61 protein-coding genes and 6 pseudogenes (2 of these 67 running past the window's edge) are annotated in these 56440 nt (G+C 36.3%); 41 read left to right on the top strand and 26 right to left on the bottom strand.

Features of this window, described 5'->3' with window-relative positions; translation table 11 throughout:
* Positions 1–36 carry the final stretch of a 3-oxoacyl-[acyl-carrier-protein] reductase gene (gene fabG / locus Bandiella_RS05780; protein WP_323732755.1) on the top strand. Its footprint begins 702 nt before the window's first position, so the window shows 36 of its 738 coding nt (coding positions 703–738); the start codon falls outside the window, past its left edge; its stop codon occupies positions 34–36.
* On the top strand, positions 36–1097 hold the full coding sequence (gene zapE, locus Bandiella_RS05785; protein ID WP_323732756.1) for a cell division protein ZapE: 1062 nt from the start codon (positions 36–38) through the stop codon (positions 1095–1097). The genes fabG and zapE overlap by 1 nt, the downstream gene beginning before the upstream one ends.
* 251 nt (positions 1098–1348) lie before the next feature.
* Here the strand turns inward: zapE and Bandiella_RS05790 are convergent.
* Positions 1349–1468, bottom strand: a pseudogene (locus Bandiella_RS05790) (IS5/IS1182 family transposase); the annotation flags it as partial.
* Between the two features lie 104 nt (positions 1469–1572).
* Between Bandiella_RS05790 and Bandiella_RS05795 the strand changes: the two are divergent.
* The 4 genes and pseudogenes from Bandiella_RS05795 (at position 1573) to Bandiella_RS05810 (ending at position 3038) form a co-directional block, all read left to right on the top strand.
* On the top strand, positions 1573–1773 hold the full coding sequence (locus tag Bandiella_RS05795; RefSeq protein ID WP_323732757.1) for a hypothetical protein: 201 nt from the start codon (positions 1573–1575) through the stop codon (positions 1771–1773).
* An 18-nt stretch (positions 1774–1791) separates the two neighbouring features.
* Positions 1792–2277: pseudogene (locus Bandiella_RS05800) on the top strand (IS6 family transposase); the annotation flags it as partial.
* Between the two features lie 153 nt (positions 2278–2430).
* Entirely contained in the window at positions 2431–2772 is a 342-nt protein-coding gene (locus Bandiella_RS05805) for an ATP-binding protein (protein WP_323732758.1), read from the top strand.
* A gap of 17 nt (positions 2773–2789) precedes the next feature.
* Complete coding sequence (locus Bandiella_RS05810; protein ID WP_323732759.1) at positions 2790–3038, top strand: AtpZ/AtpI family protein; 249 nt, start codon at positions 2790–2792, stop codon at positions 3036–3038.
* A 35-nt stretch (positions 3039–3073) separates the two neighbouring features.
* On the opposite strand, the gene Bandiella_RS05815 is transcribed toward Bandiella_RS05810, so the two are convergent.
* From Bandiella_RS05815 to Bandiella_RS05835, 5 genes are all read right to left on the bottom strand, one after another.
* Positions 3074–3766 (bottom strand): M48 family metallopeptidase, encoded by a 693-nt coding sequence (locus tag Bandiella_RS05815; protein WP_323732760.1) that lies wholly within the window; start codon positions 3764–3766, stop codon positions 3074–3076.
* A gap of 13 nt (positions 3767–3779) precedes the next feature.
* Complete coding sequence (gene tolB / locus Bandiella_RS05820) at positions 3780–5111, bottom strand: Tol-Pal system beta propeller repeat protein TolB (RefSeq protein WP_323732761.1); 1332 nt, start codon at positions 5109–5111, stop codon at positions 3780–3782.
* Positions 5101–7776 (bottom strand): DNA gyrase subunit A, encoded by a 2676-nt coding sequence (gene gyrA / locus Bandiella_RS05825; protein ID WP_323732762.1) that lies wholly within the window; start codon positions 7774–7776, stop codon positions 5101–5103. Before gyrA ends, tolB begins: the two co-directional genes overlap by 11 nt.
* 125 nt (positions 7777–7901) lie before the next feature.
* Positions 7902–8618, bottom strand: coding sequence for a Bax inhibitor-1/YccA family protein (locus Bandiella_RS05830; protein WP_323732763.1), 717 nt, complete (start codon positions 8616–8618; stop codon positions 7902–7904).
* Positions 8619–8820: 202 nt separating this feature from the next.
* Entirely contained in the window at positions 8821–9108 is a 288-nt protein-coding gene (locus Bandiella_RS05835; RefSeq protein ID WP_323732764.1) for a hypothetical protein, read from the bottom strand.
* Positions 9109–9224: 116 nt separating this feature from the next.
* Between Bandiella_RS05835 and Bandiella_RS05840 the strand changes: the two are divergent.
* Positions 9225–9326 (top strand): annotated as a pseudogene (locus Bandiella_RS05840) (IS5/IS1182 family transposase); the annotation flags it as partial.
* A gap of 415 nt (positions 9327–9741) precedes the next feature.
* Positions 9742–9897 carry a hypothetical protein gene (locus Bandiella_RS05845; protein WP_323732765.1) on the top strand — a complete coding sequence of 52 codons (156 nt, stop codon included), beginning with the start codon at positions 9742–9744 and terminating at the stop codon, positions 9895–9897.
* Between the two features lie 18 nt (positions 9898–9915).
* Here Bandiella_RS05845 and Bandiella_RS05850 read toward each other — a convergent pair whose 3' ends face one another.
* The gene (locus tag Bandiella_RS05850) at positions 9916–12102 is read right to left on the bottom strand and encodes a S9 family peptidase (protein ID WP_323732766.1); all 2187 of its coding nucleotides are present in this window, start codon (positions 12100–12102) and stop codon (positions 9916–9918) included.
* Between the two features lie 469 nt (positions 12103–12571).
* On the opposite strand from Bandiella_RS05850, the gene Bandiella_RS05855 reads away from it, so the two are divergent.
* The 3 genes from Bandiella_RS05855 (at position 12572) to Bandiella_RS05865 (ending at position 13894) form a co-directional block, all read left to right on the top strand.
* The gene (locus tag Bandiella_RS05855) at positions 12572–12934 is read left to right on the top strand and encodes a hypothetical protein (RefSeq protein ID WP_323732767.1); all 363 of its coding nucleotides are present in this window, start codon (positions 12572–12574) and stop codon (positions 12932–12934) included.
* A complete protein-coding gene (locus Bandiella_RS05860) occupies positions 12906–13631 on the top strand; it encodes a triose-phosphate isomerase family protein (protein WP_323732768.1) in 726 nt (241 codons plus the stop codon). The genes Bandiella_RS05855 and Bandiella_RS05860 overlap by 29 nt, the downstream gene beginning before the upstream one ends.
* A gap of 128 nt (positions 13632–13759) precedes the next feature.
* A complete protein-coding gene (locus Bandiella_RS05865; RefSeq protein WP_323732769.1) occupies positions 13760–13894 on the top strand; it encodes a hypothetical protein in 135 nt (44 codons plus the stop codon).
* 125 nt (positions 13895–14019) lie between these two features.
* On the opposite strand, the gene gltX is transcribed toward Bandiella_RS05865, so the two are convergent.
* Together gltX and Bandiella_RS05875 are read right to left on the bottom strand one after the other, a co-directional pair.
* On the bottom strand, positions 14020–15417 hold the full coding sequence (gltX, locus tag Bandiella_RS05870; RefSeq protein WP_323732770.1) for a glutamate--tRNA ligase: 1398 nt from the start codon (positions 15415–15417) through the stop codon (positions 14020–14022).
* A gap of 4 nt (positions 15418–15421) precedes the next feature.
* A complete protein-coding gene (locus tag Bandiella_RS05875; protein WP_323733413.1) occupies positions 15422–16003 on the bottom strand; it encodes a LolA family protein in 582 nt (193 codons plus the stop codon).
* Here Bandiella_RS05875 and Bandiella_RS05880 point away from each other — a divergent pair.
* The 3 genes from Bandiella_RS05880 (at position 15933) to Bandiella_RS05890 (ending at position 17666) form a co-directional block, all read left to right on the top strand.
* Positions 15933–16109 carry a hypothetical protein gene (locus Bandiella_RS05880; RefSeq protein ID WP_323733427.1) on the top strand — a complete coding sequence of 59 codons (177 nt, stop codon included), beginning with the start codon at positions 15933–15935 and terminating at the stop codon, positions 16107–16109. The genes Bandiella_RS05875 and Bandiella_RS05880 overlap by 71 nt on opposite strands.
* Positions 16110–16174: 65 nt before the next feature.
* A complete protein-coding gene (locus Bandiella_RS05885) occupies positions 16175–17095 on the top strand; it encodes a KpsF/GutQ family sugar-phosphate isomerase (protein WP_323732771.1) in 921 nt (306 codons plus the stop codon).
* 1 nt (position 17096) lies between these two features.
* Positions 17097–17666: a hypothetical protein gene (locus tag Bandiella_RS05890; protein WP_323732772.1), complete on the top strand. Its 570-nt coding sequence runs from the start codon at positions 17097–17099 to the stop codon at positions 17664–17666.
* Positions 17667–17674: 8 nt separating this feature from the next.
* Here Bandiella_RS05890 and Bandiella_RS05895 read toward each other — a convergent pair whose 3' ends face one another.
* The gene (locus Bandiella_RS05895) at positions 17675–18220 is read right to left on the bottom strand and encodes a ProQ/FinO family protein (RefSeq protein WP_323732773.1); all 546 of its coding nucleotides are present in this window, start codon (positions 18218–18220) and stop codon (positions 17675–17677) included.
* Positions 18221–18671: 451 nt separating this feature from the next.
* Between Bandiella_RS05895 and Bandiella_RS05900 the strand changes: the two genes are divergently transcribed.
* Positions 18672–19397 carry an alpha/beta hydrolase gene (locus Bandiella_RS05900; protein WP_323732774.1) on the top strand — a complete coding sequence of 242 codons (726 nt, stop codon included), beginning with the start codon at positions 18672–18674 and terminating at the stop codon, positions 19395–19397.
* 59 nt (positions 19398–19456) lie between these two features.
* A complete protein-coding gene (locus Bandiella_RS05905; RefSeq protein ID WP_323732775.1) occupies positions 19457–20545 on the top strand; it encodes an FtsW/RodA/SpoVE family cell cycle protein in 1089 nt (362 codons plus the stop codon).
* 41 nt (positions 20546–20586) lie between these two features.
* On the opposite strand, the gene Bandiella_RS05910 is transcribed toward Bandiella_RS05905, so the two are convergent.
* Positions 20587–21009, bottom strand: coding sequence for a 6-pyruvoyl trahydropterin synthase family protein (locus Bandiella_RS05910; protein WP_323733414.1), 423 nt, complete (start codon positions 21007–21009; stop codon positions 20587–20589).
* A gap of 71 nt (positions 21010–21080) precedes the next feature.
* Between Bandiella_RS05910 and ispH the strand changes: the two genes are divergently transcribed.
* On the top strand, positions 21081–22043 hold the full coding sequence (gene ispH, locus Bandiella_RS05915; RefSeq protein WP_323732776.1) for a 4-hydroxy-3-methylbut-2-enyl diphosphate reductase: 963 nt from the start codon (positions 21081–21083) through the stop codon (positions 22041–22043).
* On the top strand, positions 22036–22707 hold the full coding sequence (locus Bandiella_RS05920) for a glutathione S-transferase family protein (RefSeq protein WP_323732777.1): 672 nt from the start codon (positions 22036–22038) through the stop codon (positions 22705–22707). Before ispH ends, Bandiella_RS05920 begins: the two co-directional genes overlap by 8 nt.
* A 107-nt stretch (positions 22708–22814) precedes the next feature.
* Here Bandiella_RS05920 and Bandiella_RS05925 read toward each other — a convergent pair whose 3' ends face one another.
* Both Bandiella_RS05925 and Bandiella_RS05930 read right to left on the bottom strand, forming a co-directional pair.
* On the bottom strand, positions 22815–23867 hold the full coding sequence (locus tag Bandiella_RS05925; RefSeq protein ID WP_323732778.1) for a MutS N-terminal domain-containing protein: 1053 nt from the start codon (positions 23865–23867) through the stop codon (positions 22815–22817).
* A gap of 271 nt (positions 23868–24138) precedes the next feature.
* Positions 24139–24902 (bottom strand): IS5 family transposase gene (locus Bandiella_RS05930; protein ID WP_323732779.1). Its coding sequence is split into 2 segments (ribosomal slippage): positions 24139–24530 and positions 24530–24902, totalling 765 coding nucleotides; the frame shifts between segments, so codons are not numbered across the junction.
* Between the two features lie 504 nt (positions 24903–25406).
* Here Bandiella_RS05930 and Bandiella_RS05935 point away from each other — a divergent pair.
* A pseudogene (locus tag Bandiella_RS05935) lies at positions 25407–25892 on the top strand (IS6 family transposase); the annotation flags it as partial.
* Between the two features lie 226 nt (positions 25893–26118).
* Positions 26119–26544, top strand: coding sequence for a ClpXP protease specificity-enhancing factor SspB (locus tag Bandiella_RS05940; protein WP_323733415.1), 426 nt, complete (start codon positions 26119–26121; stop codon positions 26542–26544).
* A 629-nt stretch (positions 26545–27173) separates the two neighbouring features.
* On the opposite strand, the gene Bandiella_RS05945 is transcribed toward Bandiella_RS05940, so the two are convergent.
* The 10 genes and pseudogenes from Bandiella_RS05945 to Bandiella_RS05990 all read right to left on the bottom strand — a co-directional run bounded on the left by Bandiella_RS05945 (position 27174) and on the right by Bandiella_RS05990 (position 39131).
* Complete coding sequence (locus Bandiella_RS05945; protein WP_323733405.1) at positions 27174–27758, bottom strand: IS6 family transposase; 585 nt, start codon at positions 27756–27758, stop codon at positions 27174–27176.
* A 216-nt stretch (positions 27759–27974) separates the two neighbouring features.
* Positions 27975–28130, bottom strand: a pseudogene (locus Bandiella_RS05950) (transposase); the annotation flags it as partial.
* A 104-nt stretch (positions 28131–28234) separates the two neighbouring features.
* The gene (gyrB, locus tag Bandiella_RS05955; RefSeq protein ID WP_323732780.1) at positions 28235–30622 is read right to left on the bottom strand and encodes a DNA topoisomerase (ATP-hydrolyzing) subunit B; all 2388 of its coding nucleotides are present in this window, start codon (positions 30620–30622) and stop codon (positions 28235–28237) included.
* A 277-nt stretch (positions 30623–30899) separates the two neighbouring features.
* Complete coding sequence (locus Bandiella_RS05960; RefSeq protein WP_323732781.1) at positions 30900–31274, bottom strand: DDE-type integrase/transposase/recombinase; 375 nt, start codon at positions 31272–31274, stop codon at positions 30900–30902.
* Positions 31275–31427: 153 nt separating this feature from the next.
* A complete protein-coding gene (feoB, locus tag Bandiella_RS05965) occupies positions 31428–33692 on the bottom strand; it encodes a ferrous iron transport protein B (protein WP_323732782.1) in 2265 nt (754 codons plus the stop codon).
* 14 nt (positions 33693–33706) lie between these two features.
* On the bottom strand, positions 33707–33940 hold the full coding sequence (locus Bandiella_RS05970) for a FeoA family protein (protein WP_323732783.1): 234 nt from the start codon (positions 33938–33940) through the stop codon (positions 33707–33709).
* A gap of 168 nt (positions 33941–34108) precedes the next feature.
* Positions 34109–34795: a hypothetical protein gene (locus tag Bandiella_RS05975; RefSeq protein WP_323732784.1), complete on the bottom strand. Its 687-nt coding sequence runs from the start codon at positions 34793–34795 to the stop codon at positions 34109–34111.
* Positions 34788–35402 carry a heme ABC exporter ATP-binding protein CcmA gene (ccmA, locus tag Bandiella_RS05980; RefSeq protein WP_323732785.1) on the bottom strand — a complete coding sequence of 205 codons (615 nt, stop codon included), beginning with the start codon at positions 35400–35402 and terminating at the stop codon, positions 34788–34790. The genes Bandiella_RS05975 and ccmA overlap by 8 nt, the downstream gene beginning before the upstream one ends.
* Positions 35403–35429: 27 nt before the next feature.
* On the bottom strand, positions 35430–37208 hold the full coding sequence (locus Bandiella_RS05985) for an ABC transporter ATP-binding protein (protein WP_323732786.1): 1779 nt from the start codon (positions 37206–37208) through the stop codon (positions 35430–35432).
* Between the two features lie 3 nt (positions 37209–37211).
* Entirely contained in the window at positions 37212–39131 is a 1920-nt protein-coding gene (locus Bandiella_RS05990; RefSeq protein WP_323732787.1) for an Rne/Rng family ribonuclease, read from the bottom strand.
* A 299-nt stretch (positions 39132–39430) separates the two neighbouring features.
* On the opposite strand from Bandiella_RS05990, the gene secF reads away from it, so the two are divergent.
* The 11 genes from secF to Bandiella_RS06045 all read left to right on the top strand — a co-directional run bounded on the left by secF (position 39431) and on the right by Bandiella_RS06045 (position 49274).
* The gene (secF, locus tag Bandiella_RS05995; protein ID WP_323732788.1) at positions 39431–40324 is read left to right on the top strand and encodes a protein translocase subunit SecF; all 894 of its coding nucleotides are present in this window, start codon (positions 39431–39433) and stop codon (positions 40322–40324) included.
* 274 nt (positions 40325–40598) lie between these two features.
* Complete coding sequence (trmB, locus tag Bandiella_RS06000) at positions 40599–41237, top strand: tRNA (guanine(46)-N(7))-methyltransferase TrmB (protein ID WP_323732789.1); 639 nt, start codon at positions 40599–40601, stop codon at positions 41235–41237.
* On the top strand, positions 41234–42628 hold the full coding sequence (mnmE, locus tag Bandiella_RS06005; protein ID WP_323732790.1) for a tRNA uridine-5-carboxymethylaminomethyl(34) synthesis GTPase MnmE: 1395 nt from the start codon (positions 41234–41236) through the stop codon (positions 42626–42628). The genes trmB and mnmE overlap by 4 nt, the downstream gene beginning before the upstream one ends.
* Before the next feature lie 147 nt (positions 42629–42775).
* A complete protein-coding gene (mnmG, locus tag Bandiella_RS06010) occupies positions 42776–44587 on the top strand; it encodes a tRNA uridine-5-carboxymethylaminomethyl(34) synthesis enzyme MnmG (RefSeq protein WP_323732791.1) in 1812 nt (603 codons plus the stop codon).
* 3 nt (positions 44588–44590) lie between these two features.
* Entirely contained in the window at positions 44591–45376 is a 786-nt protein-coding gene (locus Bandiella_RS06015) for a ParA family protein (RefSeq protein ID WP_323732792.1), read from the top strand.
* A gap of 90 nt (positions 45377–45466) precedes the next feature.
* Entirely contained in the window at positions 45467–46390 is a 924-nt protein-coding gene (locus Bandiella_RS06020; protein WP_323732793.1) for a ParB/RepB/Spo0J family partition protein, read from the top strand.
* Positions 46391–46407: 17 nt separating this feature from the next.
* Positions 46408–47166, top strand: a complete 759-nt coding sequence (locus Bandiella_RS06025; RefSeq protein WP_323732794.1) for a MotA/TolQ/ExbB proton channel family protein — start codon at positions 46408–46410, stop codon at positions 47164–47166.
* A gap of 12 nt (positions 47167–47178) precedes the next feature.
* The gene (locus Bandiella_RS06030; protein ID WP_323732795.1) at positions 47179–47598 is read left to right on the top strand and encodes an ExbD/TolR family protein; all 420 of its coding nucleotides are present in this window, start codon (positions 47179–47181) and stop codon (positions 47596–47598) included.
* 6 nt (positions 47599–47604) lie between these two features.
* Positions 47605–48459: a hypothetical protein gene (locus Bandiella_RS06035; RefSeq protein WP_323732796.1), complete on the top strand. Its 855-nt coding sequence runs from the start codon at positions 47605–47607 to the stop codon at positions 48457–48459.
* A 58-nt stretch (positions 48460–48517) separates the two neighbouring features.
* Positions 48518–48910: a transposase-like zinc-binding domain-containing protein gene (locus Bandiella_RS06040; RefSeq protein ID WP_323732428.1), complete on the top strand. Its 393-nt coding sequence runs from the start codon at positions 48518–48520 to the stop codon at positions 48908–48910.
* Positions 48894–49274 (top strand): IS1 family transposase, encoded by a 381-nt coding sequence (locus tag Bandiella_RS06045; RefSeq protein WP_323733416.1) that lies wholly within the window; start codon positions 48894–48896, stop codon positions 49272–49274. The genes Bandiella_RS06040 and Bandiella_RS06045 overlap by 17 nt, the downstream gene beginning before the upstream one ends.
* Here Bandiella_RS06045 and Bandiella_RS06050 read toward each other — a convergent pair.
* A complete protein-coding gene (locus Bandiella_RS06050; protein WP_407651242.1) occupies positions 49253–49597 on the bottom strand; it encodes a DDE-type integrase/transposase/recombinase in 345 nt (114 codons plus the stop codon). The two genes, Bandiella_RS06045 and Bandiella_RS06050, sit on opposite strands and share 22 nt — an antisense overlap.
* A 413-nt stretch (positions 49598–50010) precedes the next feature.
* Here Bandiella_RS06050 and ltrA point away from each other — a divergent pair, with 413 nt between their 5' ends.
* The 6 genes from ltrA to Bandiella_RS06075 all read left to right on the top strand — a co-directional run bounded on the left by ltrA (position 50011) and on the right by Bandiella_RS06075 (position 53212).
* A complete protein-coding gene (gene ltrA / locus Bandiella_RS06055) occupies positions 50011–51417 on the top strand; it encodes a group II intron reverse transcriptase/maturase (protein WP_323732406.1) in 1407 nt (468 codons plus the stop codon).
* Positions 51390–51770, top strand: a complete 381-nt coding sequence (locus Bandiella_RS06060; RefSeq protein WP_323732474.1) for a hypothetical protein — start codon at positions 51390–51392, stop codon at positions 51768–51770. The genes ltrA and Bandiella_RS06060 overlap by 28 nt, the downstream gene beginning before the upstream one ends.
* A gap of 151 nt (positions 51771–51921) precedes the next feature.
* Positions 51922–52053 carry a hypothetical protein gene (locus Bandiella_RS06065; protein WP_323732797.1) on the top strand — a complete coding sequence of 44 codons (132 nt, stop codon included), beginning with the start codon at positions 51922–51924 and terminating at the stop codon, positions 52051–52053.
* Between the two features lie 34 nt (positions 52054–52087).
* Positions 52088–52513: an IS1/IS1595 family N-terminal zinc-binding domain-containing protein gene (locus Bandiella_RS06070; protein ID WP_323732544.1), complete on the top strand. Its 426-nt coding sequence runs from the start codon at positions 52088–52090 to the stop codon at positions 52511–52513.
* Positions 52462–52806: an IS1 family transposase gene (locus Bandiella_RS07615; RefSeq protein ID WP_407651266.1), complete on the top strand. Its 345-nt coding sequence runs from the start codon at positions 52462–52464 to the stop codon at positions 52804–52806. The genes Bandiella_RS06070 and Bandiella_RS07615 overlap by 52 nt, the downstream gene beginning before the upstream one ends.
* Positions 52807–52978: 172 nt before the next feature.
* Positions 52979–53212 (top strand): hypothetical protein, encoded by a 234-nt coding sequence (locus tag Bandiella_RS06075; RefSeq protein ID WP_323732798.1) that lies wholly within the window; start codon positions 52979–52981, stop codon positions 53210–53212.
* 64 nt (positions 53213–53276) lie between these two features.
* Here the strand turns inward: Bandiella_RS06075 and Bandiella_RS06080 are convergent, their stop codons facing one another.
* Entirely contained in the window at positions 53277–53399 is a 123-nt protein-coding gene (locus Bandiella_RS06080) for a hypothetical protein (RefSeq protein ID WP_323732799.1), read from the bottom strand.
* A 317-nt stretch (positions 53400–53716) separates the two neighbouring features.
* Here Bandiella_RS06080 and Bandiella_RS06085 point away from each other — a divergent pair, with 317 nt between their 5' ends.
* From Bandiella_RS06085 to rpiB, 4 genes are read left to right on the top strand one after another with little or no spacing between them, the layout of a single operon-like run.
* Complete coding sequence (locus Bandiella_RS06085) at positions 53717–54649, top strand: RluA family pseudouridine synthase (protein WP_323732800.1); 933 nt, start codon at positions 53717–53719, stop codon at positions 54647–54649.
* Positions 54639–55142 (top strand): pantetheine-phosphate adenylyltransferase, encoded by a 504-nt coding sequence (gene coaD / locus Bandiella_RS06090; RefSeq protein ID WP_323732801.1) that lies wholly within the window; start codon positions 54639–54641, stop codon positions 55140–55142. The genes Bandiella_RS06085 and coaD overlap by 11 nt, the downstream gene beginning before the upstream one ends.
* Positions 55114–55659: an SH3 domain-containing protein gene (locus tag Bandiella_RS06095; RefSeq protein WP_323732802.1), complete on the top strand. Its 546-nt coding sequence runs from the start codon at positions 55114–55116 to the stop codon at positions 55657–55659. The genes coaD and Bandiella_RS06095 overlap by 29 nt, the downstream gene beginning before the upstream one ends.
* Before the next feature lie 2 nt (positions 55660–55661).
* Positions 55662–56102 carry a ribose 5-phosphate isomerase B gene (rpiB, locus tag Bandiella_RS06100; protein ID WP_323732803.1) on the top strand — a complete coding sequence of 147 codons (441 nt, stop codon included), beginning with the start codon at positions 55662–55664 and terminating at the stop codon, positions 56100–56102.
* A gap of 102 nt (positions 56103–56204) precedes the next feature.
* Here rpiB and Bandiella_RS06105 read toward each other — a convergent pair.
* Positions 56205–56440 (bottom strand): annotated as a pseudogene (locus tag Bandiella_RS06105) (IS6 family transposase); its annotated part runs 250 nt beyond the window's last position; the annotation flags it as partial.

Consider the following 56440-nt stretch of genomic DNA (forward strand, 5'->3'; position numbering starts at 1 on the left):
ACATTAAGCGTAAATGGCGGAATGTTCATGTCCTGATGTTAAAACAGTGTTACGATAAATATATCAGAGAAAATGGGTATACAAAAGATTTGGCTCAATTGGGCTTGATTGATTTATTATCTGGCTATCAAAAAAAAGTTCAGTCGAACCGTTTGCTATCAATATTTTTAGGCCCAGTTGTGAAAAAAGGGGTATATATTTGGGGAGATGTGGGGAGAGGTAAAACGTTTATCAGCAGTTTATTTTTTGACAGCTTAAGTATCGAACAGAAGTATAAACAACACTTCCACCAATTTATGCTGGATTGTCATAGCGAGATACAGCAAAATCCCAGTGAAGACCATGCCCTCAAAAATTTAACAAATATGCTAATAGCAAAGTATCGCGTTTTGTATTTAGACGAATTCCAAATCAACAACATTGCAGATGCCATGCTATTATCTAGGCTGTTTACCATTTTAATGGACTCAGGGATGTATATATTCCTTACCTCCAATACGAAGCCTGCGGAAATATATAAAGATGGTTTAAAGAGAGAATACATCCTGCCATTCATAAACTTCATCCAGGAAAACCTAAATGTTTACAACTTGTCCAGTCCCAGAGACTATAGAAGAGAAAAACTTAAGGCACACAAAAATTTATTCATTTATCCGCTAATTAATAGCGAGAGTAAATTGACTACCATAATCAATGATTTAGTTGGTAGTGGCAAATTTGAAAAGACCACCATTCAAGTCACTTCAAACAGGTTGTTCGAGGTTAAAAACAGCTGCGGTGTTGTTGCAAGATTTACATTTGAGGAGTTATGCGTTGAAGCTTTAGGTGCAGCAGATTATCTCGCGTTATGCAGAAGTTTTGACATGATTATCATAACAAATATACCCCAATTGAGATTTGAAGACCACAATCAAATATTAAGATTTATTACGTTAGTTGACTGCATGTATGATAATCGAATTATGGGGGTTTTTACTGCAGAAGCACCACTGGAAGATTTATATTTGGGAGATATCCATAGGAATGAGTTTCAGAGAACTATTTCTCGCATATATGAAATGCAATCGGAAGAATATGACAAGCACATACTCCAATAATTAAACATTGGCAAAATTTATAAGAGGTATATACTCCGATAACTTGAAAAATTGGAAACGTGGCGGAATGAACTCCCAGGCTGCGAGGGGGCGCTTTAGCTCAAGCCACGCATTTATCAGGAGTTGCGGCCTGGCTTTTTACACCATTCATCATACCAATCTTAAATTACCAGAAGTATACTCACTTTTGCCCTCCCCTGGACTTCGCTTATCAAAAATGATATTTTGTTCCTCTTTTTTAGATAATGTCGTCATGAGATTTTAAGCCAAAGAGATAAACATCTAATCTGAATTGCGGCAAGAAAAGAAGCTGAATTTTTAGCATATCTGGTTGCAATTCCCCTCCATCTTTTAAGATGAAGAAAGGTGTGTGCGCCGGGGCACCGTCAAGTTAAAAAAGTTGAGGTGCAAAAGGTATTGAGAGAAGAGGGAAAAAATAGTAAATTGGAGCAAAATAAAAAATAATAGAAAAACAATGGAAGAAAGAGCGAGCAGATACAGATATCCAATGGTGATAATAGGACATGCAGTTTGGTTGTACCACAGATTTAATTTGAGTTATAGAGACGTAGCAGAAGAGTTGTTATACAGGGGTATAGAAGTAAGCCATGAAACGATAAGAGCATGGTGTATTAAATTTGGAAAAAGGTTTTTAGATATAATCAAGAAGAAGTAGAGGAAAGCAAAGGATAAATGGCATTTGGATGAGATGAGCATTAAAATTAACGGTAAATATTTTATTTTGTGGAGAGCTGTAGATGAAGATGGATATGAGATAGATGTCTTCCTACAGACCAGACGTAATAAAAAGTCTGCGATAAGGTTTTTATCAAGATTATTACAATCAAATCCAGTACCCAGAGTAATCGTGACAGATAAATTAAAAAGCTATACCAAACCTATAAAAGAAATGTGCCCTAAAACAGAGCATAGGCGCCATAAAGGATTAAATAATAGGGTTGAAAATGCACACCAACCAACACGCAGGAAAGAGAAATGCCTAATAAAATTCAAATCTCCTTCTGGGGTACAGCAAACTCTTTCTTTGATGGGAAAAATAAGGAACATATTTTCAGTAGATGTGGGCAGGTATATTAACAGTTCTAGCAAGCAAAAAGAAATGTTTTTTGAAGCTAAATCTATTTGGGATCACGCCGCTCAATCCATAGCTGCTGCATAATTTTCAAAAAGATGCTCTGTCACGCCCTTACCTCCATTAACTTGACGGTGCCCTTTTGCACCTCAACTTTTTTAACTTGACGGTGCCTACTCGATCATTAACTGCATAGAATCGGCTTTAGATGAGCTTTATTTAACAGAAGAACAAAAAGAAATGATCCACTTTAACAAAGAACATGACTTTGATTTTAAAGGTTCTAAGCATTTGTTTAAGCACATAATCTTCAATTTAATAAAAAATACATTCTACCATGCAGGGCCGGGTGCTAAAATTTATATCTGGGCACAAAGTAACTGCTTGCATTTTAAAGATTTAGGGATTGGAGTAAAAAGGGAGGATATTGGCAAGATATTTGACACTGATTTTACAAAAGGTAAGTTTGGTATAGGGCTACATTTCTGCAAAAGAGTGATGGAAAAAATGGGTGGGACTATAAAATGTAACTCTGAATATGGGGAGTATACTGAATTTATAATGACTTTTTGTAAGGCTTGAATGTAACTGGTGTATAAATGGAAAAAAGTAGATTAAAGATAAAACTAGAAGAACTAAAATCGCAAGTTGCTCCTAAAAGACCTTCCCACAAAAAACGAAACGATGGGATCATCATTGTTGCAGAGTTGCTGGCTGGAATTTTTATTGGGGCTTTTTTGGGGTATCATTCAGATAAATCCATGGGGACTTCACCTCTGTTTCTATTCCTATTTACTGTATTTGGCCTCTTTGCAGCGCTCTTGAATATCTCTCGCAATACACACTAAAGCTATCTCTAGTAAACTAAGGAGGGCAAAGGATATTATAAAATATGGTATAATTCATGCCCATGGGTTTTAAGCCATCGTACCGATGCCTTATACTCTGGATGAATTTTCTCAACCAGAGTCCAAAATTTATTACTGTGGTTCATCTCTTTTAGATGGCATAGTTCATGGGTTACCAAGTAATGCAAGATTTGTTGAGGGGCAAAGATAATTCTCCAGTTGAAAGCTAGGTTACCTATCGAAGAGCAACTTCCCCATCTGCTTTTTAATTCTTTTACTGAAATTTTTGCGTATTTAAAATAATGCTCTTTTGCCAAAGTCTCTGCAATTTCTTTAATTGATATTAGAGCATATTGTTGCAAATAATGTCGCAAAACATTTGCAGCATTATCTTTAGGCGAGTGCACGGTTATGAGCCCGTCTTTTATAAGAACGTCAAAATTATTGCCAAGATCAATGTACTTGATACGGTGTGACTTTCCCAAAAGAAATATTGCTTCGGGTAAATCTTCGAACTTAGCTAAATTTATTTTCGTCAATTTCTCCCTAATCCAGCGCTCCTTCTGAAGCAAAAATTCATAAGCTTTGGTTTTAGGTGCTCCGTAGGGAATGATCAGTTCTACGCCACCTTTGTGATCTACACAAACAGATATGCGCCTGACCCTATGGCTTTCCCTTATAGTTACTCTGATAAGGCTCCCTAAAGTCTTTAATTCTATAAAGGCCATGTTATGTTTAATTTTATCTCAGATGAGCTGACCAAGAGGGCTCCGATGCTTCAGTGGAAGAGTCAATCAACCTTTCATTGTATCCATCAACATCAATGGCGTAAAGCCTGTTGCTCCCGTCTCTATTTTGCCTTCCAAAAATAATAGTTCTGCTATTGGGGGCCCAAGAAGGGCTTTCTTCCAACCAACTGCTGGTAAGTAGCCTTTCATCAGTACCATCAGGCCTCATTATGCCTATATAAAAACTTCCAGATAATATTTTAGTAAACGCAACCCATTGCCCATCAGGAGACCAAACTGGCGTATAATATCGTCCATCTGCGCTACTGATCTTTCTTACATTTCCCCCGTCCCTATCCATTATATAGATTTGAGCTGCTGGGCCACTTCTATCCGAGTTAAACACTATATATTTGCCATCCGGCGAATATGAGGGAGAAGTATCAATCGTACCAACACCATGCGTGAGTTTTTTCTTTGCGCCGTTGGTTAAATGCACTTCATAAATATTCGTTGTACCTTTCCTTGCCAAAGACATGATTGCGTAGTTTCCATCCGGTGCAAAGTGGGGGGCAAACGACATACCAGGCATATCGCCCACCAATTCATGCCTTCCGGTTTCCAGATTCAGAATGTATACTTTTGCTGGCTGATATTTATGCTCAAAACTCATATATATGATCCTGTGAGACTTAGGGTCAAATCTTGGCGATAACACTAACTTTTTTCCATCTGTTAGGAATCTAAGATTGGCACCGTCCTGATCCATTATTGCAAGCCTTTTAGTTTTACGTTTCCCAACACCCTTTTCTGAAACGAACGTAATCATAGAATCAAAATAACCATTAACACCTAAAAATTCTCTGTAAACATTGTTGGCGATCCGATGAGCAACCCTTCTCCAGGAATCTAGGTCGATCTTTAATGTCTTAGCCCTGTTATCAACCAACTTTTCTTTGAAAGGATCCCATAACTTATAGCTAACCTCTATTTTATTTGTCTCCTTGCTAATTTGGACATTAGCAACCACTAACATATTGGCATTAATAGTACGCCAATTTGCGAAGACCGGAGTTTTAATGTTGGATGGAGCTTCTAAAAATGCGTCATTGTCAATAACTCTGAATAACCCTGACTTTTCTAAATCATTGACTAGCACGGTTCTTAGTTTGATCCCATATTGTATAGAATCCAGACTATTACCCTCAAATTCCGCTATAGCAATTGGGAATGGTTCAAAAACACCATCATCTATGTTGACCTCTATTTTTGCATAAGAAGTGCAAGCAATTAAGACGTTAAAAATAACAGCAAGTAAACAAATCAGTATTTTTTTATCCTTCATCTTCTTCCTTGTCCTCTGACGATATTTTAGAGATCGAAACAACTTTTTCATCGTTGTTCAGATCAATGATCTTAACACCTTTGGCATTTCTACCAGTAACTCTAATGCTACTGACATCGGTTCTAATAATCGTGCCTAAATTGGTCATTACCATAATCTGATCATCATCGTTTACAGAAAAAGAAGCGATTACAAAACCATTCCTGTTGCCAACATCTATATTAAGCACGCCCTGGCTATTACGATTTGTTACTCTATACTCATATGCAGATGTTCTTTTTCCAAAGCCATTTTCGGTGACACTAAGAATGAACTGCTCCTCTTGAGCAGCTTTTTGAACGTTAAGTCCGTTCACACTTAAATCCAACTGTTGTTGTCGTTCGTTATTAATTTGCTGTAATGCAAGCTTTAATCTTGTTTGCAAAGGAATTTTCAAATACTCATCTCTTTGTAATATATCAAGCTCTCCGGACATCAATATAGACATAGAAATCACAACATCTGATTCATCGGCTAATTTTACCGCCTTTACTCCATCTGATGATCTGCTTTTAAACACCCTTAAAGCATTGACAGGGAACCTTACAGCTTTCCCTTTCTTTGTTGCAAGCAATATATGCGCATCATCGTTACATGCAGAAACCCCAATAAGGCTGTCGTCCTCTTCAAGGCGAATAGCTATTTTTCCATTTGCTTGGATGTTTAAAAAATCATTTAAGCTGTTTCTTCTGGCGTTTCCTTTTGCAGTTGCAAAAATTATATTAAGCTTGCTCCAATCTTCGGAATTTTCAGGCATTGGCATAATACTTGCAATACTGTCATTCGAATCTAAAGGTAAGAGGTTAACAACAGCCCTTCCTTTTGACTGTGGGCTTGCTATAGGCAACTTATAAACCTTTAATTGGTATACTTTCCCAAACTTGGAGAAAAACAGCAATGGCACATGAGTATTGGTGACAAGCAGCTCGCTGATAATATCATCCTCATACATTGTCATTGCAGACCTTCCTTTCCCTCCACGTTTTTGTGCCCTATAAACACTTAGAGGTACCCTCTTAATGAAGCCAGTTTTAGTCAATGTAACGACCATATCTTCTTTTTGAATTAAGTCTTCATCAGAAACATTCAGGTCTTCATTTTTTATAACCGTCCTTCTTGGAGTAGCAATTTCAGATTTTATATTCAATAACTCTTCTTTGATGAGCGCCATCAATTTTTGGTCCGAAAACAGCAATTCCAAATATTCTTGAATAATCTGCGCTAAATCATTTAGTTCTGAGTCAATCTTTTCTTTCTCCAAAGCGGTCAAACGTTGAAGCCTCATCTCTAAAATCGCTTTAGCTTGTTCTTCTGTCAAGAAACATTTGCCGTTTTCCACTTTATTTCCACGATCCGCCACCAAAGTAAGCAAGGGGACTATCTCCTGCGCCATCCATTCTCGATCCATCAGCGCAATTTTAGCGGATTGAGTGTCAGCAGATGATTTGATCAGCGCTATTATCTCGTCTATATTTGTAACTGCTATTGCAAGACCTATCAACAAATGTGCCCTAGTTCTTGCCTTATTAAGTAAAAATGATGTACGACGTCTAACAATCTCTCTTCTAAACTCTATGAAAAAATTTAGAACGTTCCTTAGCCCCATAATTTGAGGTTTGCCATGGTTTAATGCAAGCATGTTTACGCTGAAGCTGGTTTGCAATTGCGTATTTTGGTATAGTTGATTCAACACCACTTCTGGATTCGCTTCGCGTTTTAGGTCTATAACAACCCTAACCCCCAGTTTGTTTGTCTCATCTCTTATTTCCGAAATTCCTTCTATGATCTTCTCTCTGACAAGATGCTCCATAGCTTTGAGCATTTCTGCTTTATTAACTTGATATGGGATTTCAGTAACAATAATTGATTCTTTGCCAGCCTTTTCCTCAATCTCAACCTTCCCTCTAATAACAATACTGCCTCTACCCCTTAATAACGCGAGTTTTGCGTTCTCACCATTTATTATTTCAGCACCTGTTGGGAAATCAGGTGCAGGAATGAGCTCAACCAGTCGTTGATCTGAAATTTCAGGATCATCCATCAACGCACAACACGCGTCTATTACCTCGCCCAAATTATGTGTCGGAATGCTTGTTGCCATTCCAACTGCTATACCATTTGCCCCGTTAACAAGTAAGTTAGGATACCTAGATGGAAGAACCTTTGGCTCACTTTCAGAACCATCGTAGTTATCTTGAAAATCAACGGTGTCTTTATCGATATCTTGTAGTATAAAGCTGGCGGCCTTCGCCATCCTAACTTCGGTATACCTCATTTGAGCTGGTGAGTCACCATCTATGGAGCCAAAGTTACCTTGCCCATCAATAAGTGGCAACCTCAAAGAAAAATCTTGCGCCATTCTAACCAAAGCAGAATAAATGGAGCTATCGCCGTGCGGATGGTACTTACCCATCACTTCGCCGACAACCCTTGCTGATTTCCTGTATGGTTTGTCATGCAGGTTACCAGTATCGTTCATGGCATATAATATTCTCCTGTGTACAGGCTTCAAACCATCTCGACAATCAGGCAAAGCACGGCTTACAATAACGCTCATAGCGTAATCTAAGTAAGCACTCTGCATCTCATTTTCAATTGATACTGAAACAGTATCTATTTTAGACATCTCTTCTTTCAATTTTGATACGCAAATACAATATTATAATTTAAAAAAACAGCACCAGAAAAAGCACTAACTTTTAATGCAAGTTCACTGATGCCATTTTGCAACTTAAAGAGCTAGGGGTTGGATTAATCTCTCCTAGTTCCAAAGATTCTTAGCAAGAAAAGGAATAGGTTAATAAAATCCATATATAGGTTCAGAGCCCCGTATACAGATATCCTCTGTGCAACGTCGTCTGAGTTTACCCCCACGTTATAGTATATAACTTTCAGCTTCTGTACGTCATATGCTGTGAGTAACGTGAATATCACAACTCCTACATAAGATAAAACATTTCCCAAAGCGGAACTTTGAAAAAATAGATTAGCAAGACTTGCAATAACTAAACCCATCAGTCCCATTATTAGGAATGAACCCATGCCGGACAAGTCTTTTTTTGTGCTATGCCCATAAATTGCCATAGCACCGAAAAGAGAAGCCGTGATAAAGAAAACTTTAGCTATACTTTCCTGAGTATATACATAAAATATGGATGAAAGAGAAACCCCCATCAGTCCCGAAAACACCCATAATGAAACCCTTGCAGATTGCACAGACATTGTCATAATTTTAGCACTCATAAAGAATACCATCCCCAGAGGAGCCAATACCACGACCCACTGAAGCGGTGTTCCAAATAACACTTGCATTAAACTTGGGGACGAAGCAACAAGCATAGAAATAATTGCCGTAATTGCAAGTGCAACCCCCATGTTTTGAAACACTGATATCATATATGTTCTGAGTCCTTCGTCATACCCAGATCTTTGAGTTGTGGTTCCAGCGTAATTTGTATAATCTAACATGATTCTTACATTTTAATTAAAAAGTTAATACTGGCATTGTACAATATAATCAATAGTATTTCAATTGGTAAAAAAAGCATGGTATAAATTCAATATACAGCCTATCTTCATTCTTAAATTGTCTTATATGCTTGAATGGCTTGCATGCGAAAAGCGCAATTTATAGTCTTGGAATTTTATACTGTTTTAACTATGTGATCTTCTATTGAACTTTTTGACCGTTAGCGTCATAAATAGTAAAATTTTCAAAAACATCGCTATCTTTGTGCGAATACATGATTTGTGCAACAATAAAGCCTCTATTATTTGAGAGTGCCCCCTCAACCGGTGTGCCAGCTACTTCCCATAAACCTAATGTCATCACATCTAGAACGCCATGCCCCGCGGCTCTTACATAGTTAGCCCCTGATTTTCTAGCTTTAGCCCTATATATCTCATAATATTTTCCATCGTCAGATGATCTATGCTGAACCAACTGGTTCTGTCGCATCTGTGAAAATTCAGTGCAAAAAGTGAAAAGTGAAAATTTCAAAGTGCGGAAAATCGGGAGTTAAAAATTCTTAATTTTTACTTTTTATTTCAAAAATTAACAGATGCGACAGAACCTATAAAATAAGGCATATTGTAGAAAACACCTTTCTTCATCTTAAAAGATGGAGGGGAATTGCAACCAGATATGCTAAAAATTCAGGGAGTGTTCATAAATAGATAGAAAGAGCTAAAGCTTTGTTAAAAAATAAAACAAGGGATAATCTTAGCATTTCAGAACACTTGCTAAAGCGTTTAGTCTTGCGATTTAATCTAGCAAGCATATCGGTTCTGTCGCATCTGTTAATTTTTGAAATAAAAAGTAAAAATTAAGAATTTTTAACTCCCGATTTTCCGCACTTTGAAATTTTCACTTTTCACTTTTTGCACTGAATTTTCACAGATGCGACAGAACCATTTTATATAAATCTTTATTGTATTTTCTCTGGGTGATTCTGTTCTTTTTAGGAGGAATAACAACTCTCATGCCCAATTCTTGGGCATGGTCAATTATGTAATTAACATCGTACCGGCACCGTCAAGTTAAAAAAGTTGAGGTGCAAAAGGTATTGAGAGAAGAGGGAAAAAATAGTAAATGTGCGCCGGGCATGAGGTAAGAGCAAAGGGTTCAAGTCCCTTATGGGCTGAGATAGAGCGGTCCATTAACTTGACGGTGCCGCTCTGGGTACATTTTGAGGATAACAATAATTTCCTAAGTGAGCAGGGCAATTTTATATCTATCTTTGGCTAACACTCTGCATTATTTTATTCAGATCAAAAACGCATATTCTTTTGCTATCTCCCATAAGTATGAATATCTACCAGACTTGCCAGCGTGCCCTGCGTCCATGTTGGTGATTAGCACGATTATATTATCGTCTGTTTTGTCTGCCCTTAATTTCGCAACCCATTTCGCTGGTTCCCAGTATGTGACTCTTGGGTCACTTAGTCCTGCAGTCACAAATAGATTTGGATACTTTTGCTTTTTTACATTATCGTATGGAGAATATGACTTGATATAATCATAAAATTCCTTCTCCATAGGGTTACCCCATTCTTTAAATTCACCAGGGGTAAGCGGCAAATTAGCATCAAGCATTGTGTTTAAAACATCCACGAATGGGACATGAGCAACCGCATTTTTGAAAAGTTCCGGTTTATCGTTTATGCAGAAACCTATCAACATACCCCCTGCGCTACCTCCTGCAATGGTTATCTCACCCTCTTTGGTGTAGCCTTGCTTGGCTAAATATTCTGCAGAATCAATAAAATCATAGAACGTATTTTTTTTGGTTAAAAATTTTGCTGATTCATACCATTCATACCCTAAGTCGTCTCCACCTCTTATATGCGAGATTGCATAGACAAAACCTCTGTCTAGTAACGAGAATATACTACGCCTAAACATCAGTGGGACAGCATAACCGTACGAACCATATCCGTAAAGATATAGCTGGTTTGTTCCATCCTTTTTAAATTTATCTTTTCTGTAAATCAAAGATATTGGGACTGCTTTTCCATCTCTGGATTTGGCATATAATCTTTCGACTTCGTACTCATCTGAATTAAACCCTGAGGGTATTTCATCAGTTTTTAGTACAAACTCTTCACCACTTTCAAAACAATGTTCTTTTACGATTTTGGGGGTTTTAAGTGAACTATAATGGAATCTGAAGCTCTCAGCTTCATGGGTCGTGAATACAACATCCACATCGTAGCTACTATCAGGAAATGCTAAATTTTTTGATGCGTTACTTCTTAGGTCTACAATCTCCACATCAAACAACCCATTTTTATTGCTTGAACTTGTCACCACCATATGATTTTGGTACAATTTAAAGTCCCTAATATACCGTTCTTTTGCATAGGGGATGAAATCTAGCCACTTTTTGTCTGGGTCGTCCACCGCTGCAATCCTGAAATTTTTTCCCATATCGTTTGTAAGGACGTAGAATTTGCCCTCATGACTGCTAATTGAGTATAAATGCGATTTTTGTCTTGGGGCGAATAACTTTAACGTAAAATCATCTTGCATTAAGTCGATGTAGTAACACTCATTTTCTTCTTTGCTTTGCGTGGTGATGATAAGATAATTGCTATCGGTGGTCTTTTCTATACTAACGCTGTAAGTAGCATCTTTTTCCTCATAAAGCAGTTGATCATTCTTATAATCTGTGCCCAGTGTGTGGTAGTAGACTTTCTTTGCACGCCAATTTTCACTTGCAGGAACATAAAAAAAACCAAGATTATTCTCGTGCCATACTACCTGTCCAAAAGTATTGGGTATTGTTTCTGTCAATAAATTACCTAGTTCTAAATTTTTGATATATATCTCAAACATTTCGTTCCCGAGTTTATCAAGCGCGTAGGTCATAAACTTATGATTTGGGCTAACTTTTATTCCAATGATTTTGCAATAATCAAGGTCGCAAGCCAATTTGTTCTCGTTTAAAATTACCTCTTCATTGGCATCTAAAGATTTATACTTCCTTGCATGTACCCAATATTCCATCCCTTCTTTTATATAAGAATAATAGAAATATTCTCCTTTTTTCACTGGAACTGTGCTGTCGTCTTCTTTTATTCTCCCCTTGATTTCATTATAAATATCTTTTATCAGGGCATCTTTTGATGATAGTACCATTTCTGCATAATCATTCTCTTCTTTTAGGTAATGTAGTATTTCTTCATTTTCAACTTTAGGGTAACCTTCATCTCTAAGCCAGCTATAACAATCGGGGTTTGCATGCTCAGATTTTGTAGATGTTTTTTTTGCGATTGGTGGAATAAGTGGTATATGTGCCGATTTTCTCATAATCCGTGTCATTAGTCTTTTGGGGGATCGTAGCATACATCCCGCCAGGATTCCAAATAATAATAAACACTTAACTTTTATTCCATAATGAAAAAGGCCCCTGCATAGTTGTACTCCGATAACTTGAAAAATTGGCGTCAAAATACTTCGGACTTCGCATTTGGTTACATATAAATAGTACGCTCCTAATGCTCATCACTTGTATTCCTCGCTCTTTTCCAAGTTCTCTGTCGTCTATAAGTTTCGTCAACTCTTGATTTACAAGAGATATACACCTAAAAAACGGTATACTGCTTTTATTTTAGAGCCTTACATTTTATATTGCCGATTAATTGTTTATGATAGACACCTTGAACAAAGAGCTATTAATTATTCCGGTTCTGTCGCATCTGTTAATTTTTGAAATAAAAAGTAAAAATTAAGAATTTTTAACTCCCGATTTTCCGCACTTTGAAATTTTCACTTTTCACTTTTTGCACTGAATTTTCACAGATGCGACAGAACCGCAAAAATACATGGAATACAAAATAATTTTTCAGTATACTCTTTCACAATAACTTTAAGACAAAAAAACTCTTATAGGGAATATTAAACATTTTTTAGGTTAAGTATGAATAAATTGCTTTTTACTACTGCTCTGTGCCTAACATTGGTGCTAAATTTTAATGTATCTGCATGTGACAAACATAAAAATACTGCCCAAAATGGGGCAACTGCAACATCATCTGATCAAACTGCTGATTGTGATAATAAAAAGTTTGATTATACAAAGATAGTGAAAGACTTGTCCGAAGAAGTCAAAAAAGAAGTTGATGCTTATTATGAAAAAACCGGAAAAGCGTATGATGAATTAAGCGACGATGCTAAGAAAGCCGTAAAAAAAATATCTGCATATAAAAATAAAGTCTTTTCAAAAAAAGCTAAACCGTCTGCAAAAACCATAGATGAAGGAAAACAGACTGCTAATAGCTAATTGGAAAACTTATATCCAAGACTTAACGACTGTAAAAAACAAGATAGAGCAGGTCAATAATCTACTGTTAGGGGCACATGGAGTTGTCATATGCCCCCCATCTATTTTTCTGCATGTACTTGTTGATGGGATAAAAAATCCCAACATCAAAGTAGGCGCTCAGGATATATCCACATCGGAATCAGGCACTGGCGAGATTACGGCTTCAATGCAAAAAGGTATTGGATGTAGCTATGCTATAATAGGCCATTCTGAAGTGCGTGAACGCTATGGAGAGAATAATGACGAAGTTGCCATAAAAGTTGATATTGCCTTAAAATATGGTATGGTTCCTGTTATATGCATTGGGGAAAATATAGAGGTTAGGAACAGTGGTGACCATCTTAAGTTTTTGATCGATCAATTGATTGAGTCTTTGCCACAGGGAGCAGAGCAAAAGTTCATCATCGCATACGAGCCTATTTGGTCAATTGGCACTGGGATTATACCTACGCCACATCAAATCGAAGAAGTTATCTCAACTTTAAAAGTGATTCCCGGGCTTAAAAAACATCAATTTCTTTATGGTGGTTCAGTTAATGAATCTAATATCTATGACATAAGTAAAATAAAAGTTTTAGATGGCGTTCTGGTAGGGGCTGCCAGTACTAACATTGCTAAGTTAGCTAAAATTTATCAGGTATTGAATGCACTTTAATCATTTTGCACCCCGTAAAACGGCACCGTCAAGTTAAAAAAGTTGAGGTGCAAAAGGTATGGTTCTGTCGCATCTGTTGAAACACATAAGAATTTTTGATATTCTGAAAGAAATAGTTGCTGGTAATAATGTTTAAAGTAGACCCAAAATTAATGAAGTATTTTAAGAACCATGAATATGGCGCAGAAATCATTATGGTATCGCTGTATATGAAAGGAAGATATGGTTCTGTCGCATCTGTGAAAATTCAGTGCAAAAAGTGAAAAGTGAAAATTTCAAAGTGCGGAAAATCGGGAGTTAAAAATTCTTAATTTTTACTTTTTATTTCAAAAATTAACAGATGCGACAGAACCAAATATACAAATAATTTGAAAGTTTTTGCATCATATTACAGATGCGACAGAGCCGGAAATTTGCTCAAAACTCTTAGAACCCTGGCCAACACTTCTTCTTTCTGTATAATCTCCATAGTTTCATATATAGGTGGGGAATTAAAAGTGCCCAGAACTGTAGATCTTAATACCTTCATAATCACTACTGGTTTAAGACCTCGCTCAGCCGCAAAATCGTTGCACATTCTCTTTAAGCTTTCTGCTCTCCATTCCTCACATTCTTGCAGCATAGCATACAGGTCTTTTAAAAGAACTATACTGCTGCTCTCTGCCAAAATCTCTTTAGCTTTTTCATCTGCTGGCTCAACAACTGAAATAAAAACCAGTGCAAGTTCAGCGATTTCATTGATTGTTTCCCCTCTGGTTTTAATCAATTGGATTGCGTTTTTTATTCTTGCTTCGCATTTGGCGTTTGGTAGTTTATTTCCCAACTTCTCAATCACTAACTTAAAAATCACATCGTCTGCTTGTGACTGAATATAATGCTGGTTTAGATGATTTAGCTTGGCTGTATCAAACCTAGCAGGAGATTTGCTTATGTCTTTTAGATCAAAAATCTTAATTGCATCATAAATGCTGACTATCTCATAATCTCCATGCCCCCAACCTAAACGAAGCAGATAATTAAACAACGCTTCTGGCAAATAACCATTTTTTTGATACTCTTCCAAACCCAACGCACCGTCTCTTTTGGACATTTTGCTCCCATCAGCTCCGTGAATTAATGGGATATGAGCATAATTTGGCTCTTGCCAATTAAGGGCCTTTAAAATTTGCAACTGCCTGAAGGTATTGGTAAGGTGGTCATTACCTCTTATAACATGGCTAATTTGCATATCATAATCATCCACAACACAAGAAAGTAAATATGTAGGTGTGCCATCAGACCTTAGCAACACCATATCATCTAACTCCGAATTTTTCACCTCTATTTCTCCTAAGATAATGTCATTAATCTTAGTTGTAGCCTCGTTGTTAATTTTAAGCCTAACAACTGGCAAACCTATCCCAGGGGGCCTATCCCCACTCCTCCATTTGCTTATGAACTTCTTGCCCTGATTACTGGCTTTAAAGGCTTGTATTTCTTCTAACGATTCATAACAATAGTAGGCTTTTCCTTTTCGGAGCAAAATCTCCGCTACTTCTTTGTGTCGTTTAATATGTTTTGATTGAAAAAAAATATCACCGTCCCAGTCTAACCCCAACCATCTCAACCCCCATTTAATTGATTCAAAATATTCTACTTTCGACCTTTCTTTATCTGTATCTTCTATTCTCAAATAAAATTGTCCTTTATTTTTTTTGGCAAACAACCAATTGAATATAGCAGTCCTAGCTGTTCCTATATGAATTAGCCCTGTTGGGCTTGGTGCAAATCTCACTTTAATGCTCATGACTTTAGTAAGGTGTTGAATAAAATTTAGGATCTTGCACAGAAAACAGTTTGCTATCTATCTGTGTATCATATTTCATCTCGTAGAATGATAAGTGGTAAGACTCTTGTGACTGATTTTTAAATATTACTTCTTTGAGCGTCAACGGGTTTGCATCAAAAATCACCTCTATATCAGTATCAATGTTATTGTGATGCTTGAAAAGGTGCATATGGATTATGCCCTTATCAAGGGTTATTTTCTTCACATCACTTGCCAAGCTGATATTTTTACTCGAGAGTAGTTTGAAGAAATAATTATCTTCTTTCGTATATGATGCTTCTTCTAATTCATGCTCGTAGTGCATTACAATGTCTTTGTTCAAAACAATTGTCACTTCTTTTGGTTTTAGGTAATCGAAACGTAATTTACCAGGTTTAGATACATATAATGTTCCGGTTTTAACATCATCACCATCGGAAGTCACCTGTTTAAATTTTGCAGTTACGGTTTGAAAACTGTTTAAGTAAATTTCTATGTCTGCAATGCTAGACGATTGTTTGGTTGAAGACGCATGTAACGTTAAGCAAAGTCCAAACAAAAACAACGAGGATAAAATGAAAATTTTCTTTGAAATCATGACCTATGCAATACTGTTAGTTACAACACTTATAACTTATGCTAAAAGTATTATAAAGCTAATAATTGTCTAAATGCACAATAAAATTGTGTTTTGTTAAAAATGGAAAGTTTAAGTGTAGTACAGATTGCCAAACAGGTGATCAAAGATGAAATCGCAGGCCTTAATGATTTATATAATTTTATTGACGAAGACTTTCAAAAAATCGTACAGAAGATTATGGACAGCACTGGTAGGTTGGTGTTCAGCGGCATGGGGAAAAGTGGTTATGTTGCACGTAAAATCTCCGCAACACTTTCGTCTATTGGGGTGGCATCATTTTTTATCCATCCGGCTGAGGCTGGACATGGAGATTTGGGTATGATCGCAAAAGATGATGTGGTGGTTCTGATGTCCAATTCGGGAGACACTTTTGAATTAAACACAATTATAGACTATTGCAAAAGATTTAATATTTTTATTATCGGAGTCACAAGAAAAAAAGATTCTATGTTAAGTAAAATATCAGACTTACCTATTGTTTTGCCGAATAGCAAAGAAGCTTCAGACATAGGCATGCCATCAACTTCAGTCATAGTGATGATTGCTTTTTGGGACGCAGTTACTATAGCTCTGCAGAAACTGAGCAAATTCTCTCAAGAAGAATTCAAGATTTTGCATCCTGGTGGGAAGATAGGAGCTAAGTTACTTAAGGTTTCGAAGATAATGCATAAAAAAGAGTTCTTACCAATTGTTTACATCGATGCAAAGGGAGCGGAAGTGGTACTAGAAATGACCCAAAAAGGTTTTGGATGCACCGCTGTTCTGGATAGAGAGAACAAGTTGGTTGGGATAATTACAGATGGTGACCTCAGAAGGCATATGGACATGGATTTCAAAAAAGTAGCTGCAAGTGAGATGATGAACAAAAGGCCAATAACGGTTAAAAAAAGTGCTTTTGCATCGGAAGTTATGTATATCATGAATGCAAATAAAATAACTCAAATTTTCGTAATGGAAGAAGATGAGGTTGTTGGCATCGTACATATGCATGATTTAGTTAGAGCTGGTATTGCATAACATGAGAAAAATCAAAGTAAAAATACTTCATCTTGGGTTTATTTCCGTACTATTCATCATGGTTATCGCGTTAGTGACAAATTATTATATAAACTCCTTGGAAAAAGAGAATTTGGTCCAAAACATAAAGAGTGAACCAGATAATTTAAAGCTCAGTTATGATAACTCAATAGTGACGCCGCAATATTATAATTACAATGCAAAAAAACAAAGATTCTTCATACGAGCAGACTCCGCTCATAAAAAACGTGAATTAGTTGATCTAGAGAGAGTATCTGGCAGCATAGAGGTGTTGAATGGAATGAGGTTAGATTACCTTGCCCAATATGGCACAATTAACATAGCAACTAAACAGGTTGCTCTGAATGGTAGCATCAGTCTAAAAACTAATGATGTAGGAGAGCTCTATGCGACCGATTTGCTAATAAATTATGGACAGCATAATATCTCATCCAATACAAAAATCAAAATAGTATACAAAAACATCGACCTCACAGCTCAAAGTTTTAACACCAATGAGAAGAGGATTATAAGCTTTTCTGGCCCTATAAAATTGCAAATCAAGAGCTAACTCGGTAACTACCTTATTCTTAGACCGAGTTTTAATTTCTGGGCGTTAACTGAGTTGGATATATTAGATTTTGAGTTTCCTTCATCCGCCCTTCTTTTTTTGATTGGTCCTCTATTATTTTTACTTCCCGTTTTACGTTTAGGAGCCTGATTGTGTTGTGCTTTCTCTATTTTACTGCTCTTCGCTTGAGCAGCTCTTACCAACTCTTCCTCCCTTCTTTGGGTTCTTAGCTCGGCATTTGTTTTTGCTTGCTCACGCAATACTACGTGCTCTTCAGATACTATACCGCACTCCTCTCCGTTTAAATCATACCTTGGAGTACCAGCAATATGAAGATCAACATATCGTTTTTCCGTACAATAAGATTGAAAAAATTTCCGTAACCTCTTTTTATCTATCTTGTCTCCCATATCTGCCAAAATATCTTGTGACACTCCCACTTTCAACAACAAAGGGCTGTTTTTTTTAAACAGCTTTGGATACTTTTCAGCCAGCATAGAAAATACCTCTTCATACTCTTCCTTTAAGAAGGAAATTTCTTTCTTATTATTCATTTTCACCTATTTTTTAATTGTCGTAACCAGCGCACGAAACCACTCTTATACCTCGTTTACTTTATCGAGATGTCAAAGAAGACCAGCTCTTAAAATACATAGCTCTCTAACTCTTGTCCCGTATCATATAACATAGTTCTAACATATTCAATACTGGGAGTGTTGCAAGATGGAATAAAGAAAGGTATAGTGGAGTGGATTACAGAATAAAGAAGAGAAAAATGGGTTCTGTCGCATCTGTTAATTTTTGAAATAAAAAGTAAAAATTAAGAATTTTTAACTCCCGATTTTCCGCACTTTGAAATTTTCACTTTTCACTTTTTGCACTGAATTTTCACAGATGCGACAGAACCATTATTCCTGTTAGTGTATTTAATCTTGATTTCTTGAGTGAAAAATGTTCTGATAAAGACCGAGTCAAGTCCATTACTTTCTTCTATATTCTAAAAACTTGAAAGTACGTGAACCTTCGCTCTTTTGCAATGCTATATTTTTGTTTTTGTCCAGTGCTGAGATGCTTGAATATACTAAATACATCAGAAACAGTAAAGAACCGCCCAAGCAGCTAGTTGTCATGCTCCATGGATATGGCTCTAATAAAAACGACCTTATCACCTTAGCCCCAGAGTTGTCTGAATATGCGCCTAGTGCTTTGTTCATATCACCTGGTGCCCCATTTCAAATGGAGGGATATATGAGGGAAGACTGCAGGCAATGGTTTAGTCTGAACGACAGGTCTAAAGAAGCTCTTTTAAAAGAGATGGCTACAGTTGAAAAAATAATTTTAAATTTTATTTCTGAACAACTAAAGGAGCATGATTTAAATGAGGATAATCTATGTCTTCTTGGTTTTTCACAGGGAACTATGCTTTCATTGTACCTTGTATTGGAAGGATTGATCAAGCCGAAAATTGTTTTGGGGTATTCCGGCAGAACTATGCAAAATAATTGGAAATGTCAGGGCAACCCAAAATCAACTAAAATTATGTTGATCCACGGCAAAGAAGATGCAATTATTCCTATTGAAGACATGAAAACGACAGATCAAATTCTGCAAAAGCACGGGTTTCAAACGCAAACCCACAGCATCAGATACCTTGCCCATGGGATAGATAAAGATGGCATCAATTTTGGCGGCATTTTTTTACGGGATAATTTTTTAACTCTTGAGGTGTAGAGTTGGAGTTCAACACAAGAAGAAAATCCAGTATTTGGGGTTCAGTTGATTTGGTGGCTTTGGCTAATATTGTTTTTATAATGCTTTTAGGAATATTACTACTTGCCTCGGCAGGGGCTGGTGTTGCAGAAAAACTGAAGTTACCAAGTTATTACTTTTTTAAAAAACAACTTGTCTTTTTGGTTTTAGGGATGGGTATAATTTTATTCCTAATATCTTTGAGCGAAAAATCTATCAGGAGAATAGTGTTGCTAGGTTTTATTTCCACAACAGCTTTGCTAGTATTGGTGATATTTTTTGGTGACGCGACTAAAGGAGCAAAAAGGTGGTTGAACGTTTTTGGATTTTCGTTACAACCATCTGAATTTTTGAAACCATTCTACACATGTTTTTTAGCAATCATCCTTTCACATGCAAATGCTAAAGTTAACCTAAAAACTTTTAGCATATGCATCTTTTTTAATATAATAGTCGCAGGTTTGTTATTGCTACAGCCGGACTTTGGTATGACCGTTGTAAACACCATGGCAACATTCGCTTTGCTGTTCATAGCTGGCATAAAACTCTCCTGGGTGCTTGTGATGTTTGTTTTTTTTATATGCTCTGTATACGTTGCTTACCTGTGTTTTCCTCATGTTGCAAGTAGGGTGAATAAATTTATAAATCCCGTGGATTCATCAAATTATCAGGTGCAAAAGTCTTTATCTTCTTATCTAGATGGTGGGTTGTTTGGCAAAGGTCCTGGCGAGGGAACCATAAAATATAATTTGCCTGATGCTCATACAGACTTTATATTTGCAGTTGGTGCTGAGGAATTTGGTGTGATTTTCTGCCTTTTAATTATGCTGACTTTTGCCATTTTTATTTTAAGAGGGTTTTGGGGATTAACAAAACTAACAAATTTATTTCATATATACGCTTCTTTTGGAATATTACTTCACTTTGCTATGCAATTTTTGTTCAATATAGGAGTAACATTAAATTTGTTCCCAACAAAGGGGATGACACTTCCATTTATCAGTTATGGAGGCTCATCAATGATAGCATTTTCAATTGCTGCAGGGATTTATTTAAATTTAAGCAGTAAAAAGCATGTTGCTAACTCAGTCGTTGCCAAGAAATTTGTTTTCATCCAAGATAAATACTAGCATTCCTAAATAGGGGGTTTCGCTTTCATACCTCTGATAAATTAAGCATTGGCTACGACATAACAATTTGGAGTTTCGTAGAGTTTTATTTTTACGCACTTCACTTTGTTATTTGCGAAGATGAGGGGGCAGACGTGGTTTAATAGATAATACGCCATATTTTCTGCTGTTGGATTTGCATCCATGTAAAATATCTCTTGTCCGGTGATGCTTTCTATTTTTTGCCCTAAGATTTCATCTTCTACACTTAGAATCACGTTGTGATCCCAATTTTGATTAAGCCAGCTATTGAATTGCTCTTTTATGACAGCGAAATCTATGACCATACCTAATTCATCTAGTTCTTCAGATTCAAATGTTGCTTCAACGGTGTATCTATGTCCGTGTAACATCTTACAGTTCCCTTTGTGACCAATAATTCTATGAGCGGAATCAAAACTTAATATTTGTGTGCAGCGTATCATCAAAAAACTTGAATTAATCTTTTACAAGCGGTAATCATATACAAATAAGTCTCCTATTACAATAATTCTGAATGTCTTTAATAAATCAAATAGCTCCTGTATTAGAGATATATTTAGCCAATCCAAGAGGGTTTTGTGCAGGAGTGGAAAGAGCAGTCAAAATTGTGGAATTAGCACTAAAAAAGTATGGAGCACCAATTTACGTGCGACACGAAATAGTTCATAATAAATATGTGGTTGAGCAGCTTCAAGATGCAGGAGCTATTTTCGTTGAAGAGGTAGATGAAATACCAAACGGTGCAGTTGCAATTTTCTCAGCACATGGTGTGAGCAAAAAGGTTGAAGATCGTGCAAAATTTTTGGACTTACATGTAATTGACGCAACCTGTCCATTGGTAACAAAAGTGCATTTACAAGCGCAAAAATTTGAAAGAGAGGGGAGTAAAATTGTTTTAATTGGACATGCAAAGCATCCGGAAATTGAGGGAACTAGCGGGAGAGTAAAACAAGAAGTTTTCATTGTTAGCGATGTTGATGATGTGGAGAAAATACCCTTCTCGCGTAGTGACAACATAGCATATGTTACTCAAACAACCCTAAGTCTTGACGATACCAAAAACATAATAGAACAGTTAAAAACCAAATATCCAAAGGTTAAAGGTCCCGAACTGAATAACATTTGCTTTGCCACCCAAAACAGACAAGAAGCTGTCAAGAATCTGGCCAAAATAGTTGATACTATCTTTGTAATCGGTGCTAAAAATAGTTCAAACTCAAATAGATTACGTGATATAGCCGAGTCTTGCGGAGTTCAAGCATATCTGCTTAATGACGAAAGCGAAGTGGATCATAATATACTTAAAAACACAAATAGATTAGGTATAACAGCAGGGGCCTCTGCCCCTGAGATATTAGTTGGTAATTTGATCCAAAAAATTGCACAGAGTAGAAGAATTGAGGTGAAAAATGTGGATGGGATAATAGAGACGGTAAAATTTAAAATTCCAAATTTGTTGAAAGATGCAGATGTATAAATTATATCACCATCCTGCTTGCCCATTTTCAAGAAAGGTGCGTATTATATTGAACGAGGTAAAGGCCAAGCATACATTGCACGAGGTGAAGTTTTGGGTTGCTAACGATGAGTTAGTAAAATTGAATCCTGCTGGTAACGTACCTATTCTTGTTGATAAAAACTACCATGTAATTTATGGCAATTATGCTATAAATGAGTATCTTATGGAAGAATATCCCATGTTTTCTTTGCAAAACAAGTCAGTAGTTGAAAAGACAGACTATAGAATGGCTATGGATTGGTGCGAAAATGTTTTTTTTACAGAGGTGACGAAACCAATTTTTGAAGAAAAAATATTAAACTTTTTGGACAGAAGTTCATCCCCTCCTGATTCAGGAAAAATCAGGCAGGCTAACAGGAATTTGGTTAAACACATTGACTATTTACAAGCTTTACTTGGAGATGACTATTACTTGTTTGATCACAAACTAACTTTAGCTGACATTGTTTTTGCTTCACAAATTTCCATTTTAGATTATGTCGATTCGTTCAATTGGAAGCAAAGCAAAGAGGTGAAGATGTGGTATTCATTGGTGAAGTCAAGGCCGAGCTTTCAGAATATTTTGCAAGATAGAATTGCCAACTTAAATCCTCCCAAACACTATAGCGACCCAGATTTTTAGTCGAGAGGCTATTTAGTGGTTCTGTCGCATCTGTTAATTTTTGAAATAAAAAGTAAAAATTAAGAATTTTTAACTCCCGATTTTCCGCACTTTGAAATTTTCACTTTTCACTTTTTGCACTGAATTTTCACAGATGCGACAGAACCAAAAAAATCAACACACTCCAGTCGCTTATTAATAGCTGTAGCATTGCACAGTGGTGAACTGAGACGTGTTTTTAGCAACCGGCTTCCTGCCGAAGTGATGGTCTTGTCTATGGTCTTCAGCAAAGTAAATTTTTTATTTTCACCAATGCTGGTTTCAAGCTCTAAATTCTTTCTTGTAGCCGCATCTATTTCCATAAAAAGTGTTTTATCAACATTTTTTAAGGCCTTTACCTTTGGCAAATTGTTTTTCTGAGTATGTATGACATATTCTATTAGCGCGCCTGCAGCTATTGTTTGCACCTGGTTGAATTCCCCAAGCCCCTCTATAGAACTGATTTTATAATACTCCTTAAGTTTGTTATAACAACTTTGATAATCAAATACGTTGTTACTTCTTGGTGTAAAATTGGCCTGAATATTCAGAAACTTATTCGCATTCATATACTTTTGCGAAACTATTATTTCTTTTGGGTTTAATCTTGATATCTCATTTATAACGCTTGATTCACCGCAGTTACTTGTAAAAAATTCCCCTGTTGTTAATTCAATCCAAGCGACCGCATAAGTTCCCTTATGTTCAGCTATCGCCATCAAATAATTCATACTTTTTGGGTCAAGTAAATTATCTTCCATTAATGTCCCAGGAGTAATAATCTGCACCACTTCTCTTATAACTACCGCTTTATAGCCTCTTTTTTTTGCCTCCTCTGGTGATTCTAATTGTTCACATATAGCAATGCTATACCCACTTTTGAGAAGCCTATTGATATAATGTGCAGCGCTGTGGTGCGGCACTCCACACATTGGAGTGTTCTCCCCATTCTGTGCACCTCTTTTTGTGAGGACTATGTCCAATATTTGCGAAGCTATCTTGGCATCTTCAAAAAATAATTCATAAAAATCTCCAAGTCTATAAAACAACAGATACTCACTGTGAGCAGATTTAATGCTCATATATTGTTGCATCATTGGTGTTAAGTTAACACCTGGATTAGAGTTATGTTGTGTTGCCATAAAACCTATACGTAATAAATTTCCTGCATAAGCCAAAGTCTTTTGCTCAATTGTGTCATCAAGTCAGTACTTAAGTATCACGTACCACTCTTTCTCAGCCTTCACTACGTAGTTTCTAAGTTTACAGAAAGTATAATACATATACAGAATTTGAACGTCAAAGCACTGCAAGTATCCTTAAAATAACAAACATTTCAAGCATATCCACTTAAACTTTGTAATATCATACCACATTAAAAGCAACGCAAACATTATGCTCTAGATAATGTCGTCATGAGATTTTAAGCCAAAGAGATAAACATCTAATCTGAATTGCGGCAAGGAAAGAAGCTGAATTTTTAGCATATCTGGTTGCAATTCCCCTCCATCTTTTAAGATGAAGAAAGGTGTTTTCTACAATATGCCTTATTTTATATAAATCTTTATTGTATTTTCTCTGGGTGATTCTGTTCTTTTTAGGAGGAATAACAACTCTCATGCCCAATTCTTGGGCATGGTCAATTATGTAATTAACATCGTACCCTCTGTCGGCTAGTAAGTACTCAGCTTTCATCTCTTCAATAAGATTAACAGCCTGCTTGCAATCAGCTTCTGAGCCTTTTGTGATAATAACTTTGAGTGGCATACCATGTGAATCCACGGCAAGGTGAATCTTTGTATTGAGCCCCCTTTTGTACGACTCATATCTTGATTGCCGCCTTTTGCACCTGAAGCATGTGGATGCACTTTACTATGACTTGCGTCTATCATTAACCATTCCATATCAGGTTCTTTCACAAATATCTCCAATAAAGCCTCCCATATCCTTTTGTCTCTCCATCTGCAAAATCTTTTATGTGTATTTTTCCATCCTCCATATTCTGAAGGCAAATCTCTCCAGGGAGAACCTGTTCTTAATATCCAAAATACTGCGTTAATGAATCTTCTGTTATTATGTGCCAAACCTCCCCACGTACCCTCCCTTCCTGGCAAATGATCCTTTATCAAATCCCACATATTATCTGTTATATCATGCCTATGTAGCCCTAAATCCATTTTTACTCCTGATTTATCTTTTCTTTCATATTATACCACAAATCTCATGACGACACTATCTAATAAATAAAGTCTTTTAAAATTGGCGTCATCACATTTTGGAATAGACCTCTGATAAATTAAACGTTAGCAAAATTTATTAGAGGTCTATAAAACATTTTTGTTCTCGACTTATGGATAAAAAACTCCGGCACCGTCAAGTTAAAAAAGTTGAGGTGCAAAAGGTATTGAGAGAAGAGGGAAAAAATAGTAAATTGGAGCAAAATAAAAAATAATAGAAAAACAATGGAAGAAAGAGCGAGCAGATACAGATATCCAATGGTGATAATAGGACATGCAGTTTGGTTGTACCACAGATTTAATTTGAGTTATAGAGACGTAGCAGAAGAGTTGTTATAAAGGGGTATAGAAGTAAGCCATGAAACGATAAGAGCATGGTGTATTAAATTTGGAAAAAGGTTTTTAGATATAATCAAGAAGAAGTAGAGGAAAGCAAAGGATAAATGGCATTTGGATGAGATGAGCATTAAAATTAACGGTAAATATTTTATTTTGTGGAGAGCTGTAGATGAAGATGGATATGAGATAGATGTCTTCCTACAGACCAGACGTAATAAAAAGTCTGCGATAAGGTTTTTATCAAGATTATTACAATCAAATCCAGTACCCAGAGTAATCGTGACAGATAAATTAAAAAGCTATACCAAACCTATAAAAGAAATGTGCCCTAAAACAGAGCATAGGCGCCATAAAGGATTAAATAATAGGGTTGAAAATGCACACCAACCAACACGCAGGAAAGAGAAATGCCTAATAAAATTCAAATCTCCTTCTGGGGTACAGCAAACTCTTTCTTTGATGGGAAAAATAAGGAACATATTTTCAGTAGATGTGGGCAGGTATATTAACAGTTCTAGCAAGCAAAAAGAAATGTTTTTTGAAGCTAAATCTATTTGGGATCACGCCGCTCAATCCATAGCTGCTGCATAATTTTCAAAAAGATGCTCTGTCACGCCCTTACCTCCATTAACTTGACGGTGCCATTTTAACAGACTATACTCAACGTAAAGTTGTTTCAAACCCTTTTTCATGATTTTGATAAAATAAATGGTTTTATCAAATAAAGCTTTGATGCTACAATTGAACGAACGACACAATAAGAGGCTTAATGAAAGGCAAGACACTAATAAATTACTCATCACTTATCAGTGATTCGATGTATTATATTGTGAGGGAAGCACTAAGAATAGTGGAAAACCATGGTTTATCCGGAAATCACCATTTTTATATCACTTGCCAAACAAACTATGCAGGCGTTGAAATTCCAATTAAATTAAAAACCTTGTATCCAGAAGAAATAACAATCGTTATTCAACATGATTTTAGAAATTTAACTGTGTTTGAGGATTATTTCCAGATAGAGTTAAGTTTTGGTGGCAAGTATTCAAAACTTGTCATTCCATTTAAGGCTATCATATCTTTTGCAGATCCATCTGAGATGTTTTTACTGGAATTTAATCAGGAGACAAGTGATAATGAAGTACAAGAGCATGCTGATCATGATTCGTCAATTTCCTTAAAAGAAAATCACACTATTAATAATATAATTTCTTTAGATCAACTTCGTAAATCCAAGAAGTAGGAGAAAAATGTTTTCGCCCTCATATATAGTCTCTCCGTCAAAAAATGAATTTTTAAAAAGAGAAAGATTTAGTTTTTTGGGTGGTAGGTTAATTTTTTCTGATTTTTAAAGCAGGGATCAATCTTTTTCTAAAAAATTGATCCATTTCAAAGGGTAAAGCAAATTTTTGGTATAGGGCTTGGTTTAGCATTCATGCATTTCTTCTAAAGCTGGCGATCCTTGCGGATGGTTAGCTTGTGGCTGCTAGATGATTAGCTATACAGCGTAAGTTCAACCCAATCGTAGAGATAAAGGGATTGATGATATCTCCGATCTTACCCTTCAAATAGTTTCTGCCCATGGCAAAAATTCTTTAAATGACCAATGATTAGCTCTATAGCGTTCCTGCGCTTCATCATTGATTTATCTTTCTTTGATAAAGCTTTTTTCGTCTTAGGTATATACTCCGATAACTTTAAAAATTGGCGTCAAAATACTTCGGACTTCGCATTTCGTCACGTACTTTTGTACGCTCCTCATGCTCATCACTCGTATTCTTTGCTCTTTTCCAAGTTCTCTGTCGTCTATAAATTTCATCGGCACCGTCAAGTTAATGGAGGTAAGGGCGTGACAGAGCATCTTTTTGAAAATTATGCAGCAGCTATGGATTGAGCGGCGTGATCCCAAATAGATTTAGCTTCGAAAAACATTTCTTTTTGCTTGCTAGAACTGTTAATATACCTGCCCACATCTACTGAAAATATGTTCCTTATTTTTCCCATCAAAGAAAGAGTTTGCTGTACCCCAGAAGGAGATTTGAATTTTATTAGGCATTTCTCTTTCCTGCGTGTTGGTTGGTGTGCATTTTCAACCCTATTATTTAATCCTTTATGGCGCCTATGCTCTGTTTTAGGGCACATTTCTTTTATAGGTTTGGTATAGCTTTTTAATTTATCTGTCACGATTACTCTGGGTACTGGATTTGATTGTAATAATCTTGATAAAAACCTTATCGCAGACTTTTTATTACGTCTGGTCTGTAGGAAGACATCTATCTCATATCCATCTTCATCTACAGCTCTCCACAAAATAAAATATTTACCGTTAATTTTAATGCTCATCTCATCCAAATGCCATTTATCCTTTACTTTCCTCTGCTTCTTCTTGATTATATCTAAAAACCTTTTTCCAAATTTAATACACCATGCTCTTATCGTTTCATGGCTTACTTCTATACCCCTTTATAACAACTCTTCTGCTACGTCTCTATAACTCAAATTAAATCTGTGGTACAACCAAACTGCATGTCCTATTATCACCATTGGATATCTGTATCTGCTCGCTCTTTCTTCCATTGTTTTTCTATTATTTTTTATTTTGCTCCAATTTACTATTTTTTCCCTCTTCTCTCAATACCTTTTGCACCTCAACTTTTTTAACTTGACGGTGCCGGGAGAACCTGTTCTTAATATCCAAAATACTGCGTTAATGAATCTTCTGTTATTATGTGCCAAACCTCCCCACGTACCTTCCCTTCCTGGTAAATGATCCTTTATCAAATCCCACATATTATCTGTTATATCATGCCTATGTAGCCCTAAATCCATTTTTACTCCTGATTTATCTTTTCTTTCATATTATACCACAAATCTCATGACGACACTATCTAGGCTAACTTCAAAAATTGTCCTCAGTTTGTTACCTAGCTATCCTAATAATCCAGATTAGCAACCTTAAGAGCGTTGGTTTGAATAAACTCTCTTCTAGGCTCAACCACGTCCCCCATAAGCGTTGAAAACACCTCTTCAGCCGCACTGATGTCGTCAACTTTAACCTGTAACAATGTCCTATTGGCAGGGTCAAGTGTTGTGCTCCATAGCTGATCTGGATTCATTTCGCCCAGCCCTTTAAATCTCTGGATATAAAGACCTTTTTTAGCACTATTAAATAGTTTATCTATCAATTCCAATATGGTGCTGTATTCAAATTTTTCTTCTTTATAATAGATTTCTCCTTTCGTAACGAACATATCTAGGTTGTTTGCCAATTTATTGAGCGATTCCTTGTTTTTTTCAGAAAAGAAGTTTTTACAAATTTTATAGCTCTCCCTGACACCTTTTTCCAGTTTTATCAACTCCAATTCATCGTCAATGGCTTTAGATTCCCAATCTACGACACTGTCAACAAAATATCGGTTTAAATAGGATATTATGCTCTCTGTATCATGCTTCTGTTCTGTATCCTTGAAAAAACCTGTGAATAATAAACTCTCTAGGATATAGCCAGGTATCTGCTTGGTGTAAGCCTTAATAATGTTTGAGAAGGTTATCAACTGATTAATGGCGTCCTTTGTTTCAATCTCTGATACCTCTGATTTATCTAATCTCACGATGGTATTTTTCTGTATAATCTCTTTCAAATATTTATAAAGTTCAGACTCATCTTTCAGATATGTATCAGACTGTCCCCTTTTTACTTTATACAATGGTGGTTGAGCAATATACAAATAACCATTTTCTATCAGCGCTGGCATATACCTGAAGAAAAAGGTTAATAGTAAAGTCCTGATATGTGCCCCATCCACGTCAGCATCAGTCATTATGATAATTTTATGATACCGTAACTTGGTTAAATCAAATTCTTTGTCTTCAAGACTGATCCCAAGGGCGGTAATCAGTGTGCCTATCTCAGCAGAGTTCAACATCTTGTCAAACCTTGCTCTCTCGACGTTCAATATTTTACCTTTTAGTGGTAAGATGGCTTGAGTCTTTCTATCACGTCCTTGTTTTGCAGAACCACCAGCAGAATCTCCCTCAACCAAAAAAAGTTCTGATTTAGCTGGGTCCTTCTCTTGGCAATTCGCAAGTTTTCCTGGCAATGTCGATATTTGCATGCCAGTTTGTTTGCGCGAAAGGTCGCGAGCTTTCCTTGCAGCCTCGCGTGCTATCGCAGATTCAGCCATCCTGCTGACAACTACTTTGGCTTCTTTTGGGTTAGTCTCAAGCCATTTTGCAAGCTCTTCCGACACTATAGATTCCACGACTGCACGTACTTCGCTGCTGATCAGTTTATCTTTGGTTTGAGAAGAAAATTTAGGATCCGGAACACGCACAGATATAATCGATGTTAAACCTTCCCTCATATCTTCTGGAGTTAGTTTTATCTTCTGCTTTTTTTGCAACTGATTGGTTTCGGCGTAGTTATTTATCACTCTGGTTAAGGCGCCTCTAAAGCCTGTCAAATGAGTTCCACCATCTCTTTGTCTGATGTTATTGGTGAATGTCAAAGTGTTTTCGTGATAACTATTATTCCACTGGAATGCAACGTCGGCATATATGCCGTTTTGCTCGCCAGTAATCCTAATTACTTTGTTTATCGCTTGTTTCGCTCTGTCTAGATACTTTACAAAATTTAAAATACCGCCTTCGAAGTGTAAGTTTGCTGATTTTTCTTCTTCACCGCGCTTATCGTATAGCTCTATAGAAATTTCTGGGTTTAGAAAGGCTAGTTCTCTGAACCTATGTTCAAGTGTTGTGAAGTTAAATTCTATCTGAGAAAAAGTTTCATCTGAAGGAAAAAATCTAACTTGGGTACCGGTTTTAGTTGGTTCAGAACTTTCCTTAGAAGAAATTTCCCTTACTTTCTCTCCATGTTCAAAACGCATGTTAAATTCTTTGCCATCGCGCCAAATCACAAGTTCTAACCATTCTGACAATGCGTTTACAACGGAAACTCCAACCCCATGGAGACCACCTGATATCTTGTACGAATTGTCATCAAACTTCCCACCGGCATGCAATTGAGTCATAATCACTTCAGCAGCGGAAATACCTTCTTCTTTATGTAGATCTGTTGGTATGCCCCGACCATTGTCAAGAACCGTAACAGAACCATCTTTGTTAATTGTGACCACAACTTTATCACAATGCCCAGCTAATGCTTCATCTATCGCGTTATCAACAACTTCATATACCATATGGTGTAACCCAGAGCCATCGTCTGTGTCACCGATATACATTCCAGGACGTTTCTTTACCGCCTCTAATCCTTTTAATACCTTAATGGAATCAGCATCATAATTTTCTATTTTCGCGGACATCGTGCAATAACAAAATGAAAAGTTGGAGGATTGTATCATGAATTGAGAAAAAAATCAAAGCATTGTAGAAGCTCACCTTTTTCAGTTGTGGGGGATTCCTAAATCAATATAGATGAAAGCGAAACAATACTACAATGCCATCAACCTAAGACTCTCTTAGATTTGTTTTTTTAGTTCTTGGGGGCACTTCATTTCTACTTATGCAGTAGCCTTTTAAAGGCTCTGTCGCATCTGTAATATGATGCAAAAACTTTCAAATTATTTGTATATTTTTCCATTAAGCAGTTAGTGAAAGAAATTTATCAAAGTCAGAATTATAATTGTCATTGTCAGCAAGTTGTCCTTTTTTAATCATGTGCAAGAGCTCTATTCCTGCAATAGTCCTGGCGGCACTTCTAAAGGATTTGAAACCAAGCATCGGTCTAGTTCGTTTCTTTACAAATCTGTGATCGCCTTCTATCCTATTGTTTAGATATTTGTTATGCCTAATTTCTATTTGGTCTTCTTTAGATAATGGCTTATTGATCGAATTCAAAGCAGAAGTATTAGAGCCACTTTTATCTATATTAACCTTTATAGGCTGGCCACTAGATTTAATTGCTTTCCTGAAAAACGCTTTAGCTGCCCTTTTATCTCTTTTTGCTCTTAGCATAAAATCTGGTTCTGTCGCATCTGTTAATTTTTGAAATAAAAAGTAAAAATTAAGAATTTTTAACTCCCGATTTTCCGCACTTTGAAATTTTCACTTTTCACTTTTTGCACTGAATTTTCACAGATGCGACAGAACCATTTAGTAGATATGAAGTTATTGGAGTGTGCCTATCATTGCCCCCTTCTCCTCTTTAGATAATGTGTACGTAACATAAGACCTCAATATATATGCTGAAATACCAAATAGGCCGATTCCTAGTATCAGAAACTTATAATCGTGGTTACCGTTTATGAATATGCTTGCTGTCTGGTAAAAAATTGTGGCAACCGCATAAGCCGATATAGTCGACCATAATGCAGATATAATAGCCCATTTTTTCCCTACCTCATTCGCTATAACCCCAAATACCGAAACACAGGGAAAATATATTAAAATGAATATGAGATAGGCGAAAACAGCCAATTTATCATCAAAATTTTCCCCAATATTGTTAGCAACAGAAGTGACTAAACCATCTGGAATAGCCTCTCCGCTTTTATAAAACATGTTTGCAAGATTTTTTGGTATACTTAGCACGGCTTGTTTGTATTTTTCTATGATTTTGGGGCTATCCATTCGCACTTGCAGTTCATCATCCGTGTATAAAGATACCAAAGTGCCTACAACCATCTCTTTTGCTAATATTCCGGTAAAGATTCCAACCACAGCTGGCCAATTTTTTTCCTCTAAGCCCAGAGGCTTAAAAAGAATGGTGGACCTCTGCCCAATGAAACTTACCAAACTTATTTCTATTATTTCTTCTGTTATTTTTTCTTTTATTGGAATTTTTATAAAACTGATAAAGCTTATTATTAAGAATACTATGATTATAGTTTTGCCAGCTCCCAGTATAAAAGATTTTGTTTGTAAAATTCCACTACTAATAATTTTTTTGATGCTTGGCAGCCTATATTCTGGCAATTCTATAAGCATTTTGGGATGCGCACTATATGACTTATCATTAACTAGCAAGCCAGTTATAACGCCCATTATTCCGCTAATAGCATAAAGAAGAAATAAAATATTTTGCGTGTGGTTGGGGAAGAATACAAGGCAAAACATCATGTAAACCGCAAGCCTTGCCGCACAGGAAACAAATGGTATCATCATTATTGTAGAAATTCTTTCTCTACGACTACCTAGTATCCTAGTGCCCATAATGGCTGGGACATTGCAGCCTAACCCGATTATCAATGGAAAAAAGGATTGTCCTGACAATCCCAAGCCTTTCATCCATCTATTAGTAATTACTGAGGCTCTGGCGACGTAGCCTGCATCATCTAGGAATGCTAAGAATACATACATCGCGGCGATAATGGGGATGAATGAGGCTACAGTCTGGATACCTCCCCCCAACCCTTGTACTATCATACCCAACCACTTGGCATCGTAAATCTTGGAGGTTATTAAAACCGGTATATCTATAAAAGTTGCTTCAGCGAAAATATTAAAAAACTCTTGGAAAGCACCGCCAAAATTTATACTAAAGATAAAAGTCAGATACATTATAAATAAAAAAATAGGCAATCCCAAAATTTTATTGAGAAAAATATTATCCAGCTTATCGGAGAAAGATTCTGAAGGACTGATTTCTGTTTTTAAAACCTTTTTTGCTACTGTATCTATGGCGCTATAGCGGCTGTTTACAAGGGCGAATGCAGGTGTTTGCCCCATGTCTCTTTCAATATCTTGATACGCTGCTTGTGCAAAGGTTTTTATATCTTTGGGATAGTGGTCAGCCAGATTCCCTTCCAGCAATGTCATTTTATTGTGATTTGTTAATTCGTACGCTTTAGACTCTAAAAGATTCTTCAAACTCAAATAAAATTGTCTGATTTGACTGGGGTATAATTCTAAAATATCAAAAAACTGAGGAGTATTTTCGTAGTTAAGTAGGAAATTTTTTAGCTTTAAGGTATCATATTTGTTTCTTGCAGAAGCTTTTATTACTGGACAATTTAAGGTTTGAGATAATTTTTTTTCATCAATAATAATTCCTTTTTTTCTTGCTACGTCATCCATGTTTAATACTAAGACTATGGGGATTTTGCGCTCAAGGAGCTGTAATGTGAGATATAAATGACGCGCTAGGTTAGTGCTATCGATGACATTGATTAGATAATCAAATTGCTCTTTGGCAATAAAATCAACTGCTAGGTTTTGGTCTGAAGACCTTCCCTCCCCTACACCTAAAGAATATAAACCAGGTAAATCAGTGATTTCAAGTTCAGCATCACAAGTAGAAACAATACCAATTCTTTTTTTAACCGTAACTCCAGCCCAGTTGCCGGTTTTTTGATCTAACCCTGTCAACGAATTAAATATGGTTGATTTTCCAGAATTAGGATTGCCAATTATTCCAATAGAGACTTTCTTCATTGGTTAATAACCAATTATATGCTCCTAGTTATAAGTAGGTTTTGTGCAATTGAATTATCAATAGCATACTTTGTTCCATTAGTTCTAACAATAACTGAGCCAAACCTGTTTTTATGCAAGAGCTGCATCTTGATCTTAGGCAAAAAGCCTAATTCCATCAGCTTAAGTTTTTGAATATTGTCTAAAGAGAAGCTTTGTATAACAAAATTAGCCCCTTTACTTAACATCGTTAGTGATATCTTACCCATAAACTTTTATTGCGATTGATAATCATTCTTGACCAATGTAAAACAAATATGCCATTTTGTCAATACGCTCCGCTAACTTCAAAATTTGACGTCGTTATGTTTTGCCTTGCAGCTTGGCTTTTTATACCATTCATCATGCCAATTCAACCAGACAGTTTTAAATTGGAACTAACTTTCTTCGATAGATACTCTAATCAGGTACCCCGAAATTATGGTTGATACGGTGAAATTAATTAAAAACATCGCAACCAGTAGCAACATATAAGGCGTAGTGCCAGACCTGTAGCATAATATACTAATTATAAATACTGGTATATTACTGAACATAGAGATTAGTATCTGGGAAATTCTTTTCTGACTACTTAGCAAAAATGATGATGATAAAGCTGCACTCATCACAACATTGGCAATTATCAAAATCTTAAGTAGCGTGCTGTAGCACAAGTCATTTATTGAGAAATACCCCATAGCCGCTTCTGTTAATATTAAAACAGGAATATACAACAATATATATATAAGCGAGGAGGCGGATGTTTTAGCCAACAAAAACCACTCCAGCATTATCCCTGATAAAACAAATTGTTCGAGCACGCCATTTTTATTGTCCTCAACGATTATTAAATCAGAAGATAAAGTCACAGAATAAATGATAAACAGTATTTCGAATACTTGTTGCGTTTCTGTGTTTATATTATCCTGCAGCATGAAAGAGATGACTAGCAGTGATGTAATAAATAAAAACATACCGCTTAAAATCAAGACTTTATTGGATAACACAACATGGTACTGTCTAGAGAATACTGTTAAAACCACTGTTTTAAGGTTGGGCCCGAACTTTTGTGTGAAGCTATACATTGTAAAAATCTTCTAAGTTGACTTTGCATGCGTTAGTAATAGGTATCTCATCATGGGTGACTATAATTACAATGCCTGATTGCATACACCTAGCCTTTACTAAATTCACAAATATATCTTTGCCATAGTTATCCAACCCGTTTAAAGGCTCATCCAAGAGCCAGATCTTTGTGTTATTAAGCAAGAGTCTTGCAAGCAGAACTCTTTGTTTAAACCCCTGAGATAAATTTGAGACTGCTGTATGTACATATGGCTCTAAAGCGAAAGTTTTAACTGCGGCTAGGATATTTATCTCTTGATTATAAAGTTTTGCCCAAAATTTTAAATTTTGTAGCACAGTTTGGTTTTTATCCAAGATATCCTGTGTATTGATATAAAAAAGCAAGCTATAAAACTCATGCAATGCTAATTTTACATTGAGTGTATTGAAGAATATGTTCCCTTCGCTTTTATGGGTTAAATTAGCTATTATCCTTAGTAAAGTGGATTTGCCAATACCATTTCGCCCCTTTATCAATAAACAGGCCCCAGGAAATAACGTAATCCCAAAGCGGGAAAATAACGTACGTCCATTTTTTTGTGCAGATATGTTATCGCAGGTTAGCATAATTACGACCCTGTATAGTGTATGGTTTTAAACTTCTAGGAGAGTTCTGTCTGTTTTGTATTGTTCGTATAGTTTGGCGTATTCTCCAGATTTTAAGAGCAGCTCCTGATGATTTCCATATTCACTTACTTTTCCATCTGATAAAACGAAAATTACATCTGCAGTTTCTATTGTGGACAGCCTATGTGCTATAACAATAGTGGTTTTTCCCCTTTTTAAATAATCTAAAGCCATTTGCACTTTTTTTTCTGAAATAGAGTCTAGGGCACTTGTTGCTTCATCTAGCAACAATATTGGTGCGTTTTTTAAAACGGCCCTGGCTATAGCGAGCCTCTGTTTTTCTCCCCCAGATAACTTTACTCCGTTTTGACCTATTTGGGTGTGGTATTGTTTTGGTAACTCCATAATAAAATCATAGGCTGCAGCTGCCATAGAAGCATCTAAGATTTCCTCGTCTGAAGCATCAAGATTTCCATACCTGATATTTTCCATTATGCTGTCATCAAACAAATTTATCTCCTGGCTTACAAAAGCTATGTTTTGTCTTAAAACGTCTAATTTTATATCTTTGATATTCGCGCCACCAATTGTGATTATGCCAGAATCTGAGTCATATAGTCTTAACAACAGGTTAAGTACGGTAGTTTTGCCAACACCAGATCCCCCAACCAAAGCCACAGTCTGCCCTTGCTTTATATGTAAATTGACCCCCGTTAAAGTTGGTTGATCTGCTTTATAAGAGAAAAATACTTTATGGAACTCAATGTCAAATTGACGTATCTCACTAACTCTTTGATTACTATTTAGCCTTACTTCAGCTTCCACGTCCAGCATTAGAAACAATCTTTTTGAAGCAGCAAGACCTTCTTGCATCAACGTGCTGAGTTTAGAAATTGCTTTGAGGGGTTTGTATGCTAATAGTAACGCAGTAATGAAAGAAAAAAATGCGCCTGTTGTTGTTTCGTTGTTAATAACCTGTCTTCCCCCATAAAAAACTACTGCTGCAATTGCGACGCCACCTAATATTTCCATAAGAGGAGAAGATGCTGACTCAACGTACGCCGCTCTTTTATAGATAGATAAGAATTTATCAAGGATGGCTTTTGCCCTACTAATTTCATAATTTTCTCGACAGTAGGATTTTATAAGGCGTATATTCTGGAAGGTTTCATCCAATCTGACTGTAAAGTCCCCAAGCTTCTCTTGCATGTTTTTAGAAATCTTCCTCATTCTTTGCCCCAATTTAGATATAGGGTAAAAAGCTAAAGGAAAAATGACAAGAATTACAAACGCCAAACTAAAGCTTTGATAAAACATGATGCCAATCAGCCCAATTAAAGTAAAGAACTCTTTTATTATACCGGTAAATATTTCAGAGGATGTTGTTTTGAGTACATTAATGTCATTGGTGAACCTTGAAATTAGGTTGCCGGAAGGATATTGGGTCAAAAATTTTAAGTCCGCATAGATTAAATGGCGATACAATTCTATTTGAATATTAGCCACAATCTGCTGCCCAACGCGCTTCATTATGGTTGATTCATAAAACGATGCCACTCCATTGATCATGGTATTGATCAATATTGCAGGTGGTATCAAATAAAGCATGATACTCTTTTTATTTACAAAGATATCATCCAGTACCGGCTGTATAAGCCAAGCGCTAGCTGCAGTAGTGCATGCAATCACTACCATGCAAAGCACAGCTAGCAACAACCTTTTTAGTAGCGGCCTGATATAATCGATAAATAATCTTTTAGATAAGTACCAACTACTATCGTATTTATTTCTCAATTGATCGTTCACTTTTTAGTCTATTATTTTTGTCCAAAATTTTTTCAATATAGACGGGGAGGCAGATGTAGACTTAGTCTTGTGCTGCTGATGGTTCGCCCCATCTTTTGCATTTGGCTTCCTGTCAAACGTTTTATTAGACGTGTTATGCCCTCTATATTTCCTCACAATCTTATTTGTTTTGAACGATTTGGTTTGCTGTCCTCCTGGTTTTTCAACTATTTCAGAAGGTTTAAACATTTCCTCTTTCTCTACTATTTTTGCTTCTTCTTCCTCATGATCTGAAGAAGTGGTAACTGGCATTTTATAACGCCTATTCTTTATTTCAGCATGCTTAAATTTCCCGAAAGTAATTTTGTATTCTTCTGGAGCAAGTAAGTCATCTATATACAAATTGATTTTTGCGTCATGCAACGTTTCTAGGGAAAGCAGCTCTCTTTTATGGTCGTTCATCAAGTATACTACGACATCTGTAGAAGCGAAGATGTTGGCGTGCTTAATTTGTTTCTTAGAAAGTAAAAATTTCAATTTCCCTATTAACAACAAGGCTATTGAACTTTTGAGTGCTACCTTGCCCTTGCCAGAGCATGTAGGGCAGTTTATGGAGTTTGACTCAACAAAGCTTCTACCAATTCTCTGTCTGGACATTTCCAACAACCCAAACTCGCTTATTTTACCCAGCTGAACTTTCACTCTATCTTGCCAAAAGGCCTTTTTTAAAGCCTTTTCCACCAATTTTTTATTTTGCAGGTTCATCATGTCTATGAAGTCTATGACTATAAGTCCTGACAATCCGCGGAATTTCACTTGTTTTATGATTTCAGCGGCAGCTTCTAAGTTGATATTAAGAGCAGTATTCTCTATGCTATATTCATCTGTATAGGTGCCAGAGTTAACGTCTATGGCGATGAGCGCTTCTGTTGTGTTGATCACCAAGTATCCACCAGATTTCAACTTCACTTTGTTTGAATAGAGTTCTTGTAGTTGGCTTTCTATATTATACTCGTGTAGTATTGGGCTTGAGCTGGTGTGCTCCTCCAATTTCTCTATATTTTTCGGAATAAAAACTTTTAAAAACTCATGCACTTGCTCATAAGCTTCATGGCCAGACACTATGATCTTTTCTACCTCACTGGTGTAAAAATCCTTTATGCCGTTTATAATTAAGTCTCCTTCTTCGTAAATCAATGCAGGTGCATACGAAGATATGGCAGAATTCTTTACCTTCTCCCATGTTGCAGTTAGATACTCAAAATCTCTTTGAATTTCAGCTTTTGTCCTATAAGCACAGGCTGTTCTTAATATTACACTTGCATTTTGGTGATTTGCAAGCAGCCCATCTGCTAAATCTCTAAGCCTTTCCCTTTCTTCTTGGTCGTCCAACTTTCTTGATATACCACACCCTTGTTTTATAGAATTAGGTGAAAAAACACAATACCTGCCAGATAAAGAGATATAAGTAGTCATGAATGCCCCTTTAGTCCCTCTCTCTTCTTTTTCCACCTGCACTAATAAAATCTGGTCTTTTTTTATAACCTCTTGTATTTTATAGCTGTTGTACAATTCCTTATTTTTATATACATCCCCGTTATTTTTAGAGGGAGCCTCTGTACCACCAGCCTCACCTGATTCTTCTATATTTCTAAATTCTTTTATTTTTTCTATTAATTGTTCTTTATCTGCAACAGGAATTTGGTAATATTTGGGATGTATCATCTCTAGTGGTAAAAACCCTTTTTTCTCATTGCCATATTCCACAAATGCAGCTTGTAAAGAAGGTTCTATTCTACTTACTTTACCTAAATAGATATTACCTTTTATTGATTTTTTATAAGAATTCTGGTAATCGAATTCCTCTAACTTGCCATCGCTATCCAAAAGTATAAATTTGGTTTCTTCCGGATAGAAAGCATCTATAAGTATTTTTTTCGACATTATTTTTCCCTTAACGTTACATTTTAAACATTACAAACACCATTTCTGCACATTGTTGTTTTCATAAATTGACATTTAGTCAGTAATACAATATTACCTGGTATACTCTTTGTCCTTCAGGAGTTGTTTTTTGGAAACTTAATCGCTGCACGTACTTGCATGAGTACAACGCGCTCTAAAAGCACTCTTGAAACATCTGAGCATATAACTTCGTTGCTTTATTCATATATATCCATACGTCGTATATGAATTTGGTATATATAAGTTTATCGATTGGATTATAGCAAAATAAAAAAAAAATGATAGTTTTAAATATGAAGTTGAAATTTATAGACTTTTTCTCGTATAGAAAATGGGGATTTTTTGTAAGCACTATTTTGACGGTTGCTACGATCATTGGTTATTACACATTTGGACTCAACTTAGGTATAGATTTTAGAGGAGGGATTGTAATTGAGGTTAGGCCTAACAATGAAGTCCTTGCACAGAAATCTAAAGCAACATTGTTAGAAAGACATAACGACATACTTTTTCAGTCCTCTGGGGACAATATGATCTTGCGGTTTCAAAATGCTGCCAATGATACAAAAGCGGTAGACGCTATAAGGGCTGAGATATTAGCCATTGATGAGGAGGCGCAATTTATTAAAGTTGACTACGTTGGCCCTAAGGTTAGTCAAGACTTGATCAAAAAGGCAGTATTGTGTTTTTTTTGGACGCTATTCGCTGTGACATTATATATATTGCTGAGATTTAATTGGAAATTTAGCTTAGGGGCAATCTTATCATTATGCCATGATTTGGTTGTATCCATAGGCTTTTTTGTGTTTACGAGGTATGAGTTTGATTTGACTTCCATAGCAGCAATTTTAACTGTGATCGGATACTCTGTGAACGATAGCGTTGTAATCTTTGATAGAATAAGAGAAAACGCAAACGGCAAACAAAAATATGACATTGATGCTAAGACAATTAATCAAAGTCTTAACGAGACGTTATCTAGAACCATCATGACTTTTCTAACGACGTTCGTTGCTTGTGTGGCATTATGGTTGTTTGGGGGAGATAATTTGAAAAGTTTCAGCGCGGTTATTACATTTGGTGTTGCATTTGGGACGTATTCGTCTATATTCGTGTCAGCTAACATACTGCCATATCTGAATAAAAAATATGAATTTAAGAGAGATTCTTAGAACGAAGTCTACCGATTCATTGGAGATAGAGGCGAATTATTTTAATGGTTTGTTTAGAAAATTTAAATGTCCCCTTGTACAATGGACGCTAATAGTTATTCTTTTGGCTGGACAAATATTGTTGAGTTGTTCTGGAGTCAAGGTATTTTATACGGGTATAGTCGGGCTCATTTCTACACTGTATTCTATGTATAAGAGATACAAGGATGAGTTGGAAATGGTTGTTTAGCTGTTGTCTTGGGTATAGAGTTTTGATTTTTTCTTTTTTTGCACAATGAATCACACTTTCGAGTATATACCGTATATTTCGAGAAGAAACGGCCATATAAAAAGCGAAGAGAATTTAGCTTTGTTGGATAAATACTCATGTAGCTCGTCTATTGCCTATCGAAGGGTGGGGTTCGCCCTTTTTAATTTAGAGATAGGTTTTGGTTCGGGTGAGTTCATATTGCAGGAAGCAATAAAGAATCCAGGGGCTTTTTACTATGGTTGCGAAGTATACAACCCTGGCATTGTTAAATTGGTGCGGAATCTGGAAAGCAAAAACATTGATAATGTTTGTGTTTACAAAGGTGATGCAAGAGAGTTTTTGCTTGGCGCTCCAGACATGTTTTTTGAGAATATCTATGTATTATTTCCTGATCCATGGCCTAAAAAAAAGCACCATAAAAGGCGATTGATAAATGCAAATTTCCTGCAATTTATTGCAAAAAAATTTCGTTCTGGTTTGCATATCGCGACTGACCATGATGGGTATGCTAAAAGTATATTGCATGAAGTTAGTCAATGTGACAGCTATGTAATAGAAAGATTAGAGATGACTAGAGACAAGATTTTTGGTACAAAATTTGAAACAAAGGCGATGTCGAGAGATAGTAGTATCTTGAGTCTTATTCTAAAGCATAGATCATGAGCAAAATCTTATCCCAAAATGATACAATTTATGCCTTATCTACTTGTTACGGAAAGGCTGGGGTAGCTATTGTCAGAATCTCTGGCCCCGAGGCTTTGCGAGTTCTGCATGACATGCAATTTGCAAAGCGAATAGTGCCTAGAATGGCTACTTTGGGCAAATTATATGACTGCTTAAGCTCAGAACTTGTTGACGAAGCAATTGTTATATACTTCCCTAAAACCAGCAGCTATACAGGCGAAGACGTGGTGGAACTTCAAATTCACGGTGGTATTGCTGTAATTAACAAGATCATCTCGATTCTTAGTTCGCTAAACTACTTGCGTCTGGCTCGTAATGGCGAATTCACTAGAATAGCTTTGGAAAATGATAAGATTTCTTTGGCGAAAGCGGAGTCGTTAATTGAGCTTATAAATTCGGAAACCGAACATCAAAGGAAGGTTGCGATCAGGCACTATAATGGAGACCTAGAAGAAATGTACATTCGTTGGAGAAAGCTAATTGTCGGACTGTTGTCTATAGCCGAGGCTTATATCGACTTCCCGGATGACATGCTGACTTTGGGGGAGTTGAATAAGCTTGACCAAGATATCGAATCTTTGCTGGCTGAATTGCAAAGTAATATAGCATTTTTTGATAAAGCAAATGCGTTAATGAGCGGTATCACCATTTCTATTATAGGTGCTACTAATGTTGGTAAATCAACGTTGATGAATATCTTGTCAAAAAGCGATACATCAATTGTTTCTAACGTAGAAGGAACAACTAGGGATGTTGTTAAAACAAAGATAGAGTTGTGTGGCCTCCCTATAATAATCCAGGATACCGCTGGATTCAGAGAAACGGACGATGTTGTAGAAATAATGGGAATAGATAAAAGTAAAAAAGCAATGAGAGATGCGGATATTGTTGTGGTTATGTTGGATGTTTCGAACTTAACTGATTTGTCTATTTTTTTGCAAGTAGAGAAGTTTAAAAAAACCGAGACATATGTTTTGGTTGTGTTGAATAAGATTGACAAAGTTGATAATTCTGATCACAGTGAATTGCAGTTGATTAAGTATCTTGACTCAATAAACTTTCGGTACAACAACGTACTTGCCACGTCTTTAAAATTGGAGCAAGATCAGTCTGAAGTTATTAATTTGATAGAATCTGTTGCAAAAGAGTTTGTCCAATTTGGAGATGTTAACATGATTACCAATATAAGGCATCAGAATACTTTGCAAGACTGCTCCTATCATTTGAAAAACTCTTTGTCTAAAGAGGCGTTGGAATTAAAGACAGAAGAGCTTAGATATGCAGCTAAAGAGATAGGCGGATTGCTTGGAGATATCACTATGGAAGAAGTTTTAGACGAAGTTTTTAGTAGTTTTTGTATAGGAAAATGATATAATCTCTATCATAAATATACTCCACTTGCATTGCAAGTAATTGCGTCAGTTGTTTTGAAAATTTATATCGCAAAACAGCTAACATAAGTCTTGTTTGATATGGATGTTGGAATTGTTTCACGTGAAACATAAAAGCTTGATATGATGAAAAAATATGATGTTATAGTTATCGGCGGAGGTCATGCTGGTTGTGAAGCTGCTGCTGCAGCTGCAAGAATAGGAGCGAAAACCTGCTTGATTACAAAAGATGTAAACAATCTAGGAGAGTTGTCTTGTAATCCATCTATAGGTGGGGTAGCAAAGGGTATAATAGTAAGGGAGATAGATGCTTTAGATGGGCTTATGGGCAGCGTGATAGATATGTCTGGCATCCATTTTAAGGTGTTAAACGAAAGTAAAGGGCCTGCGGTTTGGGGGCCCCGAGCTCAGGCAGATAGGGTTTTGTACAAAAAATTTATGCAGAGTGCTCTATTGAATTATCAGAATCTGGAATTGCTCTATGGGACGGTGGAAGATTTGCTGATCTCTGGAGAAAAAGCAGAAGGAGTTGTCTGTAATGGGGTTAGTATATATGCGCGATCGGTTGTTATAACTTCTGGGACTTTCTTAAATGGAATGATTCATATAGGCAAAGAAAAATATGAAGGTGGAAGATTTGGTGAAAAATCGATTACAGCTTTAGCAGCAAAGCTAAGAGAATTAAACTTCAATATTGGCAGGTTAAAAACTGGCACTCCAGCAAGATTAAAGAAAGATTCTATCAATTGGGATGTTTTAGAAAAACAGTTAGGCGATAAAGCGCCACAGCCGTTTTCTGAGCTGACTGATAAGATATTGCAAGAGCAAATCCCTTGCTATATAACGTATACAAATGAAGAAACGCACCAAATAATTCATAGCAACATAAAATCTTCTGCGATATATTGTGGTGCTATAACGGCACAGGGGCCTAGATATTGCCCATCTATTGAGGACAAAGTAGTGCGATTTAAAGACAAGTTGAGGCATCAAGTGTTTTTGGAGCCTGAAGGGCTCAGGAGCGACTTGATTTATCCAAACGGCATATCTACGTCGCTACCTCAAGAAGTTCAGATGAAATTTATACGTACAATTAAAGGGTTGGAGAGAGCTGAGTTAGCAAGATTTGGTTATGCTATAGAATATGATTACATAGACCCGCAGGAATTAAAAGAGACTTTAGAGGCTAAAAAAATCAAAAACTTGTTTTTTGCAGGGCAAATTAATGGTACGACAGGTTATGAAGAAGCCGCAGGGCAGGGTTTGATTGCTGGGGCAAATGCTGCTTTAATTTTAAGATCTCAGCAGCTAGTTTTATCGCGCGACAACTCATATATAGGGGTGATGATCAATGACTTAGTTAATTTTGGAACGCAAGAACCTTATAGAATGATGACTTCAAGAGCGGAGTATAGAATTAAGCTAAGATCGGATAATGCACCAGAAAGACTAACTTCACTAGCTGCGGAGCTAGGACTTATCTCTAGCAAAAGGTTGGATAAATTAAAAGAGGTGCGCTTAAACAAAACGCGGCTGGAAGAGTTTCTAAGAACGAAAAAATTTGAGGGTAGATATGCCAATGCTTTCCAATGGTTGTCGCATGTGAACCCTAGTTTTCAGGGGTTAGAGTCTATGGTTCCGGAAATAAAAAATGAAGACACTAGAGTGGTGATAAAAATTATTGCTGAACAACTGTATAAAGATTACGAGGCACGGCTTGCCAAAGACGTTGAGATATTGCAAAGCGATAAAAAGTTGTCAATTCCGCAAAATATAAATTTTCATGAGATAAAAGGGCTTTCAAACGAGATAAAAGCCAAGCTCATAAAATTTGCTCCAAGTACATTAGCTGATGCAAAAAGAATTCAAGGTATGACGCCAGCTGCTTTGATTGCAATTACGGTATATCTGAAAAAGTTTAACCAAAAGCTTGCTTGATATATGAAGAAAATAACGAAAATTATCTCGATAATAAACCAAAAGGGCGGTGTTGGTAAAACAACTACCTCGATAAACCTACCAGCTGCACTTAGCATGTTTAATAAAAAAATGCTATTAATAGACTTTGACCCACAAGGTAACTTAAGTACAGGGATAGGTGTTAATGAGCAAGATCAAGAAAACACCATATATTCTATATTAACTAGTGCAAATGAAGATATTAACAACGTAATAAAAAAAACTTTAGTGCCGAATATCGAAATTATCGCTGCAAACCAGGATTTAGCAGTTTTTGATATAGAAGTGGTCAATATTAAAGATAAAGAATATTTGTTGCATACTAAATTGAAAGAAATCCAGGGGAAGTATGACTACGTTTTTATAGATTGCGCTCCTTCGTTAAGTCAATTAACAATCAATGCTTTAACTGCTTCAGATGCTGTATTAATACCATTGCAATGCGAATTTTTTGCACTTGAAGGTGTTGCTAATATTTTGAAGATAATTGACTCTGTAAAAGCTAATTTAAATCCAAATTTAAGTATAGAGGGAATACTGTTGACGATGTATGACAGGAGAAATAGGTTGTGTAAAGAAATTGTTGAGGATGTTAGAAAAAATTTTGGCGCTATTGTATATGATCAGGTGATCCCAAGAAATATAAAATTGTCTGAGGCAAGCTCATATGGGAAGCCTGTGATTTTATATGATAGTAACTGTTCAGGTTCAATTGCATATATGTTGCTAGCTCAAGAAATGCTAGCTAAGCAAGTATATATACAGTGATATGAAAAAGAATAGGTTTACTATCAGCGGCGGTTTATTTTATGCTCATATTCAAATCTCTCAAGCTATCCTGGGTTTATTTATGTTATAATGGAATTTTATGATGAACACTTATTTGCAACGGTTAATTATATGACAAAACATGAATTCAAGGCTTTAGGGAAAGGTTTGGCTTCCTTAATACCCAACAAATCTTCGATTACTTCTAGTTCTGCAACAAATTTTATACAAGAAGGGTTTGAGGTAGAGCTGGACAGGATTGTCCGAAATGAGAATCAGCCTAGAAAAAGCTTTAGAGATGAAGATATCTCTGAGCTGGCAGAATCTATTAAAACACATGGTGTGTTGCAGCCCATATTGGTTAACGCAATGGATACGGGCAACTACCAAATTATAGCTGGAGAGAGAAGATGGCGCGCTTCTAAACTTGCTGGTCTTAAAACAATGCCTGTAATTATCAAAAATTTCACAGACAAAGAGAATATTGAGATTTCTTTGATAGAAAATATACAGAGGGAAGATTTGAGCCCTCTTGAAGAAGCTGATGTATACGAAAAATTGATTGAAGATCACGGCTATACCCAAGAAAAACTTGCAGAGAAAATAGGTAAAAGTAGAAGTTATATTGCAAACCTTGTCAGGTTATTAAAGTTGCCTGAAAGATTTAAAGAGTTACTAGCTAAGGATAAGTTATCTGCAGGACACGCAAGGTTGCTTATCAATTGCAAAAGTCCTGATGATCTTGTAAAAAGCATTCAAGAAAATAACTTAAGTGTACGTGAAGCTGAAAAAATTGTTAATAGTAAGCGACCATTGAAGACTATAGATGATTATAAAGGCCTTAAAGACCCAGATTTAATAAGGCTAGAGAAAAAAATAGAGCAGAAAATAAAATTAAAAACAAAGATAACAATTAGGGAAAAAGATGGTAGTATTACCATCAACTTCAATACTATGGACGAATTTGACTATTTGATTGCAGTTTTGTGTGAAGACGTACAACTAAAGTTTTAATAAAATTATATTATAGCATGAGAAATATAGAAAAAATGCCTGTCAAGAAGTTTGTGGAATCTGATGTGGTTAACATGGCAGACGTGCAAATGAATGTCGTTGCGAACAAGTCTTTTTCAGCGCTGGATATGTTTATGCAAGCTGATATTTTTGTTCAGCTTATAATGCTCCTGTTGGTTGCTATGTCGATTTATTCTTGGGCGATTGCCATCGACAAAATCTTTCTACTTAAATCAGTGAATAGAGAATATTTATTATTTAATAAGTTGCTGCAAGATAATCACTACGATGTTAGAGCTATTGAGCAAAAACATTTTTCTTTGATAAAGAAAATGAACATTTTTGGAGACATTATATTCATTATCTATAATCGCCTGTATGTCGCATCTCCCAATAGTCTTCATGCTAATGACTCACTACAATCTGCAAAAAATGAATTGTTGCAAGACGTTGAGCTAAAAATACAGGAGATAAATGAGCAAATGGAAAGTAAATTATATTTGTTAGGAACCATTTCTAGTTCTGCCCCATTTATTGGATTACTTGGCACAGTTTGGGGGATTATGAATAGCTTCCAATCAATCGTATTTATGAAAAACGCAAGCATAGCTGCAGTTGCTCCAGGTATAGCTGAAGCTTTGTTGGCGACGGCTTTGGGGCTGGTTGTTGCAATTCCCGCGCTAATTTTTAATAATAAATTTTACAGCAGTCTTGAGTCATTAGACGCCAAGTTAAATGTTGTTTTTAATAGGTTGCTAACCAGACTAAAAGTATAATCCCCTAATATTATGCAAAAATACTTTTATACACATAATAAAAGACGTAAATATAAGATTAAATCTGAGATTAACGTTACTCCTTTTGTTGATGTGATGTTAGTTTTGTTAATCATCTTCATGCTAACATCGCATATGGTTACTAGTGGAATAGATATAGACTTACCAACCTCTGGAGAAAGTTTTACTAAGAAAGAAGAATACATTAACATTAGCATCAATAAAAAGTCAGAAATATACTTACAGGAAAGTGTGGTGGCAAAAGAAGAATTGGTGAAAAAAATAGCAGCTCTACTAAAAGAAAAGCCCAAGACACAGATTTTGTTAAATGCAGATAAAGAAGCCAATTATGGTGAAGTAATTAATATTTTTAGTACATTAAGGCAAGCTTCTATCCATAATGTCACATTAATAACAGAGGAACAGTACTGAGTCCTGATGAAAAAAAGTGTTTTATTTTCCGTAGTTTTACATGTGGTAATAACGTTGATGTTATTGCTCAATTTTCAAAATTTGAAAAAGCCTAAGAAAATCAGTAGCCAACAATTCTCAGTAAAAATTATTGGGAAACAAAAAAATCCTAATGAGCGTGTAGTACAAAAACCGATTGTAAAAGAAGAAAAACTTGAACCGGTAGCTTCAAGGCAAGTAAATCAAGTAGATAAAAAAGAGGGGGCTATAGAAAAAAAAAGTGCAAAAGCGCCAAGTAAAGAAGAGGTAAAAGCAGAAACAAAAAAAGTAATAGAGGTAACAAAGTCAAAAGTCAAAAAAGAAAGTACTAAACCTGAAGTTAAGAAAGTGGAGGAAAAAATAGAGAAAAAAGATTCTAGGCCTGAGGAGAAGAAACCAAAGAAGGGGGAGCGAAGTGATGAACAGAAAAAAAAGCCACAACAAAAGCCAAAAGTGACTACAGAAGAAAATAAAGCTCAGGTAGATGTTTTTGCCCAATCACTTGGAGAGATATCAGATAATGCTACAAGTTTTACAGCTAAAATAGCTAACTTAGTTGACGATGACCTGGCTATCATAAAAAATCAAGTTTCACGTAACTGGATAAAAAGCGCATGTATTGGTGCTGAAAATACAGAGATAGTACTAGAGATGCGAATCAACAATAACTGTGATATCATCGCTACTAATATTGACATGGCAAAGTATATTCAATCTCAAGAAACTTTGGCTTGTGCAAATAGTGCGCTTAGAGCTGCCCAGCAAATTGAAAAACTAGAGTTAAAAACAGAGAAGTGCAAAGAAATTGGTAGTGAGCTTATAGTTCTGCGGTTTAATCCATAAAGTTAACGCGGTATACCTCGAGTAGGGAGTGTTGCCATAAGATAGATAAGATGCTAAAATGAATATAGCGAGCAACAAAGAAAATAGAAATATGAATACAGAGTGTAAAAAATGCAGTAGCAGTAAATACGTTAAGAATGGTAATATTAGGGGTATGCAAAGGTATAAATGCAAAGAGTGTGGATGTAATTTTACAAACACTAAATTAAGAGGCTGTTCGCCAGAGATGAAGGCTCTGGCAGTGTTATTGTACAGCATGGGAAAAAGTAGCTTTAGATGGCTAGGGAAATTATTTAAAGTAGCTCATACTAGCGTATATAAGTGGATAATACTGTATGCTAAAAAGATACCAAGACCAACAGTGCCGGAAGAATTGAGAGAAGTTGAAATAGATGAGATGTGGCATTTTGTAGATTCAAAAAAACAAATTATGGATATGGAAAGCCTATAGTAGGGAGCTCAAGAGAGTTGTTGCCTGGGTGGTTGGTAAGCGTAACGTTACAACCTTTAGAAAATTGTGGAAAATCATAAGTAGAGATAATTGCAGTTATTACACAGACGATTGGTCTGTTTATTCAGAGGTTATACCTCGCCATCAACATGTTGTTGGCAAACAACATACACTCTCAATTGAGTCCAATAACTCAAACACAAGGCACAGAATTGCAAGAATGACCAGAAAAACAAAGGTAGTTTCAAAATCTGAAGAAGTTGTCGATCTTACGATTAAGCTCTGGGTACGGCACCGTCAAGTTAATGGAGGTAAGGGCGTGACAGAGCATCTTTTTGAAAATTATGCAGCAGCTATGGATTGAGCGGCGTGATCCCAAATAGATTTAGCTTCGAAAAACATTTCTTTTTGCTTGCTAGAACTGTTAATATACCTGCCCACATCTACTGAAAATATGTTCCTTATTTTTCCCATCAAAGAAAGAGTTTGCTGTACCCCAGAAGGAGATTTGAATTTTATTAGGCATTTCTCTTTCCTGCGTGTTGGTTGGTGTGCATTTTCAACCCTATTATTTAATCCTTTATGGCGCCTATGCTCTGTTTTAGGGCACATTTCTTTTATAGGTTTGGTATAGCTTTTTAATTTATCTGTCACGATTACTCTGGGTACTGGATGTGCGCCGGGCATGATGTAAGAGCAAAGGGTTCAAGTCCCTTATGGGCTGAGATAGAGCGGTCCATTAGCTGAGGCAAGGTTAACTTCGTGAGGAGTTGGCTGAAGGAAGCTGACGGCAAAGTAAGGCTGAAACGAACAGAAACTTGGTAGTAGGCCGTTATAACTGGGCAACCTAGCATTAACTGGAATAGCCCGCCTCTATGCGGAAGTGTATAGCGGTAAACCAAGTTCAGCCTTATGGAGGTCTTGCATCTTACCCCGGGAGGCCTTTTATCTAGCTTGAGTATAAGCTACTTTGCTAGCAATAGTAGAGGACAGGATAAAAGGAGTCAGCAGAAGGCATAGTACTTAAGAGAATCGGTACCTCTCTTGAGGAAGGCCTGAATTAGATTTGTTAGGTACTGGAATTTTAATTTTGGAGTTATATGGTAGCAAAAGATAGCAATACCATCCACGGATCAAATAGTGAAGGCAGTACTGGAGCTGTTGATCATGAGGCGCATAGAGTAACTTCAGCAATTAGAATACCCCAGGACCTTGCAAAAGATGTAATTGGGGATGTAGTTAAAACTGCAAATCTCAAAAGTGCCTTTAAAGCAGTAAAACGCAATAAAGGTGCACCTGGTATCGATAAAAGAACTATCAATGAAGTACAAGAGTCCTTAGATGAGATTATCCAAGAGCTCCAATCTTCAGTTATCAACGGCAAATATACTCCTTCCTGTGTTAGAGGAGTACAAATACCCAAGCCTAATGGTAAAACCCGTTTGCTTGGCATACCTACAGTAATTGATAGAATGGTGCAGCAAGCTATAGTTCAAGTTTTATCACCTTTGTTTGATCCACACTTTTCGGACAATAGCTATGGATTTAGACCTAAGCGTTCTGCGCAAGGCGCTATGTCCAAAGCTAAAGAATTTGTAAAGTCTGGTAAATCATGGGTGGTGGATATGGACATAGAAGCTTTCTTTGATAACGTCAATCATGACATTTTAATGTCTCTAATTGCACGCTCTATCTCTGATAAGAAGCTCTTAAAGCTGATTAGATCGTTCTTAAACGCAGGCATGATGCAAAATGGCTTAATGAGCAAGAGAGACCTAGGGACCCCACAGGGTGGACCGCTCTCCCCTCTTCTAAGCAATATCTTGCTTCATGAACTTGATAGAGAGCTTCATTTACGTAAGCACTCTTTCGTCAGATACGCTGATGATTGTAACATTTATGTTACTTCTAAGAATGCTGCACAGAGAGTACTTACATCTATAACGAAGTTTCTTAACAGTAAGCTCAAACTTAAAGTTAATCTTACTAAAAGTGCTACTAGCTCTGTTCAAGACCGTAAATTCCTTGGATTTACATTGTTAACAGATGGCTCTGCTATTATTGCTAGAGAATCTATATCTCTCTTCAAAGATAAGGTTCGCCTTATCACCAAAAGAAGTAGAGGTGTTAAATTTGATACAATAATCAGAGAGTTAAATCAAGCTACGAGAGGCTGGTTTCACTATTTTAAGTGTTCCGACTTTCCAAAGCCTCTGTGGCATCTGGACGGTTGGATTAGAAGGCGTCTTCGTTCTTACAGGATAAAACAGCGTAAAAGAAAATTCTCGATCAAAACTTTTCTAACTGCTCATGGTGTATCTCAGCGATCTAGCTGGTCACTTGCTTGCTCTAGAAAAGGTTGGTGGAGAAAATCTCTATCTCATGCTGCTCACCAGGCTCTCAATTTAAAGTATTTTGAGAGGAACAACCTATTTTCCATGTATACATCTTTTGTTAAACACAAATCTGAAACCGCCGTATGCGACATCGCTTGTACGGTGGTGTGAGAGGGAGATTCAGCAATGGATCTCTCTACTCGATTAAGTGTTCCGACTTTCCAAAGGCTCTGTGGCATCTGGACGGTTGGATTAGAAGGCGTCTTCGTTCTTACAGGATAAAACAGCGTAAAAGAAAATTCTCGATCAAAACTTTTCTAACTGCTCATGGTGTATCTCAGCGATCTAGCTGGTCACTTGCTTGCTCTAGAAAAGGTTGGTGGAGAAAATCTCTATCTCATGCTGCTCACCAGGCTCTCAATTTAAAGTATTTTGAGAGGAACAACCTATTTTCCATGTATACATCTTTTGTTAAACACAAATCTGAAACCGCCGTATGCGACATCGCTTGTACGGTGGTGTGAGAGGGAGATTCAGCAATGGATCTCTCTACTCGATTATGAAGATTTGTTGAATGTTGTGACCCCTATAGGTTTTTTTTACGTACTGATCTCATGCGTACTGTTTAGAGTATATATGGACTATGTACCTGAGTTGATTGACGCTTTAGGAGGAATGGCAAAACAACCATTGAAAAATCTCTACGGAGGAACACCAGGTAGTCAAAGTGGCATGATGTTTGATGGGGGAAATGCTATAAACAACGGGAGTGTTTTAAAAGGGATAGGAAAGAAGAAAAGAATGTGATATAAGGAGAGGGAAGGAAAAAAGAAAGGGAAAAATGGAGAAAATAGAATGTAAATATTGCAAAGGGAAAGAGGTATCAAAAAATGGATATGCAAGGAAAAAGCAGAGATACAAATGTAAGAGTTGTAATAAAAACTTTACAGAAGGAGATGGTAGGAAGAATTGGAAATATGGTAATAAAGAGAGGAGCATGGTGATAAAGATGTATCTAAATAACTGCGGAATTAGGAGGATAGCTCACATATTAAATATCCCGTTAAGTACAGTATTTTATTGGATCAAACAAGCAGGGAAAGTAGTAGATGAGATGGTGACGAATCAAAAGATAGAGGGAGATAAGAAGCGTATAGAGATATTAGAGATGGATGAGCTATATACATACGTCAAAAAAAAGAGAATAAAACAAGAATATGGACTGCTGTCGATAGGGACAGATTCAAAACTGTTGCGTTTAAAGTAGGTTCAGGTGATAAAGAAAATTACGTAGATTTAGCTCGTGAGCTAGGAGAAAAATACCAAATTCGTTATATGTGTACAGATGGGTATGAGGTCTATTGTCATTATAAAATTGCTCAAATACATCTGCAGACAAAGTCTGAAACTTGTTTGGTTGAGAGCTTCAATTCCTCCTTAAGGGATATGCTTGCTAGATTAAATCGCAAGACTAAACGCTTTAGCAAGTGTTCTGAAATGCTAAGATTATCCCTTGTTTTATTTTTTAACAAAGCTTTAGCTCTTTCTATCTATTTATGAACACTCCCTAAACAACTTGAGAACTAAAATTCAAGAATCCATACAGCAGTCTGATGCATACAAAAGGATGAGCAGTACGCTGGGTAATGCAGTTCAAAGGCTAAGTCCTCTTTATGGTATAGACTGGCTCGCTTCCAAAGCTCTTGCAAAGCATGGAGTTAAGCAGGGTGATATGCTAAAATCAATAAGCAATCTGTACCTTGGGGCAGAGAAAGCCATCAGTAAAACTAGCAATGTTGTTAGCGAACAACTATCCGGCACATATGATAGCATTATGTCTAATCAAAATAATGGCCTAAATGTTGTTGACATAAATGATGAGGTCAAAAAAGGCAATTTATACTGGGATACATTTAAAGATAAAACGAAAAAGAACGCTTATTATATGGTTCTGTCGCATCTGTGAAAATTCAGTGCAAAAAGTGAAAAGTGAAAATTTCAAAGTGCGGAAAATCGGGAGTTAAAAATTCTTAATTTTTACTTTTTATTTCAAAAATTAACAGATGCGACAGAACCTCAAAATGTAGCCAGAGCTTAATCGTAAGATCGACAACTTCTTCAGATTTTGAAACTACCTTTGTTTTTCTGGTCATTCTTGCAATTCTGTGCCTTGTGTTTGAAGTATGACGACGCCAACTTTTGAAGCTAGCGTAGTATACAGCTATAAATAAGGTTATGCAGAAGCTACGTTATGTGCTAGTATGTTGCGTTATTACGCAACTAAAACATTTTAATTGATGGCGTTCATATTACTCACATAACTTTAAAGAGAGCAAGGAGTATGAGTGATAAGCATGAGAAGCATATAAAAGTACGCAACTAAATGCAAAGTCCAAAAATATGACAACGCCAATTTTTGAAGTTAGCGGAGTATATAGATTGTATTATTAAAAACATATGAGGTCCTCTAATGGAAATAAGAACTTTGCAAGTAGAAAAAAATGATGATGGACTGAGGCTAGATAGATGGTTTTATAGAAATTTACCATCTATGCCGTTTGTTGTTGTGGCAAAATTGATAAGAAAAGGACAGGTCAGAATTGATGGTAAAAGAGCGAAGATTAATTCTTATGTAAAATCAGAACAGATCATCAGGACCCCAGTAATAGAATTTGAAGAACACAAACGGCAGCCTGATGTAAAACCAAACAATTTCAATAGTACCAAAGCGGCAATACTAAAATCCGTGATCTTTGAAGATGAGAATTTGATGGTGCTTAATAAACAATATGGCTTATGCGTTCAAGATGGCACAAATGTGAGTATTTCTATAGATCGTATTCTAAGGCTGGCTGGTATTGAAGCAAAAATCGTCCACAGAATTGACAAGAAAACAACAGGTCTGCTAATATTGGCAAAAAGCTCCTATGCTGCTGCAGAAATTAGCAAATTATTTCGGGATAAAGACATCAACAAGACCTATTTAGCAATTTTATGTGGGGTGCCAGAGGAAAGAAAAGGAGTTATTCAAACGGTGATTCCAAAGTTTGAATCAGATTCGTCAAAAGAGCAAGCTGCAGAGACTAAATTCCGAGTCCTAGTTACATATCAAGATATGTTGTCATTGGTTGAGATGACCCCTCTAACCGGCAGAAAACATCAGATTAGGTTGCATAGTAAAGAAATAAACTGCCCGATACTGGGAGACTCAAAAAACAAATATCGCGGCAGTGGCAATAAAAATAGTGTATACAAAAATGCCAAACTTCACTTACATGCTTATTCTTTAAGCTTTAAGTTATTTGACAAAACTTATAATTTAAAAGCAAAACTCCCTGATCATTTTTTGGACACCATGACAAAATATTTTCCAACTGCAAAAATTAAGGGGTATGACTTCTAAACAGATAGCTATATATCCAGGAACTTTCGACCCAATTACGCTGGGGCACCTTGATGTTATAAAACGCTCTTCCTTGATATTTGGCAAATTAATAATAGCGGTTGCTGCAAATCCATCTAAAACTCCATTATTCTCTGTTGAAGAAAGGAAGGGGATGATAAAAGAAGAACTCTTTTATCACGGATTGAAAAACGTTGAAGTAAAATTATTTGACGGATTGCTTGTTGAATTTGTAAAAAAAGAAGGTGCTGTTATAATAGTGCGTGGTTTAAGAGCTGTAACAGATTTTGAGTATGAGTTCCAGATGTCATTCATTAACAGAACTCTTGACCCCAGCGTTGAAACAATCTTCTTACCAGCAACAGAAGGTGTGCATTTCATATCATCAAGTTTTGTGAAAGAAATCACCAGGCTGAAAGGTGATACCAAAAATCTGGTGCCACAAAGGGTGCAAGAAAAACTTATTGCCAAATTTAGCCATGCAAATAAATAAAACAACGATATTTTTAATATGTTGCATTTTCACACTTATTGCCATTAGCTGTAATGCAGCAGAACTAGGGCAAGTTACAGGCTTGCCAATCAATAGGTATGTTAGCCTTAAATCTGATGAAATAAAACTGAGGGTTGGCCCTGGCCAAAAATATCAAACCTCGTATATATATCAATGTAAAAACTGCCCAGTAAAAATCATAGCAGAGTTTGATAATTGGAGAAAAATTCAAGATAAAGACGGTACGCAGGGGTGGGTTCATCAAAGTCTGTTGAGTGGTGTGAATTACGCAATTATCAAGGATAATAAATTGGCTGCAAACTCAATTTTGAAAAAGGAAATAACAAACAATCACTCACTCATATTTAAAGCTCCGAATGAAGGCTCTAGCCCTATTGCAAAAGTTGAGTTTGATACGATAGTAAAAGTGCGTAAATGCGAAAACGAATGGTGCAGGGTTGATGCGGGGAATTACACTGGTTGGATCCAAAAAATAAACTTATGGGGCGTTGAATGAGTATGAAGAAGAAAAATAAGATAGGAATTGCAAGTGATCATGCCGGATATGAATTAAAGCGAGAACTTCTCTGTTATCTTGAAGAAACAGTTGTTGACTATGGAACATATAACGACGAACCCGTTGATTACCCTGACCTTGCGGCTGAATTAGTTAAAGATATTGAACTTGGGCAAATAAATTACGGCATACTAATTTGTGGTTCTGGAATTGGAATGTCCATATGTGCTAACAGGAATAAGTTTGCAAGAGCAGCTTTATGCTATAGCATGGAAGCAGCAAAACTTGCAAGAGAGCATAATGATGCCAATATATTGGTGCTAGGAGCTAGATTTACACCATTTGAGGATTCAAAAAATATCTTAGACATATTCTTAAATACAAAATTCGATGGTGGCAGGCATCTAAGAAGAATAAAAAAGTATAGTGCTTCGAATTTGTAGAGACCGCTGATACTTTTACGGGCAAAGCAGCCAAAGCTATCAAGTCTCTCGGCACCGTCAAGTTAATGGAGGTAAGGGCGTGACAGAGCATCTTTTTGAAAATTATGCAGCAGCTATGGATTGAGCGGCGTGATCCCAAATAGATTTAGCTTCAAAAAACATTTCTTTTTGCTTGCTAGAACTGTTAATATACCTGCCCACATCTACTGAAAATATGTTCCTTATTTTTCCCATCAAAGAAAGAGTTTGCTGTACCCCAGAAGGAGATTTGAATTTTATTAGGCATTTCTCTTTCCTGCGTGTTGGTTGGTGTGCATTTTCAACCCTATTATTTAATC

The sequence above is a fragment of the Candidatus Bandiella woodruffii genome, from assembly GCF_034359465.1.
Taxonomy (GTDB): Bacteria; Pseudomonadota; Alphaproteobacteria; order Rickettsiales; family Midichloriaceae; genus NDG2.

Bases quoted from the DNA above. Each gene is read 5' to 3' on its own strand.
- Bandiella_RS05895 (WP_323732773.1), bottom strand. From the start codon at position 18,220: ATGAATAATAAGAAAGAAATTTCCTTCTTAAAGGAAGAGTATGAAGAG.
- secF (WP_323732788.1), top strand. From the start codon at position 39,431: ATGATAGTTTTAAATATGAAGTTGAAATTTATAGACTTTTTCTCGTAT.
- Bandiella_RS06060 (WP_323732474.1), top strand. From the start codon at position 51,390: ATGCGACATCGCTTGTACGGTGGTGTGAGAGGGAGATTCAGCAATGGA.
- zapE (WP_323732756.1), top strand. From the start codon at position 36: ATGTTAAAACAGTGTTACGATAAATATATCAGAGAAAATGGGTATACA.
- mnmE (WP_323732790.1), top strand. From the start codon at position 41,234: ATGAGCAAAATCTTATCCCAAAATGATACAATTTATGCCTTATCTACT.
- Bandiella_RS05960 (WP_323732781.1), bottom strand. From the start codon at position 31,274: ATGCTAAGAGCAAAAAGAGATAAAAGGGCAGCTAAAGCGTTTTTCAGG.
- Bandiella_RS05940 (WP_323733415.1), top strand. From the start codon at position 26,119: ATGTATTATATTGTGAGGGAAGCACTAAGAATAGTGGAAAACCATGGT.
- rpiB (WP_323732803.1), top strand. From the start codon at position 55,662: ATGAAGAAGAAAAATAAGATAGGAATTGCAAGTGATCATGCCGGATAT.
- Bandiella_RS05990 (WP_323732787.1), bottom strand. From the start codon at position 39,131: ATGTCGAAAAAAATACTTATAGATGCTTTCTATCCGGAAGAAACCAAA.
- Bandiella_RS06080 (WP_323732799.1), bottom strand. From the start codon at position 53,399: ATGACCAGAAAAACAAAGGTAGTTTCAAAATCTGAAGAAGTTGTCGAT.
- Bandiella_RS05835 (WP_323732764.1), bottom strand. From the start codon at position 9,108: ATGCGACAGAACCAGTTGGTTCAGCATAGATCATCTGACGATGGAAAA.
- gyrB (WP_323732780.1), bottom strand. From the start codon at position 30,622: ATGTCCGCGAAAATAGAAAATTATGATGCTGATTCCATTAAGGTATTA.
- trmB (WP_323732789.1), top strand. From the start codon at position 40,599: ATGAATCACACTTTCGAGTATATACCGTATATTTCGAGAAGAAACGGC.
- ispH (WP_323732776.1), top strand. From the start codon at position 21,081: ATGTCTTTAATAAATCAAATAGCTCCTGTATTAGAGATATATTTAGCC.
- ltrA (WP_323732406.1), top strand. From the start codon at position 50,011: ATGGTAGCAAAAGATAGCAATACCATCCACGGATCAAATAGTGAAGGC.
- Bandiella_RS06020 (WP_323732793.1), top strand. From the start codon at position 45,467: ATGGAATTTTATGATGAACACTTATTTGCAACGGTTAATTATATGACA.
- Bandiella_RS05890 (WP_323732772.1), top strand. From the start codon at position 17,097: ATGAGAAAAATCAAAGTAAAAATACTTCATCTTGGGTTTATTTCCGTA.
- Bandiella_RS05975 (WP_323732784.1), bottom strand. From the start codon at position 34,795: ATGTATAGCTTCACACAAAAGTTCGGGCCCAACCTTAAAACAGTGGTT.
- Bandiella_RS05880 (WP_323733427.1), top strand. From the start codon at position 15,933: ATGTCTGCAATGCTAGACGATTGTTTGGTTGAAGACGCATGTAACGTT.
- feoB (WP_323732782.1), bottom strand. From the start codon at position 33,692: ATGAAGAAAGTCTCTATTGGAATAATTGGCAATCCTAATTCTGGAAAA.
- Bandiella_RS06070 (WP_323732544.1), top strand. From the start codon at position 52,088: ATGGAGAAAATAGAATGTAAATATTGCAAAGGGAAAGAGGTATCAAAA.
- gltX (WP_323732770.1), bottom strand. From the start codon at position 15,417: ATGAGCATTAAAGTGAGATTTGCACCAAGCCCAACAGGGCTAATTCAT.
- Bandiella_RS05855 (WP_323732767.1), top strand. From the start codon at position 12,572: ATGAATAAATTGCTTTTTACTACTGCTCTGTGCCTAACATTGGTGCTA.
- Bandiella_RS05805 (WP_323732758.1), top strand. From the start codon at position 2,431: ATGATCCACTTTAACAAAGAACATGACTTTGATTTTAAAGGTTCTAAG.
- Bandiella_RS05845 (WP_323732765.1), top strand. From the start codon at position 9,742: ATGTGCGCCGGGCATGAGGTAAGAGCAAAGGGTTCAAGTCCCTTATGG.
- Bandiella_RS06035 (WP_323732796.1), top strand. From the start codon at position 47,605: ATGAAAAAAAGTGTTTTATTTTCCGTAGTTTTACATGTGGTAATAACG.
- Bandiella_RS05860 (WP_323732768.1), top strand. From the start codon at position 12,906: ATGAAGGAAAACAGACTGCTAATAGCTAATTGGAAAACTTATATCCAA.
- Bandiella_RS06050 (WP_407651242.1), bottom strand. From the start codon at position 49,597: ATGCCCGGCGCACATCCAGTACCCAGAGTAATCGTGACAGATAAATTA.
- Bandiella_RS06065 (WP_323732797.1), top strand. From the start codon at position 51,922: ATGGCAAAACAACCATTGAAAAATCTCTACGGAGGAACACCAGGTAGT.
- ccmA (WP_323732785.1), bottom strand. From the start codon at position 35,402: ATGCTAACCTGCGATAACATATCTGCACAAAAAAATGGACGTACGTTA.
- Bandiella_RS05920 (WP_323732777.1), top strand. From the start codon at position 22,036: ATGTATAAATTATATCACCATCCTGCTTGCCCATTTTCAAGAAAGGTG.
- Bandiella_RS06085 (WP_323732800.1), top strand. From the start codon at position 53,717: ATGGAAATAAGAACTTTGCAAGTAGAAAAAAATGATGATGGACTGAGG.
- Bandiella_RS05830 (WP_323732763.1), bottom strand. From the start codon at position 8,618: ATGTTAGATTATACAAATTACGCTGGAACCACAACTCAAAGATCTGGG.
- Bandiella_RS06040 (WP_323732428.1), top strand. From the start codon at position 48,518: ATGAATATAGCGAGCAACAAAGAAAATAGAAATATGAATACAGAGTGT.
- Bandiella_RS06025 (WP_323732794.1), top strand. From the start codon at position 46,408: ATGAGAAATATAGAAAAAATGCCTGTCAAGAAGTTTGTGGAATCTGAT.
- Bandiella_RS05910 (WP_323733414.1), bottom strand. From the start codon at position 21,009: ATGATACGCTGCACACAAATATTAAGTTTTGATTCCGCTCATAGAATT.
- Bandiella_RS06015 (WP_323732792.1), top strand. From the start codon at position 44,591: ATGAAGAAAATAACGAAAATTATCTCGATAATAAACCAAAAGGGCGGT.
- Bandiella_RS05810 (WP_323732759.1), top strand. From the start codon at position 2,790: ATGGAAAAAAGTAGATTAAAGATAAAACTAGAAGAACTAAAATCGCAA.
- Bandiella_RS06075 (WP_323732798.1), top strand. From the start codon at position 52,979: ATGCTAAAATCAATAAGCAATCTGTACCTTGGGGCAGAGAAAGCCATC.
- Bandiella_RS05795 (WP_323732757.1), top strand. From the start codon at position 1,573: ATGGAAGAAAGAGCGAGCAGATACAGATATCCAATGGTGATAATAGGA.
- gyrA (WP_323732762.1), bottom strand. From the start codon at position 7,776: ATGTCTAAAATAGATACTGTTTCAGTATCAATTGAAAATGAGATGCAG.
- Bandiella_RS05865 (WP_323732769.1), top strand. From the start codon at position 13,760: ATGTTTAAAGTAGACCCAAAATTAATGAAGTATTTTAAGAACCATGAA.
- Bandiella_RS05925 (WP_323732778.1), bottom strand. From the start codon at position 23,867: ATGGCAACACAACATAACTCTAATCCAGGTGTTAACTTAACACCAATG.
- coaD (WP_323732801.1), top strand. From the start codon at position 54,639: ATGACTTCTAAACAGATAGCTATATATCCAGGAACTTTCGACCCAATT.
- tolB (WP_323732761.1), bottom strand. From the start codon at position 5,111: ATGAAGGATAAAAAAATACTGATTTGTTTACTTGCTGTTATTTTTAAC.
- Bandiella_RS05815 (WP_323732760.1), bottom strand. From the start codon at position 3,766: ATGGCCTTTATAGAATTAAAGACTTTAGGGAGCCTTATCAGAGTAACT.
- Bandiella_RS06030 (WP_323732795.1), top strand. From the start codon at position 47,179: ATGCAAAAATACTTTTATACACATAATAAAAGACGTAAATATAAGATT.
- Bandiella_RS05970 (WP_323732783.1), bottom strand. From the start codon at position 33,940: ATGGGTAAGATATCACTAACGATGTTAAGTAAAGGGGCTAATTTTGTT.
- mnmG (WP_323732791.1), top strand. From the start codon at position 42,776: ATGAAAAAATATGATGTTATAGTTATCGGCGGAGGTCATGCTGGTTGT.